The sequence below is a fragment of the Pseudomonas sp. 14P_5.3_Bac1 genome (assembly GCF_025466135.1).
Classification (GTDB): domain Bacteria; phylum Pseudomonadota; class Gammaproteobacteria; order Pseudomonadales; family Pseudomonadaceae; genus Aquipseudomonas.
The window spans coordinates 1-47,813 of record NZ_JANLOF010000034.1 but is presented as its reverse complement, the minus strand read 5'-3'; the positions used below and the strand labels follow the sequence as shown (position 1 = coordinate 47,813).

Here is a 47,813-nt window from a genome sequence, read left to right as displayed (position 1 = left end):
ATCGCAGGCAAGCCAGCTCCCACATGAATCGCGTTCACACAGTTAAGAAATCAAATCGTCAGCCGCGTCAGCTCGACGCCGGGTTCCTGGGTCACGCTCAGTTGCTGGACGATTGCGTCCTGCAAACGTCGGCACAGTTCAGGGTCGGACAGCGGCTGGTTGTCGGCGTCGGTAATGAAGAACACGTCCTCCACGCGCTCGCCGAGGGTCGCAATCTTGGCGTTCTGCAACGACAGGTCGAACTCCAGGAAAATCCCGCCGATGCGCGCCAGCAAGCCGGGGCGGTCCGGCGCGCTGAGTTCCAGCACGGTCACCGGGCGCTGGGCGTCGTTGGATATGGTCACCTGAGGCGCAAAGGCAAAGTGCTTGAGCTGACGCGGTACCCGACGCTGGATGATCGTCGGGTAATCGTCCGGGTTGCGCAGCGCTTCGGTCAGGCCTTCGCGGATTTTTTTCACGCGCACCGGGTTATCGCCGATGGAGTCGCCGTCGGTGTCGAGCACGATGTAGGTGTCGAGGGTGAACTGGCTGCTCGAGGTGATGACCCGCGCGTCATGGATGTTCAGGTTGAGCTGGTCCATGGCCGCCACGGTCACGGCGAAGAAGTCGTGCTGGTCGGGGGCATAGATGAAGATCTGCGTGCCGCCTTCGAATTCGCGCTGGGTGGTTTCCTTGATCAGTACCAGCGGGCCACCATCGGCAGGCTGCTGCAGGATCGCGTCACTGTGCCAGGCCACGTCGCCGGCGGTATGGCGCAGGAAGTAATCGTCGCCCAGTTGCGACCACAGCTGTTCGACGTCGTCCGGGTCATTGCCGCCGCGCACCAGGATATCCAGGGCCGCGCTTTGGGTGCGGCGGATCTGCTCCTCGCGGTCTACCGGGTTTTCCAGGCCGCGGCGCAGCGCGCGCTTGGTCTCGGTGTAGAGCTGGCGCAGCAGGCTGGCGCGCCAGGAGTTCCACAATGTCGGGTTGGTGGCATTGATGTCGGAGACGGTCAGCACATAGAGATAGTCGAGACGGGTTTCATCACCGACGATGCCGGCGAAGTCGTGGATCACCTGCGGGTCGGACAAGTCCTTGCGCTGGGCGGTGGTCGACATCACCAGGTGGTTCTGTACCAGCCAGACGATCAGGCGGCTGTCCCACAGCGGCAGTTGATGGCGCTGGCAGAACGCCTCGGCATCGACTGCGCCGATTTCCGAGTGGTCGCCATGCCGGCCCTTGCCGATGTCGTGGTACAGGCCGGCCAGGTAGATCAGTTCCGGTTTGGGCAGCTTGGCCATGAGCTTGCTGGCCAGCGGGAATTTCTCTGACACCTGGGTGTACTGCAACTTACGCAGGTGCTTGATCAGGTTCAGGGTGTGGGCGTCTACGGTGTAGATGTGGAACAGGTCGTGCTGCATCTGCCCGACGATAAAGCCGAACTCCGGCAGGTACCGCCCGAGGATGCCGTATCGGTTCATGCGCCGCAGGTTGCGGTGGATGCCGATTTTGCATTTGAACAGCTCGATAAACAGGCTGGTGTTGCGGATGTCATTGCGAAAATCATCATCGATCAGATGGCGGTTTTCTCGCAGCAGGCGGATGGTGTCGGCACGCACGCCTTTGATTTCCGGCTGCTGGGCCATCAGCACGAAGATTTCCAGCATGGCGAACGGGGTGCGGCGGAACACGTTGTCGTTGCGCGCCTCGATGTAGCCGTCGTGCAGTTGGAAGCGCGAGTTGATCGGCTGCGGCGGTGCTTCGTCTTCGGGGGCCAGGATCACTTCTTCGAAGTGCTGGATGATCAGGTCGCTGAGCTGAGCGATGCTCATGACCACCCGGTAGTACTGCTGCATGAAGCTTTCGATGCTGGTTTTCGCGTCCTCGCCCTCAAACCCCAGGAGGGTGGCGATGGAGCGCTGATGGTCGAACAGCAGGCGGTCTTCGGAGCGGCCGGCGAGCATGTGCAGGGCATAGCGCACTTTCCACAGGAACTCCTGGGACGAGGCCAGCAGGGCGTTTTCGCTCTCTACCAGAAAGCCTTCGCCGGCCAGGGCGCGCAGGTTCAGGGTGCCGTATTGGCGACGCGCGACCCACAAAATGGTCTGGATATCGCGCAGTCCGCCCGGTGAGCCTTTGACGTTGGGTTCCAGGTTGTATTCGGTGTCGTTGTACTTGTGGTGCCGGGCCTTCTGCTCGGCACGCTTGGCCAGGAAGAACTCCTTGCTCGGCCACATATGCGCGGTGCTGGTGACTTCCAGCATGCGCTTGCGCAGGCGCTCGGGGCCGGCAATGGTGCGGCTTTCCATCAAGTTGGTGATGACGGTGAGGTCGGCGCGCGCCTCTTCGGCGCATTCGTCTACCGAGCGAACGCTCTGGCCGACTTCCAGGCCGATGTCCCACAACAGCGTCAGAAAGCGCTCGATGGAATCGCGAAAGATCTCATGATCGGCGCTGTCCAGCAGGATCAGCAGGTCGATGTCGGAGTAGGGGTGCAGCTCACCGCGACCGTAGCCGCCGACGGCCACCAGGGCGATATCGGCGTCTTCACTCCAGTTGAACTGTTCCCAGGCCTTTTGCAGGATGTTGTCGACGAACCAGGCGCGGTCCTCGATCAGCCGACGAATGTCCCGGCCACTGCGAAAGCGCGCATCGAGCACCTCGCGGGCCTGGCGAATAGCCTTCTTGAAGGCGAAGATGGGGCTTGCCTTCAAGGCCAGTTCAGCCTGGAACTGGCCACGGTCGAAGAGTTCGGGATCCACCTGGGGCATCGATCGGCTTTCCTTTCTATCTATCAGTCAGTCACAACACCGTTGGGGGAAAACCCAAGCAACCTTTACGCTGAAACGCGTGGAATCGTGTCGTCTGCGCGCAAGGTGAAGATCTCGTAGCCGGTTTCGGTGACCAGCAGGGTGTGTTCCCACTGTGCCGAGAGCTTGCGGTCCTTGGTGATGGCGGTCCAGCCGTCGCCCAGCACTTTGGTGTCGGCCTTGCCCTGGTTGATCATCGGCTCGATGGTGAAGGTCATGCCCGCCTTGAGTTCCATGCCGGTGCCGGCGCGACCGTAATGCAGGATCTGCGGTTCTTCGTGGAATACTTTGCCGATGCCATGGCCACAGAATTCGCGGACCACCGAGAAGCCGTTCTTTTCAGCGTGCTTCTGGATCACTTCACCGATATCGCCCAGGCGGCAGCCGGGCTTGACGATTTCGATGGCCTTGTACATGCATTCCTGGGTGACCTGCGACAGGCGCTCGGCCCAAACCGGCACGGTGCCGACGTGGAACATGCGGCTGGTGTCGCCGTGGTAGCCGTCTTTGATCACGGTCACGTCGATGTTTAGGGTGTCGCCGTCTTTCAGCGGCTTGTCGCCTGGAATCCCGTGGCAGACCACGTGGTTGATCGAGGTGCAGATGGACTTGGGGAAGCCCTTGTAGTTCAGCGGCGCAGGAATGGCTTTTTGCACGTCGACAATATAGTCGTGGCAGATGCGGTCCAGGGCTTCGGTGGTCACGCCTGGCTTGACGTGTTCGGCAATCATTTCCAGCACGTCGGCAGCCAGTTTGCCGGCAACGCGCATGCCTGCGATGTCTTCGGCGGTTTTCAAGGTAACGGTCATACAGGCTCTCTCTAGCGCGACGCGCTGAAATCAATACGGTTTACGGGCGTGCGACAAAAGGTTGCAGAATTCGCACAAGCCACAAAAAACGCGATTCTACCAGACGCGGGCGGCAAACCATGAGCGTCTGACGATCGCTTCTCTCTATAAGGTAGGGGTATGTTGGCTCTATTCAAAGGCTTACGCAAAAGCCGATCACGGCAAATGTGATTGCGGGTTTCGTTTTTGTCCTTCGTGTGGTATAAAATGCGCCGCTTTCCGGGGATACCCCGCAAAGCTTAAATCCACACACGTGTCGACACGATGACCTGGGTGCCGGAGGCGAATGCCGCTGGTTGGTCATTGGGATACGTGGAGGCCAAACCCGACTTATTAAGGAACTATCATGTCCCAAGTCAACATGCGCGATATGCTGAAGGCCGGTGTGCACTTCGGTCACCAGACCCGTTACTGGAACCCGAAAATGGGTAAATACATTTTCGGCGCGCGTAACAAGATCCACATTATCAACCTTGAAAAAACCCTGCCAATGTTCAACGAAGCGCTGACTTTCGTAGAGCGTCTGGCCCAGGGCAAAAACAAGATTCTGTTCGTCGGCACCAAGCGTTCCGCTGGCAAGATCGTTGCTGAAGAAGCAGCACGTTGCGGTTCGCCGTACGTCGATCACCGCTGGTTGGGCGGCATGCTGACCAACTTCAAAACCATCCGTGCTTCCATCAAGCGTCTGCGTGACCTTGAAGTGCAAGCCGAAGACGGTACTTTCGCCAAGCTGACCAAGAAAGAGGCGCTGATGCGCACTCGCGACCTGGAAAAGCTCGATCGTTCCCTGGGTGGTATCAAGGACATGGGCGGTCTGCCTGACGCACTGTTCGTTATCGACGTTGATCACGAGCGCATCGCGATCACCGAAGCCAACAAGCTGGGCATCCCTGTTATCGGCGTAGTCGATACCAACAGCAGCCCGGAAGGCGTTGACTACATCATCCCAGGCAACGATGACGCAATCCGCGCTATCCAGCTGTACATGGGTTCGATGGCTGACGCTGTAATCCGTGGTCGCAACCACGTTGCTGGCGGTACCGAGCAGTTCGTTGAAGAAGCTCCGGTAGCTGCCGCTGAGTAACTGACGCCCTGGCGTTGACTCAGTAAGCAAAAAGGGGGCTTGGCCCCCTTTTTGCCACCTCGAAAACCATTTGTCGGCAGCGCAGCTACATCTTCTGTAACGTGCAGCGGCCTACAAGGGTGATTCGGGAAGAATTGATCGCCCGTTTGATCGGGTGGAATGGTTGAAAACCTATCCAAGAGGATTTTGAAATGGCAGAGATTACTGCAGCGTTGGTTAAAGAACTGCGTGAGCGTACCGGCGAAGGCATGATGGATTGCAAAAAGGCCTTGACCAAGGCCGGCGGCGACATCGAAAAAGCCATTGATGACATGCGTGCTTCCGGCGCCATCAAGGCTGCCAAGAAAGCAGGCAACGTAGCTGCTGAAGGCGCTATCGCTCTGAAAGAAGACGGTAAGTCCGCTGTTCTGCTGGAAGTGAACTCGCAGACCGACTTCCTGGCTCTGCAAGACGACTTCAAGGCATTTGTTGCTGCTAGCGTTGAAAAAGCGTTCGCCGACAAACTGACCACTGTTGAGCCGTTGATCGAAGCTCAAGAAGCTGCTCGCCTGGTACTGGTCGGCAAGGTTGGCGAAAACGTCAACATCCGTCGTCTGGCGCGCATCGAAGGTGATGTGGTTGGCGGTTACCTGCACGGTAACAAAATCGGCGTTGTGGTTGCCCTCAAAGGCGGCGACGTTGAGCTGGCCAAAGACATCGCTATGCACGTAGCGGCCAGCAACCCAGAGTTCCTGCTGCCGTCGGAAGTGTCTGCTGACGCAATCGAGCGCGAAAAAGCTGTGTTCCTGAGCCTGAACGCTGACAAGATCGCCGGCAAGCCAGAAAACATCGTTGAAAACATGATCAAAGGCCGTATCAGCAAGTTCCTGGCTGAAGCGAGCCTGGTTGAGCAGGCGTTCGTGAAGAACCCTGAAATCAAGGTTGGCGAACTGGCCAAGAAAGCCGGTGCTGAAATCGTTTCCTTCACTTACTACAAAGTAGGCGAAGGCATCGAGAAGCCGGTCGACAACTTCGCTGAAGAAGTTGCTGCCCAGCTGGCTGCCGCCAAGCAATAAGACAGTTTTCAACTGTCGCCCGAAAGAGGCTGCCCGCTCACGCGCGCAGCCTCTTTTCAAATGGGAAGACCAATTTTTATTTGGTTTCCTCTCGGAACTGGCTTACAAAGCCGTGTTCCGATGGCGCTGAGACAGCGTCCAGCTAGAGTGAACGCAAGCCGTAAACGGCTCGCCAAGATTTTTTAAAAAATACGCCGCAGGAGAGATTCGCAATGGCTCAGCAGGGCAGTGGTTATCAGGCTCGCTATAAACGCATTCTACTCAAGCTTAGCGGCGAGGCCCTGATGGGCTCGGAAGAGTTCGGGATCGATCCCAAGGTGCTCGACCGCATGGCGCTGGAAGTCGGCCAATTGGTCGGCATCGGTGTTCAGGTCGGCCTGGTGATTGGCGGTGGTAACCTGTTCCGTGGTGCGGCGCTGAGTGCGGCCGGCATGGATCGGGTGACTGGCGACCACATGGGCATGCTGGCCACTGTGATGAACGCCCTGGCAATGCGTGACGCCCTGGAGCGTGCCAATATCTCGGCGATCGTGATGTCGGCTATTTCCATGGTTGGCGTGACCGATCACTATGATCGTCGCAAAGCCATGCGTCACTTGAACGCCAAAGAAGTAGTGATCTTTGCTGCCGGTACCGGCAACCCGTTCTTCACCACGGACTCGGCTGCCTGCCTGCGCGCCATCGAAATCGATGCCGACGTTGTGCTCAAGGCCACCAAGGTGGACGGTGTCTACACCGCAGACCCATTCAAAGACCCGCATGCCGAGAAGTTCGATCATCTGACCTACGATGAAGTACTGGATCGCAAGCTGGGCGTGATGGACCTGACGGCTATTTGCCTGTGCCGTGACCACAAGATGCCACTGCGCGTATTTAACATGAACAAGCCCGGCGCCCTGCTGAACATCGTACACGGCGGCGCGGAAGGGACTCTGATCGAGGAAGGCCAACAATGATCAACGAAATCAAGAAAGACGCTCAAGAGCGTATGCACAAATCCCTGGAGTCTCTGGCCCATGCTTTTGGCCAGATTCGTACCGGTAAGGCTCACCCAAGCATCCTGGGCAGCGTAATGGTGCCGTACTACGGCACTGACACCTCCATTACCCAGGTCGCCAACATCACCGTAAAAGACTCGCGCACCCTGCAAGTCGTGGCCTTCGAGCGCAACATGCTCGCAGCCGTCGACAAAGCCATCCAGAGCGCCGGCCTGAACCTCAACCCGACCAACCTGGGCGAGTTGTTGCTGATCTCCATGCCTGCTCTGACCGAAGAAACCCGCAAGGGCTTCACCAAGCAGGCGCGCAGCGCTGCTGAAGATGCGCGTGTTGCCGTGCGCAACATTCGTCGTGATGCGTTGGGTGACCTCAAAAAACTGGTCAAGGACAAAGAAATCAGCGAAGACGAAGAGCGTCGCGCCGTAGCTGATATCGACAAACTGACCAAAGACGCCGAGGCCCAGATCACCAAGGCCACGGAAGAGAAAGAAAAGGACCTGATGGCCGTATAAGGGGTCAGGACGCCTTCATGGAAAAGACCAAGCAGACTGTGCCCTCCGTGGTGCCGCGCCATGTCGCGATCATCATGGATGGGAATAATCGCTGGGCGAAAAAACGCTTTATGCCGGGTGTCGCCGGGCATAAGGCGGGTGTCGATGCGGTGCGCGCTGTTATTGAGGTGTGTGCCGAGGCCAAGGTCGAGGTGTTGACTCTGTTTGCCTTCTCCAGCGAGAACTGGCAACGGCCCGCCGAAGAAGTCAGCGCCTTGATGGACCTGTTCTTCAAGGCGTTGCGTCGTGAGGCCAAGCGCCTCAACGACAACAACATCAGCCTGCGCATCATTGGTGATCGCTCGCGGTTCCATCCGGAACTGCAAGCGGCCATGCGCGAAGCCGAGGCTATCACCGCCGGCTCTAACCGTTTTGTGCTGCAGATTGCAGCCAACTACGGTGGTCAGTGGGATATCGCCCAGGCTGCACAGCGGCTTGCCCGCGAAGTGCAGGCCGGGCATCTGCGGCCTGACGACATTACGCCCGAATTGTTGCAAACCTGCCTGGTAACCGGTGATCTGCCGTTGCCGGACTTGTGCATCCGTACCGGTGGTGAGCACCGCATCAGCAATTTCCTGCTGTGGCAGCTGGCCTACACCGAACTGTACTTCTCCGACCTGTTCTGGCCGGACTTCAAACACGATGCCATGCGCAATGCGCTGGCCGATTTCGCTTCCCGTCAGCGTCGCTTTGGTAAAACGAGCGAGCAGATCGAAGCTGGAGCCCGGGTTTAAATGCTTAAACAACGAATCATCACAGCACTGATCCTGCTGCCGATTGCCTTGTGTGGTTTTTTTCTGCTCGACGGTTCCGGCTTTGCGCTGTTTATCGGCCTGGTCGTTACCCTGGGTGCTTGGGAATGGGCGCGCCTGGCCGGTTTCAACGAGCAGTTGCCGCGCGTGGTTTATGCCGCTGTGGTGGCGCTGTTGCTGTTTCTCATGCATACGCTTTCGAGCATTGTCGTGCCTTGGGTGTTGGGAGCGGCGGTACTGTGGTGGGCGCTTGCGACCTTCCTGGTGCTGACCTACCCACGCACCAGCGCCCAATGGTCCAGCGTGGCCAGCAAGTTGGTGATTGGTCTTCTGATTCTGCTGCCGGCCTGGCAAGGGCTGGTGGAAATCAAGAATTCGCCGATGGGCAACTGGCTGATCATGGCGGTGATGGTGCTGGTGTGGGGCGCTGACATCGGTGCCTACTTCTCCGGCCGGGCGTTCGGCAAGCGCAAGTTGGCGCCAGCCGTCAGCCCGGGCAAGAGCTGGGAAGGCGTTTACGGTGGCTTGGCATTGACGTTGTTGATCACGCTGGTGGTCGGTGTAGTGCGCGACTGGTCGGTGAAGGAAATCCTCCTGGCCTTGTTGGGCACCGCCGTTGTGGTGTTTATCTCCGTGGTGGGTGACCTCACCGAAAGCATGTTCAAGCGCCAGGCCGGGATCAAGGACAGCAGCAACCTGCTGCCGGGTCACGGCGGTGTGCTGGATCGAATCGACAGCCTTACCGCTGCCATTCCCATCTTCGCCGTGCTGTTGTGGATGGCGGCTTCGTGAGCCGCCTGCAACAGGTGACAGTGCTGGGCGCAACCGGCTCGGTCGGGCTCAGCACGCTGGATGTGATTGCTCGCCATCCAGATCGCTACCAGGTGTTTGCGCTGACCGGCTTCTCTCGCTTGAACGAGTTGCTGGCCTTGTGCGTGCGTCATACGCCTAGATTCGCCGTTGTGCCAGAGGTGTCGGTAGCGCGCGGCTTGCAGGACCAGTTGAGGTCTGCAGGCCTTGCGACCCATGTGTTGGTGGGCGAGGAGGGCTTGTGCCAGGTCTCGGCTGATCCCGAAGTCGACACTGTGGTGGCAGCCATTGTTGGGGCGGCAGGGTTGCGCCCGACACTGGCCGCCGTCGATGCCGGTAAAAAGATCCTGCTGGCCAATAAAGAGGCGCTGGTGATGTCCGGCACGCTCTTTATGCAGGCTGTGCGCAAGAGTGGCGCCGTGCTGCTGCCTCTGGACAGCGAACACAATGCGATCTTCCAGTGCATGCCCGGTGATTTTGCCCGAGGCTTGAGCCAGGTTGGCGTGCGGCGGATTCTCCTGACGGCTTCCGGTGGCCCTTTCCGGCAAACTCCGCTGGCTGATCTTGAGCATGTCTCGCCTGATCAGGCGTGTGCACACCCAAACTGGTCGATGGGGCGAAAAATCTCCGTGGATTCGGCGAGCATGATGAACAAAGGCCTGGAGTTGATCGAGGCGTGCTGGTTGTTCGATGCGCGGCCTGATCAGGTCGAGGTGGTGATTCACCCGCAAAGTGTGATTCATTCTCTGGTCGACTATGTCGATGGTTCGGTTCTTGCCCAGCTGGGCAACCCCGATATGCGTACGCCGATTGCCAATGCACTGGCCTGGCCGGAGCGGATTGATTCCGGCGTTGCACCGTTGGACCTGTTTGCCATTGCGCGCCTGGATTTCGAAGCGCCGGACGAGCAGCGCTTCCCGTGCCTGAGTCTGGCCCGGCAAGCGGCAGAGGCGGGCAACAGTGCGCCGGCCGTGCTCAATGCGGCCAACGAGGTGGCGGTGGCGGCGTTTCTTGATGGGCGTATTCGCTTTCCGCAGATCGCGAGTATCATCGAGGACGTTTTGAGCCTTGAGCCCGTTGTGGCAGTGGATGATTTGGGTGCAGTGTTCGAGGCCGATACAAAGGCCCGAGCCCTGGCCCAACAGTGGTTGAACCGCAACGCGCGTTAGTCTGTGGGTAGGTTTGAGCCCTCAGGCACTGGATTGGAATGCGGAGAAATTAGATGAGTGCGCTCTACATGATTGTCGGCACCCTGGTTGCTCTGGGTGTGCTGGTAACCTTTCACGAATTCGGCCACTTTTGGGTCGCGCGTCGTTGCGGCGTCAAGGTGCTGCGCTTTTCCGTCGGTTTCGGCATGCCGCTGCTGCGTTGGCACGATCGTCGGGGCACTGAATTCGTGATTGCCGCCATTCCGCTGGGCGGCTACGTCAAGATGCTCGACGAGCGTGAAGGCGAGGTGCCTGTCGATCAGTTGGACCAATCCTTCAACCGTAAGACCGTTCGTCAGCGTATCGCTATTGTCGCAGCCGGCCCGATCGCCAATTTCCTCTTGGCAATCGTGTTCTTCTGGGTCTTGGCCATGATGGGCAGCCAACAGGTGCGCCCGGTTATCGGCGCAGTTGAAGCGGACAGCATGGCGGCCAAGGCCGGACTGATCGCCGGTCAGGAAATTGTTTCCATTGATGGCGAGCCCACCACCGGCTGGGGCGCTGTCAATTTGCAGTTGGTTCGCCGCATGGGCGAGAGCGGCACTATTAATGTGGTGGTGCGCGAGCAGGATTCCACCGCTGAGACGCCGCGTGAATTGTCCCTGGACCATTGGCTCAAAGGCGCAGAAGAGCCTGATCCGATCAAGTCCCTGGGCATTCGTCCGTGGCGTCCGGCCCTGCCGCCGGTGCTCGCCGAGCTGGACCCGAAAGGCCCGGCGCAGGCCGCAGGTCTGAAAACGGGCGATCGCCTGTTGGCGCTGGATGGTCAGGCGCTGGGCGACTGGCAGCAAGTGGTGGATCTGGTGCGTGTACGGCCTGATACCAAAATTGTGCTGAAAGTTGAGCGCGATGGTGCTCAAATCGACGTCCCTGTGACCCTGGCTGTTCGCGGGGAAGCCAAGGCGGCCGGGGGTTACCTCGGTGCCGGGGTAAAAGGTGTCGAGTGGCCGCCATCGATGGTGCGCGAGGTCAGCTTCGGGCCTTTGGCGGCAATTGGCGAGGGTGCAAAACGCACTTGGACCATGAGTGTGCTGACGCTCGAATCGCTCAAGAAAATGTTGTTCGGCGAGCTCTCGGTAAAAAACTTGAGTGGACCGATAACCATTGCTAAAGTGGCGGGCGCTTCTGCCCAGTCGGGTGTCGCGGATTTCCTGAATTTCCTGGCTTATCTGAGTATTAGCCTTGGAGTTCTGAATTTGCTGCCCATTCCAGTATTGGACGGGGGGCATCTGTTGTTTTATCTGGTCGAGTGGGTGCGTGGTCGCCCCTTGTCGGATCGGGTGCAGGGTTGGGGGATACAGATCGGTATCAGTTTGGTGGTCGGAGTGATGTTGTTAGCTCTGGTCAACGATCTGGGACGACTGTAACGCTTCGCTGAATTGCGAATCTGCCGCATTTTGCGGCAGTTTGTTTATTGCCAGTTGGAATAAGAAAGGACTTCATGAAACGTCTGCTGCTAACTGCGGTTCTCACCGTATTGATGATCGCCGAAGTTCACGCCGAGTCCTTCACTATCTCCGATATTCGCGTCAACGGCCTCCAGCGGGTTTCCGCGGGTAGCGTCTTTGGTGCCTTGCCGTTGAACGTCGGGGAACAGGCGGATGATCGTCGCCTGGTGGAATCCACTCGTGCGCTGTTCAAAACCGGGTTCTTTCAAGATATCCAACTGGGTCGCGAAGGCAACGTCCTGGTCATCACTGTCGTCGAGCGACCTTCTGTCGCCAGTATCGAGATCGAAGGTAACAAGGCGATCTCCACTGAAGACTTGATGAAGGGGCTCAAGCAATCCGGCCTTGCCGAGGGCGAGATCTTCCAGCGCGCCACCCTTGAAGGTGTGCGTAACGAATTGCAACGTCAGTACGTTGCCCAGGGCCGCTACTCCGCGACCGTGGAAACGGAAGTGATCCCGCAGCCTCGTAACCGTGTTGGCCTCAAGGTCAAGATCAACGAAGGCACTGTGGCGGCCATTCAGCACATCAACGTGGTGGGTAACACCAAGTTTGCTGATGACGACCTGATCGACCTGTTCGAACTCAAGACCACCAACTGGTTGTCGTTCTTCAAGAACGATGACAAGTACGCCCGTGAAAAACTCTCGGGTGACCTGGAACGTCTGCGCTCCTACTACCTGGACCGTGGCTATATCAACATGGATATCGCTTCGACCCAGGTGTCCATCACCCCGGACAAGAAGCACGTCTACATTACTGTCAACGTCAACGAAGGCGAGAAGTACACCGTTCGTGACGTGAAACTCAGCGGCGACCTGAAAGTGCCTGAAGACCAGGTCAAGGCGCTGTTGCTGGTACAGAAAAACCAGGTGTTCTCGCGCAAGCTGATGACCACCACGTCCGAGCTGATCACCCGTCGTCTGGGTAACGAAGGCTATACCTTCGCCAACGTCAACGGCGTTCCGACTCCGCACGATGATGACCACACTGTGGACATCACCTTTGTCGTTGATCCGGGCAAGCGCGCCTACGTGAACCGCATCAACTTCCGTGGCAACACCAAGTCTGCGGACGAAGTGCTGCGTCGTGAGATGCGTCAAATGGAAGGTGGCTGGGCGTCGACTTACCTGATCGACCAGTCCAAGACCCGTCTTGAGCGCCTGGGCTTCTTTAAAGAAGTCAACGTCGAAACCCCGGCTGTACCGGGCGTGGATGACCAGGTTGATGTGAACTACGCCGTTGAAGAACAAGCGTCGGGTTCGATCACCGCCAGCGTCGGTTTTGCACAGAGCGCCGGTCTGATCCTCGGTGGTTCGATCACCCAGAACAACTTCCTGGGTACCGGTAACAAGGTTTCCATCGGCCTGACCCGAAGCGAATACCAGAGCCGCTATAACTTCGGTTATGTCGACCCCTACTGGACGGCTGACGGTGTGAGCCTGGGCTACAACGCCTTCTACCGCACCACCGACTACAAAGACCTCGACGTTGACGTTGCAAGCTATGCGATCGACAGCCTCGGCGCCGGTGTGAACATCGGTTACCCGATCAGCGAGACTTCGCGCCTGACCTTCGGCCTGACCGCGCAACAAGACAAGATCAAGACCGGTGTGTACACCGTGGACGAAATCTTCGACTTCGTGCGCAAAGAGGGTGACCAGTTCCTGAACTTCAAGGCTTCGGCCGGTTGGTCGGAATCGACCCTGAACAAAGGCGTACTGGCGACCCGTGGTCACTCCCAGAGCCTCACGGCAGAAGTGACTACGCCGGGCAGCGATCTGTCGTTCTTCAAGCTCGACTACCGTGGTCAGTTGTTCCAGCCGTTGAGCGATAACTACACCATGCGCCTGCACACTGAGCTGGGTTATGGCGACGGTTATGGTTCGACCAGTGGCCTGCCGTTCTACGAGAACTACTATGCCGGTGGTTTCAACTCGGTACGTGGCTTCAAGGACAGCACCTTGGGTCCGCGTGGTACGCCGAGCCGTGGCGCCAGCGTGACGGGTAACCAGGGCACTCTGGCTGACTCGGACAACGATCCGCTGCCATTCGGTGGTAACGTTCTGATTCAAGGTGGTGCGGAGATTCTGTTCCCGCTGCCGTTCGTCAAGGATCAGCGTTCCCTGCGTACTTCGGTCTTCTGGGATGTGGGTAACGTGTTCGACTCCAAGTGCGAACAGGTTAAAAACCCGGCACCTGGTTCCGTTTCCAACACCCAGTGCAACGACGTGAGCCTCAGCAACCTGGCGAGCTCCGTGGGCGTTGGTGTGACTTGGGTGACCGCGCTTGGCCCATTGAGCTTTGCTCTGGCCATGCCGATCAAGAAACCGGATAACGCTGAAACCCAGATTTTCCAATTCTCCCTCGGCCAGACGTTCTAAGCGTCTGACCCAAGATAACGACAACGGATTCTGTAGGAGTACATCGTGCGCAAGTTGACTCAATTGGTTCTGCTGGCCACCGTGCTGGTGACCACCCCGGCCTTCGCCGAAATGAAAATCGCCGTCCTGAACTATCAGATGGCTCTGCTGGAATCCGACGCGGCCAAGCGTTACGCAGTGGATGCCGAGAAAAAATTCGGTCCGCAACTGACCAAGCTGAAAACGCTGGAAAGCAGTGCCAAAGGCATCCAGGATCGTCTGGTAGCCGGTGGCGACAAAATGCAGCAAGGCGAGCGTGAGCGTCTGGAGCTTGAATTCAAGCAAAAGGCCCGCGACTACCAGTTCCAGTCCAAGGAACTGAATGAAGCCAAAGCCGTTGCCGACCGTGAAATGCTCAAGCAGCTCAAGCCGAAACTCGACAGCGCTGTGGAAGAAGTCATCAAGAAAGGTGCCTTTGACCTGGTGTTCGAGCGCGGCGCCGTGATCGACGTCAAGCCTCAATACGACATCACCCGCCAGGTGATCGAGCGCATGAACCAGCTGAAGTAAGCCATGACCGCGACTATCAAACTCGGCGAGTTGGCCGAGTTCCTTGGAGCCACCTTGCGTGGCTCCAAGGAGAAAGAAATCACTGGGCTAGCCACCTTGCAGGAGGCTGGCCCAGCTCAGTTGAGCTTCCTCGCAAATCCCCAATACCGTAAATACCTGGTCGACAGCCAAGCCGCAGCCGTGTTGCTGAAGGCCGCTGATGCCGAAGGGTTTGCCGGGGATGCGCTGGTGGTGGCCGATCCTTACCTGGCTTATGCCCGGGCGTCGCACCTGTTCGATCCAAAGCCAAAGGCTGCTGGCGGTATTCATCCGTCTGCGGTCATTGCTGATGATGCTTGGGTTGACCCTGCGGCAAGCATTGGCGCGTTTGCCGTGATCGAGAGCGGCGCGCGCATTGCCGCCGGCGTCACAGTAGGTGCGCATTGCTTTATCGGCGCACGCTGCGAGATCGGTGCCGATGGCTGGCTGGCTCCGCGTGTCACCCTGTACCACGACGTGCGTATCGGTGAACGTGTGGTCATTCAGTCAGGTGCTGTAATTGGTGGCGAAGGTTTTGGCTTTGCCAATGCCAAAGGCATCTGGCACAAGATTGCCCAGGTCGGCGGCGTGCTGATCGGCGATGACGTGGAAATCGGCGTCAATACCGCAGTGGACCGTGGCGCCTTGGCCGATACCGTCATCGGTAACGGTGTGAAGCTCGACAACCAGATCCAGATTGCCCACAACGTACAGATTGGCGATCACACCGCCATGGCCGCGTGCGTGGGGATTTCCGGTAGCACCAAAATCGGCAAGCATTGCATGCTCGCCGGTGGCGTTGGGTTGGTGGGGCACATCGAGATTTGCGACAACGTCTTCATTACCGGCATGACCATGGTGACGCATTCGATTACCGAGCCCGGTGCCTATTCTTCCGGTACCGCCATGCAGCCCGCGGCTGAATGGCGCAAGAGTGCAGCACGTTTGAGGCAGCTCGACGACATGGCTCGACGCCTCAAACAGCTGGAAAAGCGTGTTGGGGACGTGACCCCTGGCGGTAATGCTTCATCAGAAGGCTGATACCATTTCCATATCAAGTGTGCACAGCCGCTAGACTGCCTCCTTGATTTGCTAGCGGGGCGTGCGTTTTGTCCGCCCGCCCCCAATCTTTATTACAGGCTTCCCCCCGAAATGATGGACATCAACGAGATTCGCGAATACCTGCCTCACCGTTACCCGTTCCTGCTGGTGGACCGTGTAGTGGACCTCAACATTGAGGAAAAGCGCATTCGTGCCTACAAGAATGTCAGCATCAACGAACCGTTCTTCAATGGTCACTTTCCGGCGCATCCAATCATGCCGGGCGTGTTGATCATCGAAGCGATGGCCCAGGCTGCCGGTATCCTTGGTTTCAAAATGCTCGACCTCAAGCCTGCCGATGGCACGCTTTACTATTTCGTGGGCTCCGACAAGCTGCGTTTTCGCAACCCGGTCACACCGGGTGACCAGTTGATCCTGGAAGCCAAGTTCATCAGCTGCAAGCGCCAGATCTGGAAGTTCGAATGCCAGGCCTCGGTGGACGGCAAGCCGGTGTGCTCTGCTGAGATCATCTGCGCGGAACGCAAACTATGAGTTTGATTGACCCTCGCGCAATCATCGATCCGTCGGCCGTTCTGGCCGCCGACGTTGAGGTCGGCCCTTGGTCGATCGTCGGCGCAGGTGTTGAAATCGGCGAGGGGACTGTCATCGGGCCACACGTGATCCTTAAAGGTCCGACCCGCATTGGCAAACACAATCGTATCTACCAGTTTTCCTCGGTAGGCGAAGACACCCCGGACATGAAGTACAAGGGTGAGGAAACGCGCCTGGTAATCGGTGATCACAACATCATCCGTGAAGGCGTGACGATTCACCGCGGCACCGTGCAGGATCGTGCCGAGACCACGCTGGGGGATCACAACCTGATCATGGCCTATGCCCACATCGGCCACGACAGCGTCATCGGCAACCATTGCATCCTGGTCAACAACACTGCGTTGGCGGGCCATGTGCATGTTGATGATTGGGCGATCCTGTCTGGCTTTACCCTGGTGCATCAGTATTGCCATATCGGCGCCCACAGCTTTTCCGGCATGGGCACTGCGATCGGCAAGGACGTTCCGGCGTTCGTCACGGTATTCGGCAACCCGGCTGAAGCGCGCAGCATGAACTTCGAAGGCATGCGCCGTCGCGGGTTCAGTGAAGACGCGATTCACGCCCTGCGCCGTGCCTATAAGGTGGTTTACCGCCAGGGGCTGACGGTTGACCAGGCCTTGGCAGAACTGACCGAGCCGGCAGCGTTGTACCCGGAAGTCGCGGTGTTCCGTGACTCTATCCAGGCATCGACTCGCGGCATCACCCGCTGATCATGGCTAATCTGCGTATCGCGTTGGTGGCCGGAGAAGCTTCCGGCGATATTCTCGGCGCAGGCTTGATGCGGGCCCTCAAAGCCCAGCATCCCTCGGTGGAATTTATCGGTGTGGGCGGCCCGCTCATGCAGGCCGAAGGGCTGACGTCCTACTTTCCCATGGAGCGTCTTTCCGTCATGGGGCTGGTGGAAGTGCTGGGTCGTCTGCGCGAGCTGCTGGCTCGCCGCAAGCTGCTGATTCAAACCTTGATCGAAGAAAAGCCTGACGTCTTTATCGGAATCGACGCGCCGGACTTCACCCTCAATATCGAACTCAAGTTGCGTCAGGCCGGGATCAAGACCGTGCACTACGTCAGCCCTTCGGTATGGGCGTGGCGGCAGAAGCGCGTGCTCAAGATCCGTGAAGGCTGCGACTTGATGCTGACACTGCTGCCGTTCGAAGCCCGGTTCTACGAAGAGAAGGGCGTGCCGGTGCGGTTTGTCGGGCATACCCTGGCCGATACCATTCCATTGCAAGCTGATCGCGGGGCTGCGCGTGCCGAACTGGGCCTGCCCGACGGCCCGCTGGTAGCCTTGATGCCGGGCAGTCGTGGCGGGGAAGTCGGTCGCCTGGGGGCGCTGTTTTTTGACGCCGCCGAACGTCTGCAGGCGTTGAAGCCCGGCATTCGTTTTGTGTTGCCATGTGCCAGTCCGCAACGTCGTGCACAAATCGAAACGCTGCTGGAAGGGCGTACGCTGCCGGTCACCTTGCTGGACGGTCAGTCGCACCTGGCCCTGGCGGCATGTGATGCGGTACTGATCGCCTCAGGCACCGCCACCCTGGAAGCGTTGTTGTACAAGCGTCCGATGGTCGTGGCCTATCGCCTCGCGCCGCTGACGTTCTGGATTCTCAAGCGCATGGTCAAAAGTCCTTACATCTCCTTGCCCAACCTGTTGGCCCAGCGTCTGCTGGTCCCGGAATTGTTGCAGGACGATGCAACGCCCCAGGCACTGGCGCAAACGCTACTACCCTTGATCGACGGCGGCGAAGAACAGACCCGTGGTTTCGACGACATCCACCGGACCTTGCGCCGTGATGCGTCGAACCAGGCGGCAGACGCCGTGCTGACCTTGATTGGCCACAAACAGGAAGCCCTATGAGGACGCAAATGGGCCTGGACTTCAGCCTCGTCGCGCAAGTGCACGAGCTGGTCGCCGGGGTTGACGAGGTAGGGCGCGGCCCGCTGTGTGGCGCCGTCGTCACGGCGGCGGTGATTCTCGATCCGAACCGCCCGATCCTGGGCCTCAACGATTCGAAAAAACTCACCGAGGCCCGTCGCGAAAAGCTTTATGACGAGATCTGCGAAAAAGCCCTGAGCTGGCATATTGCCCGGGCTGAAGTCGAAGAAATCGACGAGCTGAACATCCTTCACGCAACCATGCTGGCCATGCAGCGTGCGGTGGAAGGCCTGCATATCACGCCCAAAATGGCGATGATCGACGGTAACCGTTGCCCAAAACTGGCGATGCCTGCAGAAGCGGTGGTCAAGGGTGACAGCAAGGTTCCGGCTATTGCTGCCGCCTCGATCCTGGCCAAAGTCAGTCGTGACCGTGAAATGGCCGCGTTTGAGTTGATCTACCCCGGCTACGGCATGGGTGGCCATAAAGGCTATCCGACGCCCGTTCATCTGGAAGCCCTCGCTCGCCTCGGCCCCACGCCGATCCATCGCCGCTCGTTCGCCCCGGTCCGCCAGGCTTACGAGCTGCGCGAGCGCCTCATCGAGGTTTAGTCGCGAGGCTGATGTTTTGCTCAAGGCCCGGTACAATCCGGGCCTTGTTGTCTCCACGTATTAGAACAGGATCACTATGCCGGCTTCATTCGTTCACCTGCGCCTGCACACTGAATACTCCCTGGTCGACGGCCTGGTACGGATCAAACCGCTGGTCAAAACCCTGGTGGGCATGAACATGCCTGCGGTAGCGGTGACCGATCAGAACAACATGTGTTCCCTGGTCAAGTTCTACAAAAACGCCATGGGCGCCGGTATCAAGCCGATTTGCGGTGCCGACCTGTGGCTGTCCAACAAAGACCCGGATAACCCCCTGAGCCGCATCAGCCTGTTGGCGATGAACGGCGTCGGTTATCGCAACCTCACCGAATTGATTTCCCGTGGCTTTATCGACGGTCAGCGCAACGGTTCGATCATCATCGAGCGCGAGTGGGTGGCCGAGGCAAGCGAGGGCGTGATCATGCTCTCGGCCGCCAAAGAGGGTGAGATCGGTATCGCGCTGCTCGGCGGCAACCCGCAGGAAGCTGAAGTGCTGGCCCGCGAGTGGATGCAGGTCTTCCCCGACCGTTTCTACCTGGAAGTCCAGCGCACCAATCGCCCCAATGATGAAGAGCATCTGCACGCCGCTGTGGCCCTGGCCGACAAGCTGGGCGCGCCGCTGGTCGCGACCAACGATGTGCGCTTTATCAAAAAGGAAGATTTCGAAGCCCACGAAACCCGCGTGTGCATCGGCGAAGGCCGGGCTCTGGATGACCCGCGTCGTTCCAAGAACTACAGCGAAGAGCAGTACCTCAAAAGCGCCGACGAGATGGCTGAGCTGTTCAGCGACCTGCCCGAGGCCCTGGAAAACTCCGTCGAGATCGCCAAGCGCTGCAATATCGAAGTGAAGCTGGGCAAGCACTTCCTGCCCAACTTCCCGATTCCCGATGGCATGACCATCGATGAGTATTTCCGCAAAGTGTCCTTCGATGGCCTAGAAGAGCGCCTCAGCGTGCTGCTGCCCAAGGACACCACCGAGGACTACGAGGCCAAGCGCCAGGTCTACGTTGACCGACTGAATTTCGAGCTGGATATCATCATCCAGATGGGGTTCCCCGGTTACTTCCTGATCGTGATGGACTTTATCCAGTGGGCCAAGAACAACGGCGTACCGGTAGGTCCTGGCCGGGGGTCAGGTGCCGGTTCGCTGGTGGCTTACGTTCAGAAGATTACCGACCTTGACCCGCTGGAATATGACCTGCTGTTCGAGCGGTTTCTGAACCCGGAACGGGTCTCCATGCCCGACTTCGACGTCGACTTTTGCATGGACGGCCGCGACCGCGTGATCGAGTACGTGGCCGAGAAGTACGGCCGCAATGCGGTAAGCCAGATCATCACGTTCGGTTCCATGGCGGCCAAGGCTGTAATCCGTGACGTGGCGCGGGTGCAGGGCAAGTCCTACGGCCTGGCGGACCGCCTGTCGAAGATGATCCCGTTCGAAGTCGGCATGACCCTGGAAAAAGCCTACGAGCAGGAAGAAATCCTGCGCGACTTCATCAAGGTCGATGAAGAGGCCGCCGAAATCTGGGACATGGCGCGCAAGCTCGAAGGTGTGGTGCGTAACGTCGGTAAACACGCCGGTGGCGTGGTGATCGCACCGACCAAGCTCACCGACTTTTCGCCGATCTATTGCGATGAAGAAGGCGACGGCCTGGTAACCCAGTTCGACAAGGACGACGTTGAAGCCGCCGGCCTGGTGAAGTTCGACTTCCTGGGTCTGCGGACCCTGACGATCATCGACTGGGCACTGAAGACGATCAACCGCGACCGCGCCAAGGTCAACGAAGCGCCGCTGGATATCGCCTTTATCCCGCTGGACGACAAACCGACTTATACCTTGCTGCAAAAAGCCGAAACCACGGCGGTGTTCCAGCTTGAGTCGCGCGGCATGAAAGAGCTGATCAAAAAGCTCAAGCCCGACTGCCTGGAAGACTTGATCGCACTGGTGGCACTGTTCCGTCCCGGTCCGCTGCAGTCGGGCATGGTGGATGACTTCATCAACCGTAAGCACGGCCGTGCCGAGCTGGCGTACCCGCACTCGGATTATCAGTACGAAGGCCTCAAGCCGGTACTGGCGCCAACCTACGGCATCATCTTGTATCAAGAACAGGTGATGCAGATTGCCCAGGTGATGGCCGGTTACACCCTCGGCGGCGCGGACATGCTGCGTCGCGCCATGGGTAAGAAAAAGCCCGAAGAAATGGCCAAGCAGCGCGGCGGTTTCATTGAGGGTTGTGCCACCAACAACATCGACGCCGACCTCGCCGGTAACATCTTCGACCTGGTAGAAAAGTTCGCCGGTTACGGCTTCAACAAATCCCACTCCGCCGCCTATGGCCTGGTGTCGTACCAGACTGCCTGGCTGAAAGCCCATTACCCGGCGCCGTTCATGGCCGCGGTACTCTCGGCGGATATGCACAACACCGACAAGGTCGTGACCTTGATCGAGGAAGTGCGCACCATGAAGCTGCGCCTCGACGCGCCGGACGTGAACGCCTCCGAGTTCAAGTTCACGGTGAACGACGAAGGCCGCATCATCTATGGCCTTGGCGCGATCAAAGGCGTGGGCGAAGGCCCGGTCGAGGCCATCACCGAAGCGCGCCAGGACGGGCCGTTCAAGGACTTGTTTGACTTCTGCGCGCGAGTTGACCTCAAACGCATCAACAAACGCACCCTCGATGGCTTGATCCGCAGCGGTGCGCTCGACCGTCTTGGCCCGTATTTCCATGATGAGCCCAAGGCTTATCAGGCCAATATCGACCGCAACCGCGCGGTGCTGCTGACCGCCATGGAAGAAGCGATCAAGGCGGCCGAACAGACCGCCCGCACCCACGACAGCGGCCACGCCGACCTGTTTGGCGGCTTGTTCGTCGAAGAAGACGCGGACGTTTACGCCAACCACCGCAAGGCCAAGGAGTTGACCCTCAAGGAACGGCTCAAGGGCGAAAAAGACACCCTGGGCCTGTACCTCACCGGTCACCCGATTGACGAATACGAAGGCGAAATCCGCCGTTTCGCTCGTCAGCGCATCATCGACCTGAAACCGGCGCGCGACACCCAGACGGTCGCCGGCATGATCATCGCCCTGCGCGTGATGAAAAATAAGAAGGGCGACAAGATGGGCTTTATCACCCTCGACGACCGCTCGGGCCGGATCGAAGCGTCATTGTTTGCCGACGCTTTCCACTCTGCCCAGTCGTTGCTGCAGACCGATGCCATGGTGGTCGTCGAAGGGGAGGTCAGCAACGACGACTTCTCCGGCGGCCTGCGCCTGCGGATCAAGCGGGTGATGAGCATGGAAGACGCGCGCACCAACCTCGCCGAAAGCCTGCGCTTGAAGGTCAAGACCGAAGCCCTCAAAGGCGATCAGCTACGCTGGTTGGGTGACCTGCTCAAGCGTCACCGTGGCGCGTGCCCGGTGACCATGGAGTACACCGGCAATGACGCCAAGGCGATGTTGCAGTTTGGTGAGACGTGGCGAATTGATCCCGCCGATGGCTTGATTCAAGCTTTGCGTGACCAGTTCGGGCGAGACAACGTCTTCCTCCAATACCGTTGACGGTCAGATATGTCTGATCTCGACTGAACATTTAATCTCGACCTAAACGCGCCTCTCCCTTAAGGTAGGGCGCGAATAGACAACCGGCTGGCCAGGCACTCCTTGGCCGTCGACCCAAGACGGACGCTTATGAACCCGAATTTTCTTGATTTCGAACAGCCGATCGCTGACCTGCAAGCCAAGATTGAAGAATTGCGCCTGGTCGGCAATGACAATTCGCTGAATATCGGCGATGAGATCGCTCGCCTGCAAGACAAGAGCAGCACGCTCACCGAGGACATCTTCGGCAAGCTGACCAGCTGGCAGATCGCGCGCCTGGCACGCCACCCGCGCCGTCCGTACACCCTGGATTACATTCAGCACATCTTCACCGAGTTCGACGAGCTGCACGGCGACCGCCACTTCTCCGACGACGCGGCCATCGTGGGCGGTATCGCTCGCCTGGACGACCAGCCGGTCATGGTGATCGGTCACCAGAAAGGCCGTGAAGTGCGTGAAAAAGTCCGCCGCAACTTCGGCATGCCGCGCCCCGAAGGCTACCGCAAGGCTTGCCGCCTGATGGAAATGGCCGAGCGCTTCAAGATGCCGATCCTGACCTTCATCGACACGCCGGGTGCTTACCCGGGCATCGACGCCGAAGAGCGCAACCAGAGCGAAGCAATCGCCTGGAACCTGCGTGTGATGGCGCGCCTGAAAACCCCGATCATCGCCACCGTGATTGGTGAAGGTGGTTCCGGCGGGGCACTGGCCATTGGCGTATGCGACCAGCTGAACATGCTGCAGTATTCGACCTACGCGGTGATTTCGCCGGAAGGTTGCGCTTCGATTCTGTGGAAAACCGCCGAAAAGGCGCCGGACGCGGCTGAAGCCATGGGCATCACCGCTGATCGCCTCAAAGGCCTGGGCATCGTGGACAAAGTGATCGCCGAGCCATTGGGCGGCGCCCACCGTGACCCGGCTGCGGCTGCTGCCACCCTGCGCGCTGAGCTGGGTTCGCAATTGGCGATGCTCAAGAAGTTCGATAACGAGGCGCTGCTGGCCCGTCGTTACGAGCGCCTGATGAGCTACGGTCTCTGATCAAACACTGATCTTGAGACAATGCAGTACTAATGTGGGAGCAGACTTGTGTGGGCGCTGGCTTGCCTGCGATAGCATCAACTCGGTGTAACAGATAACCCGAGTTGCTTGCATCGCGGGCGAGCCCGGCGCCCACACAGGCCCGCTCCCACATTTGCTTTGTGTATGCTGGGTTATCGCGTTCCAGATCGATGGCGGTACTGTGTTATGAAGCCGGCTCTACCCGCCAACCTCCTGCAAACCCTGGCACCCTGGCGCAATGCCCCGGCCTGGCACATCGCATTCTCGGGTGGTCTGGACTCCACCGTCCTGCTGCACCTGTTGGCCACCCTTGCTACCACCGAAAGCCTTCCACCGCTCAGTGCTGTCCACGTCCATCACGGCCTGCAGGCTGCCGCCGACGCCTGGCCCAGCCATTGCCAAGCGGTGTGTGACGGCTTGGGCGTGCCCTTGCAAGTGATGCGCGTGCAAGTGCAACCGGGCGCCAGCCTTGAGCGCGCAGCGCGTGACGCGCGTTATCAGGCGTTTACCCAAGCCATCGGCGCGGGGGAGGTGTTGCTCACCGGGCAGCATCGCGACGATCAGGCTGAAACCCTGTTGTTTCGGCTGATGCGCGGTGCAGGGGTGCGCGGGCTGGCGGCAATGCCTGTGCATCGCCAGCTCGCGAATGGTCACGTGGTGCGGCCGTTGCTGGAGGCCTCGCGTGCTGAATTGGAAGCCTACGCCCACGAGCACCAGTTGACGTGGATCGAAGACCCTTCCAACGCAGACCCACGTTTCTCGCGCAATTACTTGCGCCATCGTGTGCTTCCCGTGTTGACGCAGCGATGGCCTCAAGTCGTTTCCAGTCTGGCGCGCACCGCCGATCACCTGAGTGAAGCCCAGGGCCTGCTCGACGAGTTGGCGAGGATGGACTTGCAAGCCGCCGATCAGCCTTCGCCATTCCCCTGGTTGCCGTTGCCCTCGTTGGTTCTGACTCCACTGCGCGAACTATCTGACGCTCGCCAACGTAATGCCTTGCGCCACTGGCTGGCGCCTCTGACCCGTTTACCCGACAGTGACCACTGGGCCAGCTGGCATTCCCTGCGCGACGCCAAAGCTGACGCACAACCGCTGTGGCGCCTTGCCGACGGCCAGTTGCATCGTTGCGGCGAGCGCATCTGGTGGCTGCCCGCAGCATGGTTGGAGTTTTCCGACGCCGCGGTGAGCTGGCCGCATCCACAGAGCCCACTTGCGTTACCCGGCAATGGCCAGCTGAAATTTATCGGCGAGGCTCCCCAAGGCCCTCTTGAGGTGCGTTACCGTCAGGGCGGCGAAATCATCGAAGTGCCCGCTCGAGGCCGGCGCGACTTGAAGCGCTTGCTTAATGAATGTGGGCTGCCGGGCTTTGTCCGTGGCAGATTGCCGCTGGTCTATCAGGGTGAGCAATTGCTGGCAGTGCCAAGCCTTGCAGGGCTGTGGGCCAGGCAGCCGGGTGACGGACAATTGGATTGGATGCCACAGACTTGCGATCAAGGTTTGAGCTGATAGAGCCTTTCCGGTAGACTACGCTCCCTTCTTGATACAACTTCTGTGGATTCGACTGAATCGCAGCAGTTGCCGATTACCAAGCAGTCTTTGCTGGGCGATTCCAAAAAATGTGTAGCGATCAACGTACCGGTGTTTCATTGCTGGTCTGTCACAACGCGGCGGTTTTTTTGAAAGGTGCACTGTGATTAATGCAGGTGATCGGGGGCTTCGGCCTTCCTTCGCTTTCCCCGGCGGCTCGGACCGCTTTAACGCAGACTTCTAGGGTTTTTCATGACGCGCTACATATTCGTCACGGGCGGTGTTGTTTCTTCATTGGGGAAAGGCATTGCCTCCGCTTCATTGGCGGCCATCCTGGAGGCGCGGGGACTTAAGGTCACCATGCTCAAGCTGGACCCGTACATCAACGTTGACCCGGGCACCATGAGCCCGTTCCAGCACGGTGAAGTGTTCGTCACACACGACGGCGCCGAGACCGACCTGGACCTGGGCCACTACGAGCGGTTCATCCGCACGACCATGACCCAGAACAACAACTTCACCACCGGCCGTGTCTACGAGCACGTGCTGCGCAAAGAGCGCCGTGGTGACTACCTGGGTGCAACCATCCAGGTGATCCCGCACATCACCGACGAAATCAAGCGCCGCATCATCAAGGGTGCAGGCGATGCCGACGTGGCGATGGTCGAGATCGGTGGCACCGTGGGTGACATCGAATCCCAGCCGTTCCTCGAAGCTATCCGCCAGCTGCGTTTCGAAGTCGGCGCCAAGCGCGCGATGCTGATGCACCTGACGCTGGTGCCGTACATCGCCACCGCCGGCGAAACCAAAACCAAGCCTACCCAGCACTCGGTCAAGGAACTGCGTTCCATCGGCCTGCAGCCGGACGTGCTGGTATGCCGCTCCGATCACCCGATCGACATTTCCTCGCGTCGCAAGATCGCGCAGTTCACCAACGTTGAAGAGCGTGCGGTGATTGCCCTGGAAGACGCCGACACCATCTACAAGATCCCGGGCATCCTGCACTCCCAGGGCCTGGATGATTTTGTGGTCGAGCGTTTCGGCCTGCAGTGCAACGGCGCGGACCTGTCCGAGTGGGAAGCTGTGGTGGATGCCAAGCTCAACCCTGAGCATGAAGTCACCATCGCCATGGTCGGCAAGTACATGGAGCTGCTGGACGCGTACAAGTCGCTGATCGAAGCGATGAGCCACGCCGGTATCAGCAACCGTACCAAGGTCAACCTGCGCTACATCGATTCCGAAGACATCGAGAACCAGGGCACCGCGCTGCTCGAAGGTGTTGACGCGATCCTCGTACCCGGCGGTTTCGGCCTGCGTGGCGTGGAAGGCAAGATCACTGCCGTGCAGTACGCACGTGAAAACAAAGTGCCGTACCTGGGCATCTGCCTGGGCATGCAAGTGGCGGTCATCGAGTTCGCGCGTAACGTGCTGGGCTGGAAAGACGCCAACTCCACCGAGTTCGATCACACCAGCGGCCACCCGGTCGTAGGCCTGATCACCGAGTGGGAAGATGCCACCGGCGCCGTTGAAACCCGTACCGAAAGCTCCGACCTGGGCGGCACCATGCGCCTTGGCGCGCAAGACTGCCTGCTGGAGCCGGGCTCGCTGGTTCACGATTGCTATGGCAAGGACGTGATCGTCGAGCGTCACCGTCATCGCTACGAAGTGAACAACAACCTGCTGCCGCAGATCAAAGAAGCCGGCCTGAAAATCTCCGGTCGCTCCGGCGATGGCAAGTTGGTTGAAGTGGTTGAAGCACCGGATCATCCGTGGTTCGTGGCCTGCCAGTTCCACCCGGAGTTCACCTCGACCCCGCGCGACGGCCACCCGTTGTTCAGCGGTTTCGTTAAAGCAGCACTGACGCAACATCAGAAGAAGGCGTAACCCTGATGGCCCAGAAGATCATTCGCGTAGGCGACATCGAGATTGCCAACGACAAGCCCATGGTGCTGTTCGGCGGCATGAACGTGCTGGAAAGCCGCGACATGGCGATGCAGGTCTGTGAAGAGTACGTGAAGGTCACCGAGAAACTCGGTATCCCTTACGTGTTCAAGGCCAGCTTCGACAAGGCCAACCGTTCGTCCGTGACTTCCTATCGCGGCCCGGGCCTTGAAGAAGGCATGCGGATCTTCCAGGACATCAAGCAAGCCTTCGGCGTGCCGATCATCACCGACGTCCACGAGCCGGAACAAGCGGCCGTGGTCGCCGAGGTGTGCGACATCATCCAGTTGCCGGCCTTCCTGTCGCGCCAAACCGATCTGGTCGTCGCGATGGCCAAGACCGGCGCTGTGATCAATATCAAGAAGGCCCAGTTCCTCGCGCCCCAGGAAATGAAACACATCCTGAACAAGTGCGTGGAAGCGGGTAACGACCAGTTGATTCTCTGCGAGCGTGGTTCGAGCTTTGGCTACAACAACCTCGTGGTGGACATGCTCGGTTTCGGCATCATGAAACAGTTCGAATACCCGGTGTTCTTCGACGTAACCCACGCGCTGCAAATGCCCGGTGGTCGCGCCGATTCCGCCGGTGGGCGCCGTGCCCAGGTGCTGGACCTGGCCAAGGCGGGCATCAGCCAGTCGCTGGCGGGCCTGTTCCTGGAAGCCCACCCGGACCCGGACAACGCCAAATGCGACGGCCCATGCGCCCTGCGCCTGGACAAGCTGGAGCCATTCCTGGCCCAGCTCAAGCAGTTGGACGAACTGGTCAAGAGTTTTCCGACGGTAGAGACCGCGTAAGCGCCATTTCTCCGGTAGACTTTCCCTCGCTTTACGCTCAGGCCTGCGGGCCTGAGCCTTGTCGCCTGCAAGCCTGCCCCGTTGTTCCACCCTTGCGGTCGGTCAAAAGATTTACTTCAGCTGCGTCGTTTTCGTCAACTTTGGAGTGTTTACAACAATGGCAAAAATCGTCGACATCAAAGGTCGTGAAGTTCTCGACTCCCGTGGCAACCCTACCGTCGAAGCCGACGTGCTCCTCGATAATGGCATCATCGGCAGCGCCTGCGCGCCGTCCGGTGCTTCCACAGGTTCCCGCGAAGCACTGGAACTGCGTGATGGCGACAAGAGCCGTTACCTGGGCAAGGGTGTACTCAAGGCTGTAGCCAACATCAACGGCCCGATCCGTGACCTGTTGCTGGGCAAGGACCCGCTGGACCAGAAAGCCCTGGACCATGCGATGATCAAGCTCGACGGCACCGAAAACAAAGGCAGCCTGGGCGCCAACGCGATCCTCGCCGTGTCCCTGGCCGCTGCCAAGGCTGCTGCACAGGACCAGGACCTGCCGCTGTACGCACACATCGCCAACCTGAACGGCACCCCGGGTGTTTACTCGATGCCGGTGCCGATGATGAACATCATCAACGGTGGCGAGCACGCTGATAACAACGTCGATATCCAGGAATTCATGGTGCAGCCGGTTGGCGCCAAGACCTTCTCCGAAGGCCTGCGCATGGGCACCGAGATTTTCCACCACCTCAAAGCTGTGCTGAAGGCCCGTGGCCTGAGCACTGCCGTGGGTGACGAAGGTGGTTTCGCGCCGAACCTGGCGTCCAACGAAGATGCACTCAAAGTGATCTCCGAAGCCGTGGCCAATGCGGGCTACAAGCTGGGCACCGACGTGACCCTGGCCCTGGACTGCGCCGCCAGCGAGTTCTACGAAGACGGTAAATACAACCTGTCCGGCGAAGGCCACGTGTTCACCTCCGAAGGTTTTGCCGACTACCTCAAGGGCCTGACCGAACGCTACCCGATCATCTCCATCGAAGACGGCCTGGACGAGTCCGACTGGGCTGGCTGGAAAGTCCTCACCGACAAGATCGGCGAAAAAATTCAACTGGTCGGCGACGACCTGTTCGTGACCAACACCAAGATCCTGAAAGAAGGCATCGACAAAAAGATCGCCAACTCGATCCTGATCAAGTTCAACCAGATCGGCACCCTGACCGAAACCCTGGAAGCCATCCAGATGGCCAAGGCTGCGGGCTACACCGCCGTGATCTCTCACCGCTCCGGCGAAACCGAAGACTCGACCATTGCCGACCTGGCCGTGGGCACCTCGGCTGGGCAGATCAAGACCGGTTCCCTGTGCCGTTCGGACCGCGTTTCCAAGTACAACCAATTGCTGCGTATCGAAGAGCAATTGGCAGGTAAAGCCAAGTACAACGGTCGCAGCGAGTTTCGCGGCTGATTGTTAAATGGTAAAAGGTCAGCGGATTACGTCGGAAAAATCACGGCAGCGTGAATTTCGACGCTAATCTCATGGCTAACAAGCACAAGCCTGGTTCATCCAGGCTTCGTGCTATCAGTTGCTTCAAAAGTTTTGCATGGCTGTCTTTTTTTACTGGATACCCGGATTTCGATGCGCAGTCCCAATTGGTTGTTCCTCGTCTTGCTCTTGTTGCTGGCTGGCCTGCAGTACCGCCTATGGGTGGGTAATGGCAGCTTTGCGCAGGTGAAAGAGTTGACCCAGCAAATTGCCGACCAGCACGCCGAGAACGAACGCCTGCTGGAGCGCAACCGCGTCCTCGATGCCGAAGTGCTTGAGTTGAAAAAAGGCACAGAGACCGTTGAAGAACGGGCGCGTCATGAGCTGGGCATGGTGAAAGAGGGCGAAACCCTCTACCAGTTGGCCCAATGAGTAGTGTGTTACCGGCCTTCTGGGCCGTGATTCCTGCCGCGGGCGTTGGTGCCCGTATGGCTGCGGACCGTCCCAAGCAATACTTGCAATTGGGCGGGCGCACAATTCTCGAACACAGCCTCGGCTGTTTTCTCGACCATCCAGGCCTCAAAGGGCTGGTAGTCAGTTTGGCTGTCGATGACCCTTATTGGCCGAACCTGCCTTGCGCCAACGACCCACGCATCGTGCGTGCGGACGGCGGTGACGAGCGCTCGGGCTCGGTACTCAATGCGCTGTTGCAACTCAATGCGCTGGGTGCCAGCGATGATGATTGGGTGCTGGTGCATGACGCCGCGCGGCCTAACCTCAGCCGTGATGACCTCGATAACCTGTTATCAGAACTGTCGGATGATCCCGTCGGCGGGCTGCTGGCCGTGCCCGCTCGTGACACGCTCAAGCGCGTCGACAAGCACGCACGTGTGGTCGAAACCGTTGACCGCAGCCTGATCTGGCAAGCTTATACGCCGCAGATGTTTCGCCTCGGCGCTTTGCATCGAGCGTTGGCTGATAGCTTGGTGGCGGACGCCGTCATCACCGACGAAGCCTCGGCAATGGAATGGTCCGGCCAGGCGCCGCGCCTGATTGAAGGGCGTTCGGACAATATCAAGGTGACCCGGCCCGAAGACCTGGAGTGGTTACGGTTGCGGTGGGCGAACCGCAGGTAGTCAGTTAAACCGCGTCGACTTCATCGCAGGCACGCCAACTTCCACAGTTGAAACGCGATTAGCTGTGGGAGCCGGGCTTGCCTGCGATGAGGCCCAGGCAGGCGCTCCAAATTATGCGCTGTACTCCGGCCGCTCGGCCAACCCCTCCTTCAAGAAATCCACCAGCTTTCTGACCTTCGGCGATAAATGCCGCTGCTGTGGATACAGCGCCCACACCGCCGTGTTCGGCGGCTGATGCGCTTCCAGCAACGACACCAGCGCGCCAGTGTGCAAGTGCTCAAGCACGTAATAGTCCGGCAACTGGCACAGCCCAACCCCTTGCAACGCCGCATCCAGAACTGCCTGCCCACTGTTGCAGCGCCAGTTTCCCTGCACCCGCTGGGAAAATTCGCGCCCGTCCTGGGCCAGTTGCCAGATATCCGAGCTGCCGATCAGGCAGTTATGCCGAGTTAATTCCGACAGACTGTGTGGCCGACCATACCGCGCCAGGTAGGAAGGTGACGCGCACAGGTACATGCGCCGCGGGGCCAGGCGACTGGCGACCATGCGCGAGTCTTGCAGGCGGCCCAGGCGGATCGCCAGGTCGAGGCCTTCATGCACCAGGTCCAGCTGGCGATTGCTCAACTCGATATCCACGCGCAATTGCGGGTAGAGGCCCATGAATCGTGTGACCAGCGGCACGATAAAGCGCTCGCCGTAAGCCACCGCGCAGGTCATGCGCAACATGCCCTTGGGTTCACTGGCGAGGTCGCCGACGGCGCGCAATGCTTCTTCGCGACCGTCCTGCAAGCGTTGGCAGTGTTGCAGGAAGGTCTGGCCGGCTTCGGTCAGCGTCACCTTGCGCGTGCTGCGATAGAGCAGCCGGGTTTGCAGCCGTTCTTCCAGGCGCGCCACCTGCCGGCTGATGTGCGACGAAGACACGCCAAGTCGCTCGGCCGCCGCGGTGAATTGGCTGCACTCGGCCACCGCAACAAACTCGTCGATGCCTTCCCAGCGGTTCTCCAGCATGGTGATTATCCCTGTACAGCAATAAAGTTTTGCTTTCGCTCGGATTATTAATCAATGGGCCATGTTTTACACTCAGCGCTTCAGTTTTTAATTTCCTGGAGAAACCCGGATGATCAAGTCCCGCGCCGCTGTAGCCTTCGAAGCGAAAAAGCCCCTTGAGATCGTCGAAGTCGATGTCGCCATGCCCAAGGCCGGCGAGGTGCTGCTGCGGGTGGTCGCGTCCGGCGTGTGCCATACCGACGCGTACACGTTGTCGGGCGCCGACCCGGAAGGCATCTTTCCGTCGATCCTCGGCCATGAAGGTGGCGCGGTGGTTGAAGCAATCGGCGAGGGCGTGACTTCGGTAGCCGTCGGCGACCACGTGATCCCGCTGTACACGCCGGAATGCGGCAAGTGCAAATTCTGCCTGTCGGGCAAGACCAACCTGTGCCAGGCCATTCGGTCCACTCAGGGCAAAGGCCTGATGCCGGATGGCACCACACGTTTCTCCTACAAGGGTCAGCCGATTTTCCACTACATGGGTACCTCGACCTTCTCCGAGTACACCGTGCTGCCGGAAATCTCCGTGGCAAAAATCCCTAAAGAAGCGCCGTTGGAAAAGGTCTGCCTGCTCGGTTGCGGCGTCACCACCGGCATCGGTGCGGTGATCAACACGGCCAAGGTCAAGCCAGGCGATACCGTGGCGATCTTCGGCCTCGGCGGTATCGGCCTGTCGGCCGTGATCGGCGCGGTGAAGGCCAAGGCGGGTCGCATCATCGCCATCGACATCAACCCGGCCAAGTTCGAAATCGCCAAGCAACTGGGCGCCACCGACTGCATCAACCCGAAAGACTACGACCGCCCCATCCAGGACGTGATCGTCGACTTGACCGACGGCGGCGTGGACTTTTCCTTCGAGTGCATCGGCAATGTGCAACTGATGCGCGCGGCGCTCGAGTGCTGCCACAAGGGTTGGGGCGAGTCGGTGATCATTGGTGTGGCCGGCGCAGGCCAGGAAATCGCCACCCGCCCATTCCAGCTGGTGACTGGGCGCGTCTGGCGCGGTTCGGCGTTCGGCGGCGTGCGTGGCCGTACCGAATTGCCAAGCTACGTGGAAATGGCCCAGACCGGCGAGATCCCGCTCGACACGTTTATCACCCACACCATGGGCCTGGAAGACATCAACAAAGCGTTTGACCTGATGCATGAAGGCAAGAGCATTCGTACCGTTATTCACTTTTGAAGCAGCTGCAAGTTGCACGCTAAAGGCTGCAAAAGGGTGAACGCCCGCCTGCAGCCTGAAGTTTGCCGCTTGCCGCTGGGAGCATTCCCATGACCCTGGAAAATATCTCCTGCCAAAAGAGTTTTGGCGGCTGGCATAAACGCTACAAACACAGCTCCAACGTGCTCGGTTGCGACATGACCTTTGCTGTCTACCTGCCGCCGCAAGCTGAGCAGGGCGGCAAGCTGCCGGTGGTGTACTGGCTGTCCGGCTTGACCTGCACCGACGAAAACTTCATGCAGAAGGCCGGTGCCCACCGTGTGGCCGCCGAGCTTGGGTTGATCATCGTTGCTCCGGACACCAGCCCGCGTGGGCCCGGCGTGCCGGGCGACCCTGACAATGCCTGGGATTTTGGTCTGGGGGCCGGCTTCTACCTGAATGCCACGCAGGAACCTTGGGCCAAGCACTATCGGATGCATGACTACGTGGTGCAGGAATTGCCTGCGTTGGTTGAAGCGCATTTCCCTGCATCGGCCAAGCGCGGCATCAGCGGCCACTCCATGGGCGGCCACGGTGCGTTGGTGTGTGCCTTGCGCAACCCTGGGCGCTATCAATCGGTGTCGGCGTTTTCGCCGATCAATAACCCGATGGATTGCCCGTGGGGCCAGAAGGCCTTCTCGCGTTATTTGGGCGAAGAACGCTCGAAATGGCGTGAATGGGACGCCTGCGCGCTGATCAGCGAGGCCTCGCAAAAGTTGCCATTGCTGGTGGATCAGGGCGACCGCGACGATTTCCTCGCCGTGCAGCTCAAGCCCGAGGCCCTGCAGCAAGCGGCCAAGGCGGCCAACCATCCGCTCGAACTGCGCCTGCAACCCGGCTATGACCACAGCTACTTCTTTATCGCCAGCTTCATCGAAGATCATTTGCGACATCATGGGCGTGCTTTGCTCGGTTAATGTGAGGCAAAAGTAGGTAGAATCACGCCCTGAATTAAATCGGGGCGTTTTTTTATGCGTATTGGCCACGGCTACGATGTGCACCGTTTCGCTGAAGGCGATTTCATCACCTTGGGCGGCGTGCGCATTGCACACCACCATGGGTTGCTCGCTCATTCCGACGGCGACGTTGTATTGCACGCCTTGAGCGATGCCTTGCTCGGCGCAGCGGCGTTGGGCGATATCGGCAAGCACTTTCCAGACACCGACCCTACCTTCAAGGGGGCGGACAGCCGCGTCCTGCTGCGCCATGTGGTCGGCCTGATCCACGCCAAGGGCTGGAAGGTCGGGAATGTCGACAACACCATCGTGGCCCAGGCACCGAAAATGGCCCCGCATATCGAATCGATGCGCGCACTGATTGCCGCGGATCTGCAAATTGAACTGGATCAAGTCAACGTGAAAGCCACCACCACCGAAAAACTCGGGTTTACCGGACGGGAAGAGGGCATCGCGGTGCACTCCGTTGCCTTGTTGCTGCGCGCATGAATGACTTGCAACTGTTGGGCCCGCGGGCCTACGGCGAGGCTTTGGGCAGCGCGGTATTAAAAGCGACGGCTGAAGATTTCCAGGTAGACGAAGTGCTGGATATTCCGCTGACCGGCGACGGCGAGCACTTGTGGCTGTGGGTTGAAAAGCGCGGCTTGAATACCGAAGAAGCCGCGCGGCGCATCGCCAAGGCCGCCGGTGTGCCGCTGCGCACCGTCAGCTATGCCGGGCTCAAGGATCGCCAGGCGTTGACGCGCCAGTGGTTCAGCGTGCAACTGCCGGGCAAGGCCGATCCGGACATGAGCGGTGCGCAGAACGACACCCTCAAAATCCTCAAGATGGCCCGTCACAAACGCAAGCTGCAGCGTGGCGCGCATTCGGCCAACGGCTTTACCCTGCGCCTGACCCAATTGGCTGGCGACACCGCCGCCATCGACGCGCGTTTGCAGCAGATTGCCCAGCACGGCATCCCCAACTACTTCGGCGCCCAGCGCTTCGGCCACAACGGCGGCAACGTGGCGGACGCGCGTGAATGGGCGGCCCGCAAGGCCCTGCCGGAGCAGCGCAATGTGCGCTCGCGGCTGCTGTCTACCGCGCGTAGTTTTCTCTTCAATAAAGTCCTGGCGGCACGTGTTGCAGACGGCTCCTGGCAGCGCGCCCAGGTCGGGGACTTGCTGGCGTTTACTGACAGCCGCAGTTTTTTCCCGGCGGGGGAGGCTGAATGCAGCGACCCGCGCCTGGCGATTCTGGACCTGCACCCGACAGGGCCGCAGTGGGGCGAAGGCGATTCGCCGGCGTCGGGGGCAACCTTCGCGCTGGAACAGGCAATCGCCGACGGTGAAGCCGACCTGCGCGATTGGCTGGTGAATGCCGGTATGAGCCAGGAACGTCGCATTCTGCGACTGCCCATTGGCGGGTTGACGTGGCATTATCCCTCGCTGGACATTCTGCAACTGGAATTCGTCCTGCCGGCCGGATGCTTCGCCACTGTCTTGGTGCGCGAGCTTGTTGATCTGGTGCCGGTGGGGCAGACGGACAGCCCATGCGTATTCTGATATCAAACGATGACGGTGCCACCGCACCCGGCCTTGCCGCGCTTTATGCTGCGCTGGAAGATTACGCCGAGTGTGTGGTGGTTGCCCCGGACCAGGACAAGAGCGGCGCCAGCAGTTCGCTGACGCTCGACCGTCCGTTGCACCCGCAGGTTCTGGCCAATGGCTTTATCAGCGTGAACGGTACGCCCACCGATTGCGTGCACCTGGCGATCAACAGCTTGTTGGCGCAGGAGCCGGACCTGGTGGTGTCGGGCATCAACCTCGGCGCCAACCTGGGCGATGACGTGCTGTATTCCGGTACGGTGGCGGCGGCGCTTGAAGGGCGTTTCCTGGGCCGCACCTCGTTCGCCTTTTCCTTTGCCTCGCGGCAGCTGGACAACCTGGCGACGGCGGCGTATTTCGCCCGCAAACTGGTGGAGGCCCACGGGTCCCTGGACCTGCCGCCGCGCACAGTGCTCAACGTCAACATCCCTAACTTGCCCCTCGACCATATTCGCGGCATCCAACTGACGCGCCTGGGCCATCGCGCCCGTGCGGCCGCGCCCCTGAAAGTGGTCGATCCGCGCGGCAAGGAAGGTTATTGGATTGCGGCAGCCGGCGACGCCGAGGACGGTGGCCCGGGCACAGACTTTCATGCGGTGATGCAAGGTTATGTATCGATTACCCCGTTGCAGCTTGATCGCACTTTCAGTGATGCCTTCAGTAGTCTCGATGGCTGGCTCGAGGGGCTGCGTTGATGGCGCGTGAACAAGACGACCTGCTGCGCCGTGGCATCGGGATGACCTCGCAGCGTACCCGCGAGCGGTTGATCCAGCGCCTGTACGAAGAAGGGCTGTCGAACGCCCAGGTGCTGGAAGTCATCCGGCGTACACCACGCCACCTGTTTGTCGACGAAGCCCTGGCGCATCGGGCCTATGAAGACACCGCATTGCCCATCGGCCACAACCAGACCATTTCGCAGCCTTATATGGTCGCGCGCATGAGTGAGCTGTTGCTGGCGGCGGGGCCGTTGGACAAGGTGCTGGAGATCGGCACCGGTTCGGGCTACCAGACTGCCGTGCTGTCGCAACTGGTGGAGCGGGTGTTCTCGGTGGAGCGCATCAAGGTCCTGCAGGACCGCGCCAAGGAGCGCCTGGTGGAGCTCAACCTGCGTAATGTGGTGTTTCGCTGGGGCGATGGCTGGGAAGGCTGGCCGGCGCTGGCGCCGTATAACGGCATCATCGTTACCGCCGTTGCTACCGATGTACCGCAGGCGTTGCTGGATCAACTGGCACCTGGCGGGCGGTTGGTTATCCCGGTGGGCTCCGGCGAAGTGCAACAATTGATGCTCATTATTCGGGAAGACGAGGGCTTTTCCCGGCACGTACTGGGCGCCGTGCGCTTTGTACCGTTGCTCAATGGCCCGCTGGCCTGATCATTTATTCGCAAACAGTGAATTCTGTGGGTGGGGATGTGTCTTACAGCGGGGCTTATAGAGTCAACATGATGGGAAACCGGGTTTAAACATGATGAATTTTTCGTTTCAGTCGTGTGCCGGTAAAAATCCAATGCCCAGTTATACTTGCGTCATATTTCAAGCCTGATACAGGCGTTCATGTTCAGCCACCACAAAGGGAGCGGCGGGTGAGTCTCACAGGTCCTGCGCAGCGTATGAGTAAAACAAGCTTTCAGCGACTGGTGCTTGGCCTTGTCTTGAGTTCCTTATTGGCGGCCTGTTCGAGCACGCCATCGAGCGGTGCGCGGGTGGTTGACCGCAATAAAGCAGCGCCGCAAAAACCGACGGTCACCACCGGGCAGTATGTAGTGCGAAAGGGGGACACGATGTTCTCGATCGCCTTCCGTTACGGCTGGGATTACAAGGCGCTCGCAGCTCGTAACAATATTCCTGTGCCCTATACGATACATCCAGGTCAGACCATTCGTTTCGATGGGCGCACCGGTTCAACGCCTACGACAGTTGTGACAAATTCCGGATCTTCGCCGTCGTCTTCGAGCAAAACCACGATCATTACCCGGTCTGCAGGCACCGCCGCGCCTAGCGTTGCGAGCAAACCGGCGCCTGCGCCGTTGCCGCCTGCAGGGCCTGCCCCGACCGGTTGGGGATGGCCTTCAAACGGGGTGTTAATTGGAAAATTCTCTTCAAACGGTAGTTTGAATAAAGGCATTGATATCGCCGGGGATTTGGGACAGCCTGTTTTAGCTGCGTCTGATGGGACAGTGGTGTACGCCGGGAGTGGTTTGCGGGGCTACGGCGAACTGGTCATCATCAAACACAGCGATACCTACGTCAGTGCTTACGGTCACAACCGCAGGCTGTTGGTTCGGGAGGGGCAGCAAGTCAAAGTCGGACAGACAATTGCCGAAATGGGGTCAACTGGTACAGACCGGGTGAAACTGCACTTTGAGATTCGCCGCCAAGGGAAACCTGTAGATCCGCTGCAATTCCTTCCCCGTCGTTGATGTGTTGCACAGCCTGTTCCCTCACGTAGAAGGAACAGGCTCCAGCGTTGCCAAGGATAGAGGCGTCGCTTGAGCTTGAGGTCGAACTCACCAAAGGACTATAACAATGGCTCTCAGTAAAGAAGCGCCGGAGTTTGACATCGACGATGAGGTTCTCCTTGAAATGGAGATACTCACCGAAAAGGAATCGATGTCGAATGATGAAGGGTCTGCTACACCTTCAGTTCGCACCAAATCCAAGAACTCCACCGCGTTAAAGCAACACAAGTACATTGACTACACGCGGGCGCTCGACGCAACGCAGCTGTACCTCAATGAAATCGGCTTTTCCCCTCTGCTCACTCCCGAAGAAGAAGTCCATTTTGCGCGCTTGTCGCAAAAAGGCGATCCGGCTGGGCGCAAACGCATGATTGAAAGTAACTTGCGCCTGGTGGTGAAAATCGCCCGACGCTACGTCAATCGTGGGCTGTCGCTGTTGGACCTGATCGAGGAGGGTAACCTGGGCTTGATCCGGGCGGTGGAGAAGTTCGACCCTGAGCGGGGCTTCCGCTTTTCGACCTATGCCACTTGGTGGATTCGTCAGACCATCGAACGGGCGATCATGAATCAGACCCGCACGATCCGGTTGCCGATCCATGTGGTCAAGGAGCTCAACGTCTACCTGCGGGCGGCGCGTGAGCTGACACAAAAACTCGATCATGAACCTTCGCCTGAAGAGATCGCCAACCTGCTGGAAAAGCCGGTAGGCGAGGTTAAGCGCATGCTCGGCCTGAACGAGCGCGTGTCTTCAGTCGATGTCTCGCTGGGTCCGGATTCGGATAAAACCCTGCTGGACACCCTGACGGATGATCGTCCGACAGATCCTTGCGAACTGTTGCAGGACGATGATCTTTCCCAAAGCATTGACCAGTGGCTGTCTGAGCTCACGGACAAGCAGCGCGAGGTGGTGATTCGCCGCTTCGGCCTGCGCGGCCATGAGAGCAGTACCCTGGAGGACGTAGGCCTGGAGATCGGTCTGACCCGTGAGCGGGTGCGGCAGATCCAGGTAGAGGGCCTCAAGCGCTTGCGTGAGATCCTGGAGAAGAATGGCTTGTCGAGTGAGTCATTGTTCCAATAAGCGACGCGGGACCAAGTGTGGGAGCGGGCTTGCTCGCGAATGCGGAGTGGCAGTCGACAGATGTGCCGACTTATCCAGCGCATTCGCGAGCAAGCCCGCTCCCACATTTTTTTGTGCCCGGCATTACGTCTGCGTGAGGGTCAAATCCCGGGCATAAAAAAACCCCGCTTTTGAGGGCGGGGTTTTTTCGACTAAGTCAGTACAAGTTAGATAACTTGAACTTCTTCAGCTTGCATGCCTTTCTGACCGCGGGTAGCGATGAAAGAAACCTGTTGGCCTTCTTTCAGGCTTTTGAAGCCGTCGGATTGGATAGCTTTGAAGTGAACGAACAGGTCGTCACCGGATTGTGGAGTGATGAAGCCGAAGCCTTTTTCATCGTTGAACCACTTAACGGTACCAGTTTGGCGATTAGACATGGTGTATCTCCTTGGACAAAGTTAACTGCGACTCAGGAAAAGCCCTGGCCGAGACTGAGTGCAAAGAGCAGGAAAAATTCTTGGAGATGGTTGGATCGAAATTCAACATATCGTGTAGAGATTCTCAGTGACACAAGCAGCACAGTGGCGCCACCTTAACCCTTTTTCCGGAACGTGCCAATGGTATTTCCGAAGGTTTCTCTATTTTCGTGACTGGCGGTGGTATTTACAGTCACAGGGGACCGCACTATAAGCCCCGGCCCTGTTGGCTGCGGCTTGCAGCAGCCGGTGCATTCATCAAGAAAAGCCCCGCGCCCTTTGAACCCCGCAGCCGGCCCCGGTAAGATGCCCAACAGAATTTTTCCACCTCGCTATTCAGGACACCCGCCATGAGCATCAAATCGGACAAGTGGATTCGCCGCATGGCGCAAGAGCACGGCATGATCGAACCGTTCGTTGAACGCCAGATCCGTGGCGCCGGCGACGCTCCGGTGATTTCGTACGGTGTTTCCAGCTATGGCTACGACGTGCGTTGCGCCGATGAATTCAAGGTGTTCACCAATATCAACTCGGCGATCGTCGACCCGAAGAACTTCGACGAGAAGAGCTTCGTCGACGTCAAGAGCGACGTGTGCATCATCCCGCCAAACTCCTTCGCCCTGGCGCGCACCGTGGAGTTTTTCCGCATCCCGCGTGACGTGCTGACCATCTGCCTGGGTAAGAGCACCTACGCGCGTTGCGGCATTATCGTCAACGTCACGCCGCTTGAGCCCGAGTGGGAAGGTCACGTGACCCTGGAGTTCTCCAACACCACCACGTTGCCGGCCAAGATCTACGCCAATGAAGGCGTGGCACAGATGCTGTTCCTGCAGTCCGACGAGGCTTGTGAAGTCTCCTACAAGGACCGTGCAGGCAAGTATCAGGGCCAGCGTGGCGTCACACTCCCACGCGCTTGATCGAAAGGTCTTACACGTTAAGGGAATTAGTCTGCGGGAAGTGACTCTATTGGGTGTACTGCCTCGGTGCGTGCAAAACGCGCCGAGCCACGCTTGAGGAGTACTTTATGAAGATCGACCCGCGAATCAGCGCCGAACTCGCCCGGCTTGAACCCAACCAGATTGGTGTTCTGGCCTGGTCCCTGATGGCCGACCCTGCGTATGCAGGCGGCATCCCTGGTCAACCTGATCAAGATTGGCCGCAACCGCCCACCGAGCCTGGTGAACCGACGCTCCCCGATGAGCCGCCACCCGCGCCTGTCGCCTGATCGTTCAGGGCAGGAGACATGGCCGGTTCTTCAGCACACCGGCCATACGTCCTCATCGCCGATCACAAAGATCTGCCGATCGTCGCGCTGTTCCACTGAATAACCCCCGGTAAAGGCGCCAAACGCCGGCAGCAGGCTGATCTGCGACCCGAGCTGAAAGCACGGCAGGCGCAAGCTCTGCCGGCCCCGGCCGCGCAATCGATAGACCGGGTGCACATGCCCCGCCAGTACATGGTGGCTGGCATGCGCGTCCGGTTCGTGTTGCAGGGCGAACGGCCCCATCAGCAAAGGCTCTGGCACCACCTCGATGCCCAAGTCGGCCGGTGGGTCACCTGCGCGTTTATCGTGATTGCCGCGAATCAGCGTCAGGCTCAGGTCGCGATTGCGCTCACGCCAGGCTCTCAAGGCGCTCAGCGTGCCGCTGGCGTGAGAGCCGGGGCCGTGCAGGAAGTCACCGAGAAAGATCACCTGCTCGCACTGCAAGGCCGATAACAGCCGGTCCAGGCGTTGCAGGTTTTCAGTCGTGGTGCCCTGGGGCACAGGTTGCCCAAGGCTGCGGTAAGCGGAGGCTTTGCCAAAATGCACGTCGGCAATCAGCAGGCACCGACGTGAGGGCCAGTACACGGCCTTTTCCGGCAGCAGCCACAGCTCTTCCCCCTCAAGCATTACCGAACAGTGCATCAGCGTTTCCCGTTATCTGCGACTTTTTCCAGGTCCTTGACCATCCGTGCAATGCGCTCCGAGAGTTTCTCCGAACTCATGCTCTCGCGCATCCGCTCAACCAGCAGTGGGAAGGCCAGCGGTGTAGGCCGTTCGATCAGGTGCAGGTCCAGTTTCAGCGCGGCCAGATGGCGCAATGTCTGTTCCAGCCGACGAATATCCAACTCATCACGCAGGACTTCTTCCCCGGCCTGGGTCAGCAGCAGGTTCTGCGGGTCATATTGCTTGAACACTTCAAAAAACAATCCGCTGGAGGCCTGAACCTGCCGCGTGCTTTTTGGCGCCCCGGGGTAACCCGCGAACACCAGCCCGGCGATGCGCGCGATCTCGCGAAAGCGCCTAAGGGCCAGTTCCCCGGCATTCAGGCTGGCTATAACGTCGGTCAGCAAATTTTGCGGACTCAACAACGCTTCGTTCAGCAGCAATGGCCAATCCACCGGCGTGGCACTCAACAGCTCCAGCCCGTAATCATTCACCGCAATCGAAAAGGTCACCGGCTGCTGTTGGCTGACCCGCCACGCCAGCAGGCTGGCCAGGCCCAGATGCACTTGGCGTCCGGCGAAGGGGTAAAGAAACACGTGCCATCCTTCCCGCGACTTCAGGGCTTCGGCCAGCAAATGCGTGCGCGTCGGCAGGCCCGACCAGCGCAACTGGGTTTGCAGCAAGGGTTGTACCGCCTGCATTTCCGGGCCGTCAAAATGCCCATGCGCCGCCGCATCAAAACGCTCGACCACCGCCTGCGCCAGCTCGTTGGAAAGCGGCATGCGCCCGCCATTCCAACGCGGCACGGCGGCTCTTTTCGCGGTGCTGCGACGCACGTAAGCAGTCATGTTTTCCACGCGCACCAGCTCCAGCAAACGCCCGGCAAACAGGAAACCATCACCGGGTTTGAGCCGTGCGATAAAGCCTTCCTCGACACTGCCCAGGTTCTTGCCACCGCCGCCCTTGCTCCAGAATTTCAGCTGGATACTCGCATCACTGACGATGGTGCCTACGCTCATGCGATGGCGCCGCGCCAGGCGTGCATCCGGCACGCGCCACACGCCGTGCTCATCGGGCTCCACGCGGCGGTAATCCGGGTAAGCCGTCAGCGACAATCCGCCATGGCGCACAAAACCCAACGCCCAGGCCCAGTCGGCTTGCGTGAGGTCACGGTAAGCCCAGGCCCCGCGCACTTCCGCCAGCAGCGCGTCCGGCGTAAAGCCTCCGCCCAGCGCCATGCTCACCAAATGCTGTACGAGCACGTCCAGCGGCTTGTAAGGCGATTCACGCGCTTCGATGCGCCGCTGGGCGATTGCGTCCTGGGCGGCGGCTGCTTCCACCAGCTCCAGGCTGTGGGTCGGCACCAGCGTCACCCGGGACGGCCGCCCTGGCGCGTGGCCGGAGCGTCCGGCGCGCTGCATCAAGCGCGCCACGCCTTTGGCCGAGCCGATTTGCAGCACGCGCTCCACCGGCAGAAAATCCACGCCCAAATCCAGGCTGGAGGTGCACACCACCGCTTTGAGCTGGCCGTCTTTCAAGGCTCGTTCCACCCAGTCGCGCGTTTCGCGCGAGAGTGAGCCGTGGTGCAGCGCGATCACGCCCGCCCAATCCGGGCGCGCCTCGAGCAACGCCTGGTACCAGATCTCCGACTGCGCCCGCGTATTGGTGAACACCAGGCAACTGCTGCTGGAGTCAACTTCGGCGACGACTTGCGGCAACATCTTCAAACCAATATGCCCGGCCCAGGGAAAACGCTCGGTGGTAGGCGGTAACAAGGTATCGACCTGCAGCGTTTTGGCCGTTTGCCCCTGCACGTTGATCCCGCCACCTTGTGGGACCAAAACCTCCAGTGCGTGAGCCTGATTACCCAGCGTCGCCGAAATTCCCCACACCATCAGTTCCGGATGCCAACGCCGCAAGCGCGCCAGCGCCAGTTGCAGCTGCACGCCACGCTTGTTGCCGATCAGTTCATGCCATTCATCCACGATGACCATGCGCAAGTGCGCCAGGCTCGATTCACTGTCGGCACGCGCCAGCATCAACGTAAGACTTTCCGGCGTGGTGACCAGCGCGGTGGGCTGGCGGCGGGTTTGACGTGCGCGTTCGCTGCTGCTGGTATCGCCGGTGCGCAGGCCGACGCTCCAGGGAATCTGCAGGGCCGCCAGCGGCGCTTCAAGGGCGCGTGCAGTGTCGGCGGCCAGCGCGCGCATGGGTGTAATCCACAGCACCGTCAGCGGCTCAGCCGGCGGTTTGCGTTTGCCGGTGGCGGGCGGGCGAGTGATGGCGAAACGATTGAGGGCGGCAAACCACAGTGCATAGGTTTTACCCGCGCCGGTGCTGGCATGCAGCAAGCCTGACTGACCCTGCTTGACCGCCGCCCATACCGCTTTCTGAAAGGCGAACGGTTTCCAGCCCTTGGCGGCAAACCAGTGTTTTGCGAAGTCGAGGGGTTTTGCCATGGATGGGCTGACGCTCTGGAGGCTCTCATTCAGAGACCCTCCAGGCGCCGCAAAGGTTTACTTCAAATTGCCGCTCAAAAACTGCTGCAGGCGCTCGCTCTTCGGATTGCCCAGCACATCCGCAGGCGCGCCTTGCTCTTCCACCAAGCCCTTGTGCAGGAACAGCACCTGGCTCGACACCTTGCGCGCAAAGCTCATTTCGTGGGTGACCATGATCATGGTGCGGCCTTCCTCGGCCAGCCCCTGAATCACCTTCAATACTTCACCGACCAGCTCCGGGTCGAGGGCCGAGGTCGGCTCGTCGAACAGCATCACCTCCGGCTCCATGGCCAGGGCGCGGGCGATGGCCACCCGTTGCTGTTGGCCACCAGACAAAAACGCCGGGTATTGATCGGCCACGCGCGCCGGCAAGCCGACTTTGTCGAGGTAGCGACGGGCGCGGTCTTCGGCGTCCTTTTTGCTGCAACCCAGCACCCGGCGCGGCGCCATGGTGATGTTTTCCAGCACGCTCATGTGGCTCCACAGGTTGAAATGCTGGAACACCATCGCCAGCCGTGTGCGCAGGCGTTGCAGCTCGGCGTCGTCGGCCACACGCATGCCGTGGCGGTCGCTGACCATGCGGATTTGCTGGCCGTCGAGGGTCATCGCGCCGTCGTTGGGGGTTTCCAGAAAGTTGATGCAGCGCAAAAAGGTGCTTTTGCCCGAACCGCTGGCGCCGATCAAACTGATCACATCACCGGTCTTGGCCTTGAGCGAGACACCTTTGAGCACTTCATTGTCGCCATAGCTTTTATGCAGGCCTTCAACGGTCAATTTGTACATGGGGCGTGCATCCTCAAGGCGAAAGTAGGTAGCCGCTGCGGTAGGCTTCATGGCCTGCGACATGGCTGATCACCATGCCGGCCGTGGCCATGCGCCGCAGCGAACGGGCGTAAAGCAGGCCGGCGCTTTTACAGTGCACGGGCGTTACGCGGTCAGTAAGGGGGTCGATGATTTCGGCGATCAATTGCCCGGCTTCCAGGTATTCACCGGGCAGGGCGCTGAAGACCAGCAAACCGCCAACGGGCGTGGTCACAGGCTCGACGCCCGCCAGTGGGGTGGCCGGGTAGGGCAATGGGGGCAGTGGCGCCGCGGTGCCTTCAATCGCGCCGAAGTGGATCAGGTAGTCGATGATCGCCTGGCAGTCGAGGCGGGCCAGGCCGTGGTTGACGTCGCCCTGGCCGCGCAGCTCGACGGTCACCGAAAAGCTGCCCATGGGAATCGGGAAGCGCTCGCCAAAGCGTTGCTGCAACTGCCACCACACCAGGGTGAAACATTCATCGAAGGACTGCCCGCCGGAATCGGTGGCAAGCAAGTTGGCTTCCGAGCCGATGTAGCGTGCCAGCGGCTCCACCTGCGGCCAGGCTTCGGGCGTGGTGTACAAGTGCGCCACGGCTTCGAAGTCGCAATGCAGGTCAAGCACCATGTCGGCATCGCAGGCCAGGCGTTGCAGCACCAGGCGTTGGGATTGCAACTGGGTGTCGGCCGCTTGCCGGGCGAGGGCATTGGACAGCGCGGCACGGATCAAACGGGCGTTGTGCTGCGCGTCATCCCCCAGCAAATACTCGACCTGGTTACCCACCTCTTCACTGAGGTCGACAAACCGGCGGTTGAAATTCTGTCCGCTTTCCAGCTCGTAGCGGCCCAGCGGAATATCCATCAACACTTGCTCCAGTCCCACCGGGTTGGCAATTGGCACCAACACGATTTCGCTGCGCAGCCTGCCGGCCGCCGCCAACTCGGCGAGGCGGGCCTTGAGGTGCCAGGCCACCAGCATGCCCGGCAGTTCGTCGGCATGCAGCGATGACTGGATGTAGACCTTGCCTTCAGCCTGTTCCGGGCCGAAGTGGAAACTGTGAATCTGCCGCGCCGTGCCTGGCACCGGCGCGATCAGATCATGTACCTGATGACGCATGACGACTCCTTAATGGCTCGGCCCGAGAAAGGCCAGCCAACGGCGCTCCGCCAGACGAAACAGCCCGACCAGCGCAAAGGTCACGGTCAGGTAGATCAGCGCAGCGATGCCGAATGATTGAAAGGTCATGTACGTGGCCGAGTTGGCGTCCCGGGCCACCTTGAGAATGTCCGGCACCGTCGCGGTGAATGCCACGGTGGTCGAGTGCAGCATCAGGATCACTTCATTGCTGTAGTACGGCAACGAGCGGCGCAGCGCCGACGGCATGATCACATAGGCATAGAGCTTCCAGCCGCTCAGGCCGTAAGCCTTGGCTGCCTCGACTTCGCCATGCGCCATGCTGCGGATCGCCCCGGCGAAAATCTCGGTGGTGTAGGCGCAGGTGTTCAGGGCGAAGGCGAGGATGGTGCAGTTCATCGCATCCCGAAAGAACGCGTCCAGCACCGGTTGCGCCCTTACGGCCGCAATGCTGTAGATCCCGGTGTAGCAGATCAGCAGCTGGATATAGAGCGGCGTGCCGCGAAACAGGTAGGTGTAAAACTGCACCGGCCAGCGGATGTAGCGTTTGCGCGACACGCGGGCGATGGACAGCGGGATCGACACCACAAAGCCAATCACCAGCGCTGCGCTGAGCAGCCACAGGGTCATTGCCAGCCCGGTGATGTGCTGGCCGTCGCTATAAAGGAAGGGGCGCCAGTATTGCTGCAGAAGTTCGATCATCGCACGGCCTCCCGGGACCCAGCGGAGTAACGGCGCTCAAGCCAGCGCAGGACGACATTGGACGCGCTGGTGATCAGCAGGTAGATCAACGCGGCGATGACCAGGAAGTAAAACAGTTGGTAGGTGCTCTTGCCGGCGTCTTGAGCGGCCTTGACCAGGTCCGCCAGGCCGATGATCGACACCAACGCCGTGGCCTTGAGCATCACCATCCAGTTGTTGCCGATGCCCGGCAGGGCAAAGCGCATCATCTGCGGGAAGGTCACGAAGCGAAACCGCTGTCCGCGCGTGAGCCCGTAGGCGGTCGCCGCTTCCAGTTGGCCCCGCGGCACGGCGAGGATCGCACCGCGAAAGGTCTCGGTGAAGTAGGCACCGTAGATGAAGCCCAGGGTGATAACCCCAGCGCTGAATGGGTCGATCTCGATGTAGTCCCATTCCATGAAGTCGGTAAAACCGGTCAGCCAGATTTGCAGGCTGTAGAAAATCAGCAACATCAGCACCAGGTCGGGCACGCCGCGAATCAAGGTGGTGTAGAGCTGGGCGGGGACGCGGATCAGGCTGACGCTGGACAGTTTCGCGCTGGCGCCGAGCAAGCCGAGCAGGACGCTGACGGCCAGGGAGGCGACCGACAGTTTCACGGTCATCCACGTACCTTGCAGCAACAGCGGGCCGAACCCCTTCAAACTGAAGGCGCTCAGCCCCAGGGTTTGCAAAAGATCTTCAAACATGAATTCAGGACCTATGGCGATAAAAAAGCGCCCACCTCAAACAGGTGGGCGCCAGGGTGTTATTTACCGCTGTACAGGTTCAGATCGCCGAAGTGTTTCTTCTGGATGGTGGCGTAGGTGCCATCATCGTGTAACGCTTTGATACCTTTATCGAGCAAGGCCTTGAGGTCTTTGTTACCTTTTTTGATACCGACCGCCGTTTTGGATGGCAGCAATGGGTCGTCGATGGCCTTGCTGACTTCGTAGTCAGCGCCTGCCGGCGACTTCAAAAAGCCCAGTTCGGCTTGCAGCATGTCTTGCACCGAAGCGTCGAGACGACCGGACGTCAGGTCGGCATACACCTGGTCCTGGTTGGCATAGGCCTTGGTGGTCACACCGGCTTTGTCCAGCACCGCCTTGGCGTAGGCTTCCTGGATGGTGCCTTGCTCGTAGCCCACGGTTTTGCCCTTGAGGGACTCAGGCGTGGAGAAGTTCGCGCCTTTTTTGAACACCAGGGACGTCGGGCCGGAGAACAGCTCGTTGGAGAAGTCGATCGCCTTTTCACGGGCTTCGGTCACGGTCATCGAGGAAATCACGCCGTCGAACTTGTTGGCGTTCAGGCCTGGAATCATGCCGTCGAAGTCACTTTCAACCCACTTGCACTTGACCTTCAGCTCGGCGCAGATCGCATTGCCCAGGTCGATATCGAAGCCTACCAGGCTGCCGTCAGCGGCCTTGGATTCGAACGGCGCGTAGGAAGGATCGACACCAAAACGCAATTCCTTGTATTCCTTGGCTGTGGCAACACCAGCAGCCATGCACAGAGCCAGTGCAGAAAGGGTCAGCAATGCTTTTTTCATTATGTAATCCCTGGAAACCAAGATAAGCGCTTGTGGCGCGTTTAGGACTGTTACTGAACGGTGTCAGACGGATCACGAGTAGCAATTTCTGCACCATAGTTCCGAATGACTGTTTTAAAAGGTGGGATAAGGGAGATGAGAGTGTAGGAGATGCCCGAAAATGGGCATTGATTTTTCAGTGCACCATTTTGGATCTTGACGCGAATCAGACGTGGG

At 59.5% G+C, this 47,813-nt stretch carries 44 protein-coding genes; 33 read left to right on the top strand and 11 right to left on the bottom strand.

The window, feature by feature from the left end; translation table 11 throughout:
• Positions 1-50: 50 nt before the first annotated feature.
• Positions 51-2,753 (bottom strand): [protein-PII] uridylyltransferase, encoded by a 2,703-nt coding sequence (locus NTD89_RS08180; RefSeq protein ID WP_242194295.1) that lies wholly within the window; start codon positions 2,751-2,753, stop codon positions 51-53.
• Positions 2,754-2,818: 65 nt separating this feature from the next.
• Positions 2,819-3,601 carry a type I methionyl aminopeptidase gene (gene map / locus NTD89_RS08175; RefSeq protein WP_073522657.1) on the bottom strand — a complete coding sequence of 261 codons (783 nt, stop codon included), beginning with the start codon at positions 3,599-3,601 and terminating at the stop codon, positions 2,819-2,821.
• Positions 3,602-3,986: 385 nt separating this feature from the next.
• Between map and rpsB the strand changes: the two genes are divergently transcribed.
• From rpsB to ispD, 23 genes are all read left to right on the top strand, one after another.
• Positions 3,987-4,724 (top strand): 30S ribosomal protein S2, encoded by a 738-nt coding sequence (gene rpsB / locus NTD89_RS08170; protein ID WP_003219330.1) that lies wholly within the window; start codon positions 3,987-3,989, stop codon positions 4,722-4,724.
• Between the two features lie 191 nt (positions 4,725-4,915).
• Complete coding sequence (tsf, locus tag NTD89_RS08165; RefSeq protein ID WP_083359812.1) at positions 4,916-5,779, top strand: translation elongation factor Ts; 864 nt, start codon at positions 4,916-4,918, stop codon at positions 5,777-5,779.
• A gap of 212 nt (positions 5,780-5,991) precedes the next feature.
• Positions 5,992-6,735 carry a UMP kinase gene (gene pyrH / locus NTD89_RS08160; protein WP_003172271.1) on the top strand — a complete coding sequence of 248 codons (744 nt, stop codon included), beginning with the start codon at positions 5,992-5,994 and terminating at the stop codon, positions 6,733-6,735.
• The gene (gene frr, locus NTD89_RS08155; protein ID WP_106577169.1) at positions 6,732-7,289 is read left to right on the top strand and encodes a ribosome recycling factor; all 558 of its coding nucleotides are present in this window, start codon (positions 6,732-6,734) and stop codon (positions 7,287-7,289) included. Before pyrH ends, frr begins: the two co-directional genes overlap by 4 nt.
• A 17-nt stretch (positions 7,290-7,306) precedes the next feature.
• Positions 7,307-8,062: a polyprenyl diphosphate synthase gene (gene uppS / locus NTD89_RS08150; RefSeq protein WP_017137143.1), complete on the top strand. Its 756-nt coding sequence runs from the start codon at positions 7,307-7,309 to the stop codon at positions 8,060-8,062.
• The gene (locus NTD89_RS08145) at positions 8,063-8,872 is read left to right on the top strand and encodes a phosphatidate cytidylyltransferase (protein ID WP_145161870.1); all 810 of its coding nucleotides are present in this window, start codon (positions 8,063-8,065) and stop codon (positions 8,870-8,872) included. It begins immediately after the preceding gene.
• Positions 8,869-10,059 carry a 1-deoxy-D-xylulose-5-phosphate reductoisomerase gene (gene ispC, locus NTD89_RS08140; protein WP_262207038.1) on the top strand — a complete coding sequence of 397 codons (1,191 nt, stop codon included), beginning with the start codon at positions 8,869-8,871 and terminating at the stop codon, positions 10,057-10,059. Before NTD89_RS08145 ends, ispC begins: the two co-directional genes overlap by 4 nt.
• Before the next feature lie 53 nt (positions 10,060-10,112).
• A complete protein-coding gene (rseP, locus tag NTD89_RS08135; protein ID WP_119738754.1) occupies positions 10,113-11,465 on the top strand; it encodes a sigma E protease regulator RseP in 1,353 nt (450 codons plus the stop codon).
• 74 nt (positions 11,466-11,539) lie between these two features.
• Complete coding sequence (bamA, locus tag NTD89_RS08130; protein WP_145161876.1) at positions 11,540-13,930, top strand: outer membrane protein assembly factor BamA; 2,391 nt, start codon at positions 11,540-11,542, stop codon at positions 13,928-13,930.
• 45 nt (positions 13,931-13,975) lie between these two features.
• Positions 13,976-14,479, top strand: a complete 504-nt coding sequence (locus tag NTD89_RS08125; protein ID WP_003189173.1) for an OmpH family outer membrane protein — start codon at positions 13,976-13,978, stop codon at positions 14,477-14,479.
• 3 nt (positions 14,480-14,482) lie between these two features.
• The gene (gene lpxD, locus NTD89_RS08120; RefSeq protein WP_262207035.1) at positions 14,483-15,538 is read left to right on the top strand and encodes a UDP-3-O-(3-hydroxymyristoyl)glucosamine N-acyltransferase; all 1,056 of its coding nucleotides are present in this window, start codon (positions 14,483-14,485) and stop codon (positions 15,536-15,538) included.
• Positions 15,539-15,649: 111 nt separating this feature from the next.
• Positions 15,650-16,090 carry a 3-hydroxyacyl-ACP dehydratase FabZ gene (gene fabZ, locus NTD89_RS08115; RefSeq protein WP_016976866.1) on the top strand — a complete coding sequence of 147 codons (441 nt, stop codon included), beginning with the start codon at positions 15,650-15,652 and terminating at the stop codon, positions 16,088-16,090.
• Positions 16,087-16,863, top strand: coding sequence for an acyl-ACP--UDP-N-acetylglucosamine O-acyltransferase (lpxA, locus tag NTD89_RS08110; protein WP_242194287.1), 777 nt, complete (start codon positions 16,087-16,089; stop codon positions 16,861-16,863). Before fabZ ends, lpxA begins: the two co-directional genes overlap by 4 nt.
• Before the next feature lie 2 nt (positions 16,864-16,865).
• A complete protein-coding gene (gene lpxB, locus NTD89_RS08105; RefSeq protein ID WP_262207033.1) occupies positions 16,866-18,005 on the top strand; it encodes a lipid-A-disaccharide synthase in 1,140 nt (379 codons plus the stop codon).
• A complete protein-coding gene (rnhB, locus tag NTD89_RS08100) occupies positions 18,002-18,634 on the top strand; it encodes a ribonuclease HII (RefSeq protein WP_262207031.1) in 633 nt (210 codons plus the stop codon). Before lpxB ends, rnhB begins: the two co-directional genes overlap by 4 nt.
• Positions 18,635-18,710: 76 nt before the next feature.
• Positions 18,711-22,232: a DNA polymerase III subunit alpha gene (gene dnaE, locus NTD89_RS08095; RefSeq protein WP_124416617.1), complete on the top strand. Its 3,522-nt coding sequence runs from the start codon at positions 18,711-18,713 to the stop codon at positions 22,230-22,232.
• Between the two features lie 129 nt (positions 22,233-22,361).
• On the top strand, positions 22,362-23,309 hold the full coding sequence (locus tag NTD89_RS08090; RefSeq protein ID WP_106577159.1) for an acetyl-CoA carboxylase carboxyltransferase subunit alpha: 948 nt from the start codon (positions 22,362-22,364) through the stop codon (positions 23,307-23,309).
• A gap of 207 nt (positions 23,310-23,516) precedes the next feature.
• Entirely contained in the window at positions 23,517-24,836 is a 1,320-nt protein-coding gene (gene tilS, locus NTD89_RS08085) for a tRNA lysidine(34) synthetase TilS (RefSeq protein WP_262207030.1), read from the top strand.
• 273 nt (positions 24,837-25,109) lie between these two features.
• On the top strand, positions 25,110-26,741 hold the full coding sequence (locus tag NTD89_RS08080; protein ID WP_106577157.1) for a CTP synthase: 1,632 nt from the start codon (positions 25,110-25,112) through the stop codon (positions 26,739-26,741).
• Positions 26,742-26,746: 5 nt separating this feature from the next.
• On the top strand, positions 26,747-27,592 hold the full coding sequence (gene kdsA / locus NTD89_RS08075) for a 3-deoxy-8-phosphooctulonate synthase (protein ID WP_010212442.1): 846 nt from the start codon (positions 26,747-26,749) through the stop codon (positions 27,590-27,592).
• 157 nt (positions 27,593-27,749) lie between these two features.
• Positions 27,750-29,039 (top strand): phosphopyruvate hydratase, encoded by a 1,290-nt coding sequence (eno, locus tag NTD89_RS08070; RefSeq protein WP_106577156.1) that lies wholly within the window; start codon positions 27,750-27,752, stop codon positions 29,037-29,039.
• A 171-nt stretch (positions 29,040-29,210) separates the two neighbouring features.
• On the top strand, positions 29,211-29,489 hold the full coding sequence (gene ftsB, locus NTD89_RS08065) for a cell division protein FtsB (RefSeq protein ID WP_017137157.1): 279 nt from the start codon (positions 29,211-29,213) through the stop codon (positions 29,487-29,489).
• Positions 29,486-30,193, top strand: coding sequence for a 2-C-methyl-D-erythritol 4-phosphate cytidylyltransferase (gene ispD, locus NTD89_RS08060; RefSeq protein WP_242194279.1), 708 nt, complete (start codon positions 29,486-29,488; stop codon positions 30,191-30,193). Before ftsB ends, ispD begins: the two co-directional genes overlap by 4 nt.
• Positions 30,194-30,304: 111 nt before the next feature.
• Here the strand turns inward: ispD and NTD89_RS08055 are convergent, their stop codons facing one another.
• Entirely contained in the window at positions 30,305-31,201 is an 897-nt protein-coding gene (locus NTD89_RS08055; protein WP_262207028.1) for a LysR substrate-binding domain-containing protein, read from the bottom strand.
• Between the two features lie 109 nt (positions 31,202-31,310).
• Here NTD89_RS08055 and NTD89_RS08050 point away from each other — a divergent pair, with 109 nt between their 5' ends.
• The 8 genes from NTD89_RS08050 (at position 31,311) to rpoS (ending at position 38,518) form a co-directional block, all read left to right on the top strand.
• Complete coding sequence (locus tag NTD89_RS08050; RefSeq protein WP_025855143.1) at positions 31,311-32,423, top strand: S-(hydroxymethyl)glutathione dehydrogenase/class III alcohol dehydrogenase; 1,113 nt, start codon at positions 31,311-31,313, stop codon at positions 32,421-32,423.
• Positions 32,424-32,512: 89 nt separating this feature from the next.
• A complete protein-coding gene (gene fghA / locus NTD89_RS08045; RefSeq protein WP_410017205.1) occupies positions 32,513-33,358 on the top strand; it encodes an S-formylglutathione hydrolase in 846 nt (281 codons plus the stop codon).
• A gap of 54 nt (positions 33,359-33,412) precedes the next feature.
• Entirely contained in the window at positions 33,413-33,886 is a 474-nt protein-coding gene (gene ispF, locus NTD89_RS08040) for a 2-C-methyl-D-erythritol 2,4-cyclodiphosphate synthase (RefSeq protein ID WP_012722614.1), read from the top strand.
• Complete coding sequence (gene truD / locus NTD89_RS08035) at positions 33,883-34,941, top strand: tRNA pseudouridine(13) synthase TruD (RefSeq protein ID WP_262207025.1); 1,059 nt, start codon at positions 33,883-33,885, stop codon at positions 34,939-34,941. The genes ispF and truD overlap by 4 nt, the downstream gene beginning before the upstream one ends.
• On the top strand, positions 34,929-35,678 hold the full coding sequence (gene surE, locus NTD89_RS08030) for a 5'/3'-nucleotidase SurE (protein WP_145161904.1): 750 nt from the start codon (positions 34,929-34,931) through the stop codon (positions 35,676-35,678). Before truD ends, surE begins: the two co-directional genes overlap by 13 nt.
• Positions 35,679-35,719: 41 nt before the next feature.
• The gene (locus NTD89_RS08025) at positions 35,720-36,355 is read left to right on the top strand and encodes a protein-L-isoaspartate(D-aspartate) O-methyltransferase (RefSeq protein ID WP_169850588.1); all 636 of its coding nucleotides are present in this window, start codon (positions 35,720-35,722) and stop codon (positions 36,353-36,355) included.
• A gap of 209 nt (positions 36,356-36,564) precedes the next feature.
• On the top strand, positions 36,565-37,401 hold the full coding sequence (locus NTD89_RS08020; protein ID WP_262207023.1) for a peptidoglycan DD-metalloendopeptidase family protein: 837 nt from the start codon (positions 36,565-36,567) through the stop codon (positions 37,399-37,401).
• Positions 37,402-37,507: 106 nt separating this feature from the next.
• Positions 37,508-38,518, top strand: a complete 1,011-nt coding sequence (gene rpoS / locus NTD89_RS08015; RefSeq protein ID WP_016974430.1) for an RNA polymerase sigma factor RpoS — start codon at positions 37,508-37,510, stop codon at positions 38,516-38,518.
• A gap of 206 nt (positions 38,519-38,724) precedes the next feature.
• Here the strand turns inward: rpoS and NTD89_RS08010 are convergent, their stop codons facing one another.
• Positions 38,725-38,934 carry a cold-shock protein gene (locus NTD89_RS08010; RefSeq protein ID WP_002554837.1) on the bottom strand — a complete coding sequence of 70 codons (210 nt, stop codon included), beginning with the start codon at positions 38,932-38,934 and terminating at the stop codon, positions 38,725-38,727.
• A 389-nt stretch (positions 38,935-39,323) separates the two neighbouring features.
• Between NTD89_RS08010 and dcd the strand changes: the two genes are divergently transcribed.
• Positions 39,324-39,890, top strand: a complete 567-nt coding sequence (gene dcd / locus NTD89_RS08005) for a dCTP deaminase (protein WP_106577147.1) — start codon at positions 39,324-39,326, stop codon at positions 39,888-39,890.
• A gap of 107 nt (positions 39,891-39,997) precedes the next feature.
• Positions 39,998-40,198, top strand: a complete 201-nt coding sequence (locus NTD89_RS08000) for a hypothetical protein (protein ID WP_106577146.1) — start codon at positions 39,998-40,000, stop codon at positions 40,196-40,198.
• A gap of 30 nt (positions 40,199-40,228) precedes the next feature.
• Here NTD89_RS08000 and pdeM read toward each other — a convergent pair whose 3' ends face one another.
• Genes pdeM through NTD89_RS07965 form a run of 7 tightly spaced genes read right to left on the bottom strand, consistent with a single transcriptional unit; the run spans position 40,229 to position 47,597 of the window.
• Positions 40,229-40,879: a ligase-associated DNA damage response endonuclease PdeM gene (gene pdeM / locus NTD89_RS07995; RefSeq protein ID WP_262207020.1), complete on the bottom strand. Its 651-nt coding sequence runs from the start codon at positions 40,877-40,879 to the stop codon at positions 40,229-40,231.
• Positions 40,879-43,359 carry a ligase-associated DNA damage response DEXH box helicase gene (locus tag NTD89_RS07990; RefSeq protein ID WP_262207019.1) on the bottom strand — a complete coding sequence of 827 codons (2,481 nt, stop codon included), beginning with the start codon at positions 43,357-43,359 and terminating at the stop codon, positions 40,879-40,881. Before NTD89_RS07990 ends, pdeM begins: the two co-directional genes overlap by 1 nt.
• Before the next feature lie 57 nt (positions 43,360-43,416).
• Entirely contained in the window at positions 43,417-44,181 is a 765-nt protein-coding gene (locus tag NTD89_RS07985) for an ABC transporter ATP-binding protein (RefSeq protein ID WP_106577143.1), read from the bottom strand.
• Positions 44,182-44,194: 13 nt separating this feature from the next.
• Positions 44,195-45,313 carry a succinylglutamate desuccinylase/aspartoacylase family protein gene (locus NTD89_RS07980; RefSeq protein ID WP_262207018.1) on the bottom strand — a complete coding sequence of 373 codons (1,119 nt, stop codon included), beginning with the start codon at positions 45,311-45,313 and terminating at the stop codon, positions 44,195-44,197.
• A gap of 9 nt (positions 45,314-45,322) precedes the next feature.
• The gene (locus NTD89_RS07975) at positions 45,323-46,033 is read right to left on the bottom strand and encodes an ABC transporter permease (RefSeq protein ID WP_145161917.1); all 711 of its coding nucleotides are present in this window, start codon (positions 46,031-46,033) and stop codon (positions 45,323-45,325) included.
• Positions 46,030-46,758: an ABC transporter permease gene (locus NTD89_RS07970; RefSeq protein WP_106577140.1), complete on the bottom strand. Its 729-nt coding sequence runs from the start codon at positions 46,756-46,758 to the stop codon at positions 46,030-46,032. The genes NTD89_RS07975 and NTD89_RS07970 overlap by 4 nt, the downstream gene beginning before the upstream one ends.
• A 59-nt stretch (positions 46,759-46,817) precedes the next feature.
• A complete protein-coding gene (locus tag NTD89_RS07965) occupies positions 46,818-47,597 on the bottom strand; it encodes a transporter substrate-binding domain-containing protein (RefSeq protein ID WP_106577139.1) in 780 nt (259 codons plus the stop codon).
• Positions 47,598-47,813 lie beyond the last annotated feature (216 nt).

Coding starts and splice junctions, on each gene's coding strand:
- NTD89_RS08180 (WP_242194295.1), bottom strand. CDS start 2,753: ATGCCCCAGGTGGATCCCGAACTCTTCGACCGTGGCCAGTTCCAGGCT.
- map (WP_073522657.1), bottom strand. CDS start 3,601: ATGACCGTTACCTTGAAAACCGCCGAAGACATCGCAGGCATGCGCGTT.
- rpsB (WP_003219330.1), top strand. CDS start 3,987: ATGTCCCAAGTCAACATGCGCGATATGCTGAAGGCCGGTGTGCACTTC.
- tsf (WP_083359812.1), top strand. CDS start 4,916: ATGGCAGAGATTACTGCAGCGTTGGTTAAAGAACTGCGTGAGCGTACC.
- pyrH (WP_003172271.1), top strand. CDS start 5,992: ATGGCTCAGCAGGGCAGTGGTTATCAGGCTCGCTATAAACGCATTCTA.
- frr (WP_106577169.1), top strand. CDS start 6,732: ATGATCAACGAAATCAAGAAAGACGCTCAAGAGCGTATGCACAAATCC.
- uppS (WP_017137143.1), top strand. CDS start 7,307: ATGGAAAAGACCAAGCAGACTGTGCCCTCCGTGGTGCCGCGCCATGTC.
- NTD89_RS08145 (WP_145161870.1), top strand. CDS start 8,063: ATGCTTAAACAACGAATCATCACAGCACTGATCCTGCTGCCGATTGCC.
- rseP (WP_119738754.1), top strand. CDS start 10,113: ATGAGTGCGCTCTACATGATTGTCGGCACCCTGGTTGCTCTGGGTGTG.
- bamA (WP_145161876.1), top strand. CDS start 11,540: ATGAAACGTCTGCTGCTAACTGCGGTTCTCACCGTATTGATGATCGCC.
- lpxD (WP_262207035.1), top strand. CDS start 14,483: ATGACCGCGACTATCAAACTCGGCGAGTTGGCCGAGTTCCTTGGAGCC.
- fabZ (WP_016976866.1), top strand. CDS start 15,650: ATGATGGACATCAACGAGATTCGCGAATACCTGCCTCACCGTTACCCG.
- lpxA (WP_242194287.1), top strand. CDS start 16,087: ATGAGTTTGATTGACCCTCGCGCAATCATCGATCCGTCGGCCGTTCTG.
- lpxB (WP_262207033.1), top strand. CDS start 16,866: ATGGCTAATCTGCGTATCGCGTTGGTGGCCGGAGAAGCTTCCGGCGAT.
- rnhB (WP_262207031.1), top strand. CDS start 18,002: ATGAGGACGCAAATGGGCCTGGACTTCAGCCTCGTCGCGCAAGTGCAC.
- dnaE (WP_124416617.1), top strand. CDS start 18,711: ATGCCGGCTTCATTCGTTCACCTGCGCCTGCACACTGAATACTCCCTG.
- NTD89_RS08090 (WP_106577159.1), top strand. CDS start 22,362: ATGAACCCGAATTTTCTTGATTTCGAACAGCCGATCGCTGACCTGCAA.
- tilS (WP_262207030.1), top strand. CDS start 23,517: ATGAAGCCGGCTCTACCCGCCAACCTCCTGCAAACCCTGGCACCCTGG.
- NTD89_RS08080 (WP_106577157.1), top strand. CDS start 25,110: ATGACGCGCTACATATTCGTCACGGGCGGTGTTGTTTCTTCATTGGGG.
- kdsA (WP_010212442.1), top strand. CDS start 26,747: ATGGCCCAGAAGATCATTCGCGTAGGCGACATCGAGATTGCCAACGAC.
- eno (WP_106577156.1), top strand. CDS start 27,750: ATGGCAAAAATCGTCGACATCAAAGGTCGTGAAGTTCTCGACTCCCGT.
- ftsB (WP_017137157.1), top strand. CDS start 29,211: ATGCGCAGTCCCAATTGGTTGTTCCTCGTCTTGCTCTTGTTGCTGGCT.
- ispD (WP_242194279.1), top strand. CDS start 29,486: ATGAGTAGTGTGTTACCGGCCTTCTGGGCCGTGATTCCTGCCGCGGGC.
- NTD89_RS08055 (WP_262207028.1), bottom strand. CDS start 31,201: ATGCTGGAGAACCGCTGGGAAGGCATCGACGAGTTTGTTGCGGTGGCC.
- NTD89_RS08050 (WP_025855143.1), top strand. CDS start 31,311: ATGATCAAGTCCCGCGCCGCTGTAGCCTTCGAAGCGAAAAAGCCCCTT.
- fghA (WP_410017205.1), top strand. CDS start 32,513: ATGACCCTGGAAAATATCTCCTGCCAAAAGAGTTTTGGCGGCTGGCAT.
- ispF (WP_012722614.1), top strand. CDS start 33,413: ATGCGTATTGGCCACGGCTACGATGTGCACCGTTTCGCTGAAGGCGAT.
- truD (WP_262207025.1), top strand. CDS start 33,883: ATGAATGACTTGCAACTGTTGGGCCCGCGGGCCTACGGCGAGGCTTTG.
- surE (WP_145161904.1), top strand. CDS start 34,929: ATGCGTATTCTGATATCAAACGATGACGGTGCCACCGCACCCGGCCTT.
- NTD89_RS08025 (WP_169850588.1), top strand. CDS start 35,720: ATGACCTCGCAGCGTACCCGCGAGCGGTTGATCCAGCGCCTGTACGAA.
- rpoS (WP_016974430.1), top strand. CDS start 37,508: ATGGCTCTCAGTAAAGAAGCGCCGGAGTTTGACATCGACGATGAGGTT.
- NTD89_RS08010 (WP_002554837.1), bottom strand. CDS start 38,934: ATGTCTAATCGCCAAACTGGTACCGTTAAGTGGTTCAACGATGAAAAA.
- dcd (WP_106577147.1), top strand. CDS start 39,324: ATGAGCATCAAATCGGACAAGTGGATTCGCCGCATGGCGCAAGAGCAC.
- NTD89_RS08000 (WP_106577146.1), top strand. CDS start 39,998: ATGAAGATCGACCCGCGAATCAGCGCCGAACTCGCCCGGCTTGAACCC.
- pdeM (WP_262207020.1), bottom strand. CDS start 40,879: ATGCACTGTTCGGTAATGCTTGAGGGGGAAGAGCTGTGGCTGCTGCCG.
- NTD89_RS07990 (WP_262207019.1), bottom strand. CDS start 43,359: ATGGCAAAACCCCTCGACTTCGCAAAACACTGGTTTGCCGCCAAGGGC.
- NTD89_RS07985 (WP_106577143.1), bottom strand. CDS start 44,181: ATGTACAAATTGACCGTTGAAGGCCTGCATAAAAGCTATGGCGACAAT.
- NTD89_RS07980 (WP_262207018.1), bottom strand. CDS start 45,313: ATGCGTCATCAGGTACATGATCTGATCGCGCCGGTGCCAGGCACGGCG.
- NTD89_RS07975 (WP_145161917.1), bottom strand. CDS start 46,033: ATGATCGAACTTCTGCAGCAATACTGGCGCCCCTTCCTTTATAGCGAC.
- NTD89_RS07970 (WP_106577140.1), bottom strand. CDS start 46,758: ATGTTTGAAGATCTTTTGCAAACCCTGGGGCTGAGCGCCTTCAGTTTG.
- NTD89_RS07965 (WP_106577139.1), bottom strand. CDS start 47,597: ATGAAAAAAGCATTGCTGACCCTTTCTGCACTGGCTCTGTGCATGGCT.